The sequence below is a fragment of the Enterobacter sp. 4974935 genome (assembly GCF_058661735.1).
Window position 1 is genome coordinate 3,421,002 of sequence record NZ_JBZWGT010000003.1, and the last position, 56,216, is coordinate 3,477,217.

Genomic DNA, 56,216 nt, shown 5'->3' on the forward strand with positions numbered 1-56,216 from the left:
CGCACGCCGCTGCAACGGAGATCTACAACGGCGTGCATGCGCTTTCGCTGCGCTACGGGCTTTCGGAGATTGGCCCGGTGGATGTGTCGATCGGGATCGCCAGCTATCCGCAGCACGCCCAGAGCGATAATCTGCTGCGCGCGGCGGACGTCGCGTTGTACCGGGCGAAAGAGCTGGGCCGCTCGCGGATTGTCAGCTTTGGGATGCTGGAGGCGGGCTAAAGGGGTTATTCGAGCCTGAGGTTCAGGATCGCGCGATCGCCCAAAGCACCACCATACCCAGCGAATTACTCCGCTTTTCCACGTACAGGGTGCCATCGATTAAATAATATCCCTGAGGATAACAGATGCGGATCTCTCTCTTGAGTTCCGGCTCATAGACTTCCGCCCCCGAACAGCTATTTCTGCTGCCGGATTCATACCGGTAAGGTTGGCTCCAGGCAGAGTATTCTCCGTTCAGTAGCCAGGCCGCGGTAAAGATGACGAAAATGGCAACCGGCAGGCTGAAGATGATGAGGCCGAGGTAAAGTTTGACAACGTCAACAAGGGTTTTGTCTTTAAACGCCCTCTTCGCGGCGAACATCACTATCGCCACCAGCGGCAGCAGCAATGTGACAGCCGCAAGATACTGTTCCCCCAGGGCCGTAAGAAATGTCACGCGATAAATCTCGATTGACCAGACAACAAAGCCAAATATCAACGCTAACCCGCCAACGATGAGTGGAATTAAAAAGGCATAGCTATCTTTTTTCATGATGGACGGTTCCTTGTCATGCGTCTGCGGTAAGAAGGTTAAGCATCGCTCGGGTGGCTGCCGACTGACGGCGTTTTTACATCCTGATTATGATGGATACACGTGGGGAAAGATAAAATATATAAACTAGTAGGATAACTAAATTATAATTCTTATACTTATGTTAAAACGTGGAGGCTGAAATGCGATTAATCCTAATGCTGTGCTGCTTTTTAGTGCAAAGCGTCACCCTGGCTGGTGAGTTGCCAAAACCTGCTGGTAAACCCATTTTAACGATTTACGGTAATATCGAGAACACGAATGAAAGTGGAAAAGCCGTGTTTGATATCGCCAGCCTTGAAAAACTCGGTATGGTGAGCTTCCAGACATCATCCCCCTGGTATAATGGCCGCACAAAGTTTGAGGGTGTTCCAATGAGCAAACTCATGGATTATATTGGCGCAAAGGGTAACGTGGTCAATGTTATAGCGCTTAATGATTACGCGACAGCCATCCCGCTGAGCGACTTTAAAAAATATAATGCCATACTCGCTTTGAAGGTTAATGGTGAATATATGCGCATCCGAGATAAAGGGCCGGCATTCATTGTATATCCCTACGACAGTCTTCCTGAATTAAATAATCAGATATATTATTCGCGATCGGCATGGCAGGTCAGCAAAATGAAGATTGAATAGCAGTTCAGGAGAACATAATGAACAGGATACTGGTTGGTATCATTTTTTCTCTTTTTATCACGACTGGATATATTGCTTTTCTTGTTTACGATCGACAGCAGGAGCTCCAAAAACTGACTCATTACACGGAGTCATGGTCTGTCGCCCAACTGGTATCCGAATATTACCGCTTTGAATCATGGCTTGGTCTGTACGCAACCGATTCCGATGACGTTACGATAGACCAGGTCCGGATGCGGCTGGAAATTATGCTAAGCCAGAATGATCTGTTTAAGGAGGGGGATTTAGGACATTACATTAAAAACGTTCAGGCACATCATGACCTCGCGTTAAGCCTTGATAAAATCCTTACGTATCTGGATGCTAACCTCGAAAAAATGAGCCATTCGGATGTAAAAACATACCTTCATACCATGCATTTGCTGGATGCTCCACTCAGTCAGCTTTCATCAAGCGCGTTAACGAAAGACATTAGCACGATTAACAGTAGCAACCATAAAATACAGATCCTGTATTATATTTACTCAGCCCTCTCTTTACTGCTGATCATTCTGAGTATTATCCTGGGTTTTTTAACGATCTATCAAAATAAAAACATCCTTAAAGCGCACAGGCAGGTTGAAAGTCTTGCAGAAGAACTCCAGTTATCCAAGGAGACCCTACAGATTCAGAATTCAAAACTAGAGTATGACGTTTACCATGATTCCCTCACTGGCATGAAAAACCGTCTGTACTTCTGGGATGAGCTCAGCAAACTCAATCTTGAGGCCGAAGAAAATCATGTTCCCGTTACGGTAATGTTATTTGATTTAGACCGATTCAAAGAGGTCAACGATACCTATGGTCATGATGCTGGCGATTTACTGTTACGTCAGGTATCCAGGCGATTGACCGCCATGAGCAATATTTCAGACAGATTTTACCGTTTAGGCGGAGACGAGTTTGCTTTTTTAGCCAGTGGGTTAAACGAAAGCGAAGCCGTTTTGCGCGCTAGAGAGATCAGCGAGAATATCAGTAAACCCTATACGATTAATAACCAGCTCATAAAAATTGCCACCTGCGTGGGTATTGTTTTATCAGATAATGAACGACGTGCTGATTATCTTTATAAGTTCGCCGATCTGGCGCTCTATGAAGCCAAAAAGGCAGGCTCACAGCAGATTAAAGTTTTCCGTCAGCGAATGCTTCAGAAGTTGCAGGAGAGCAGAACGCTTGAAAATGATATGGCAAGGGCGATAGAAAACAATGAGTTTATTGTTTATTACCAGCCTATTGTGAATTCCGTCAGCAAGGAAATTTACGGCTATGAAGCGCTTATTCGCTGGATGCACCCCGTCAAGGGAATGCTTTCCCCGGATAGCTTTATTTTCGCCGCTGAAAAAACAGGCATGATCAACGAGATAGGTAAAACCGTACTTAAACTGGCCTGCAGAGAAGCGGTCTCCTGGGCTGTTCCGGCCAGGATCTCCGTAAACGTCTCGCCTGTTCAATTAGGCAGCAAATCATTTAATAATACGGTGCAGACCGTTCTGGCTGAGACCGGGCTCCCGGCTAACCGTCTTGAGTTAGAGGTCACGGAGTCATCCCTCTTTAGTGACAGAAATAACCCCATTGCGATTCTGAAAAAACTCCGCGCACTGGGCGTAAGAATTTCCATTGATGATTTTGGCACGGGTTATTCGTCGCTCTCCAGACTCAGCGAACTGAATTTTGATAAAATCAAGATCGATAAATCTTTTGTCAATCCGATATCTACACAAGAAGATGCGCTTAATATTGTGAAGCTTATTACCGGTATGGCTAAGAGCCTTAATATGGGCGTTATAGCCGAGGGCGTTGAGACCGAAGAGCAGCTTGAGCGGCTTCAGGCTCTGGGTTGCGAGCTTGTGCAGGGATATCTTTTCAGCAAACCACAGCCTCAGGTCGACAGCAAAATTAAGAGCGGCCTGGAATGATTCCCTCTCCTCAACCCGATGCCAACCGTGATCACGTTTTTCACCCCTGGGTATTCACTTATAAAAATCAGGTGTTATCATTCACCCCGTAAATACCTTTCAACTCAACCCGAGGCTTTGATGCTGGAGAATGTAATCATCCGATAATCAGCTTACCGACCTTTCCAGGCCGGACTGATTATCAATGCGCCGAAATCGAATGCGGACACCGCTGTGTGTTTGCACGTTTTGCACATGATGATTAAACAGGTTTTCCAGTATGAATTTATCCCGTCAGGAACAACGTACCTTACACGTTCTCGCCAAAGGTGGCCGTATTGTGCACGTCCGCAATACCTCCGGCCGCGTCACCGCCGTTGAATGCTATAGCCGCGAAGGGCTACTGCTGGCTGACTGCACGCTCGCCGTTTTCAAAAAGCTCAAAACCAAAAAGCTGATCAAATCCGTTAACGGTCAGCCCTACCGCATTAACACTACCGGGCTGAATAACGTCCGCGCCCAGCCCGATAACCGTTAAGGAGAGGATGATGGATATCCCACGTATTTTTACTGTTAGCGAAAGCGAACACCGCATTCATAACCCCTTTACGCAAGAGAAGTACGCGACGCTGGGTCGCGTGTTACGCATGAAGCGAGGCACAGGCATTCTCGATCTTGGCAGCGGCTCGGGAGAGATGCTTTGCACCTGGGCACGTGATTACGGTATCACCGGTACCGGCATCGACATGAGCCCGCTCTTCACCGCGCAGGCCACGCGGCGCGCAGAGGAACTCGGCGTCAGCGAACGCGTCCATTTCATTCATAACGACGCGGCTGGCTATGTCGCGAATGAAAAATGTGACGTGGCGGCCTGCGTTGGCGCAACCTGGATTGCGGGTGGCGTAGCCGGGACGATGGATCTGCTGGCAAAAAGCCTCAAGCCCGGGGGAATAATGCTCATTGGCGAACCGTACTGGCGTCAGGTACCCGCGACGGAGGAGACAGCCCAGGCGTGCGGCGTCTCGTCGATTGCAGACTTTCTCACTCTGCCCGGTCTGGTTGCGTCTTTCGATCAACAGGGCTATGACCTGGTTGAAATGGTGCTGGCAGACCAGGAAGGCTGGGACAGGTACGAAGCCGCAAAATGGATGACCATGCGTCGCTGGCTGGAGGAAAACCCAGAAGATGACTTCGCGCAGGAGGTTCGGGCGGAGCTGACGACAGCGCCTGAACGTCATGTGACGTACTCGCGGGAGTACTTTGGCTGGGGGGTGTTTGCGTTAATGGCGCGATAATATGGCGCTGGCGGTATAGCCTTGGGGGTATGCCGCCATTCGGCGTTTACGATCATGCTTTTTCTCAATCAGTCTAAAGATACAGCGCAGCATTCCCCCGCTAAGAGACAGATATATACAAGTAATGTGTTAACATACAGCTATACGGGTTACGTCATATTAGATAACGATGATCAATAAAATACTGGTAAGTGCATGCCTGACGGGACTCAAAGTACGTTATGACGGAAGCGAGAAAGCACAGATGTCAGATCAGTTGCAGCGCTGGCAGAAAGAAGGACGCCTTGTGATCTTCTGTCCAGAACTGGCCGCCGGTTTATCAGTGCCCCGTCCTCCGGCTGAAATTATTTCTGCTGAAATTAAAGATACATTGCTGGCGCAGGTCAGAATAATTGAAATTAATGGGCAGGATGTCACTGAACAATATCAGCTCGCCGCCAGATTAGCGCTTCGTACCGCTCAGGAGTCAGATTGTACCGCGGCGCTATTAACCGACGACAGCCCAACATGCGGTAGTCAATTTATCTATGACGGTTCATTCAGCGGCCAGCGTAAGTCAGGAATGGGTGTCGCTGCATCGCTACTCTCCAAACATGGTATAGCCGTATTTTCTGAGAAGAGGCTCGCCGATCTGATTGCCTGGATTGATGAAAAAGAAAAGTGAGTTCTTTTTAAATAGCTACGGACAAAACTCACTTAATCCGTTTATGTCATTTTTTGAGAAAAACACGCTTCACAAAACCTTTCTGAATCTCATTAATTTTAAGCAGCAATCGATTTGGTGAAACGTTAGCGCGGAAATGTCGATGAGATCAGGGATAGACACATGAAAATTGCTAAAAATATGATCATCTCAGCCATCCTGTTACCTTTCTAGTGATTATCTGCGGATGGCCAATAACGTCATAAAATTTAACGTGCATGGAGCATTCAGCCCACCTGACGACGAGAAGGATACTCCTCTTCCAGCCGTCAGGTTTGACATAACTTAACGTCACGCAGGCGCTGTGCTACCTGCCACGCCCGCATTTTATTTCACAAATTTCCACACTTCCGGAGGTACCTTGTCGTAAAGTTTCCCCATTGTCAGTTCGGCCAGTCGATGATCGACCGCAGAGTTAAATGTCTCCAGCTCATCACTCGAAAGAGAATAGGTGTTTTTATCTATGAGTTTTTCTAACGTATCTTTTGATGTACACCGCCTGAGTTGTAAAAGCCATTCCTGTCTGGTCATATCGACTCTTTAATTTCAATGGATGAGAGAAAAATTATTATTTATCATACTAATAATAATTTATTGTGAACGTTAGCGCTGACTCCGCCAAACCAGGAGTCACCTGCCCGCCTGACTGTATATATCTGGCCTGCAGAGGGATCCGTAATTGCGTCACTCCCGTATTCCCGGTTACGGGGCCCAGAGGGTCAAAACCTGTTCCCATTGTTATCATGCTGCTATCATTTTGCTTTCTGACCTGCATATCTATCCCCGTTGCGCTGCCAGTACCTGATTTGAGACTGAATGAATCAGGGGTCGGATTGCCATAAACGGGATTAATTAATACACTCATTTGGTTTTTATATGTATAATACCCTGGGTAATTACCCGGGCAGTTACCTAATTCAATATTGAAATCCACCCACTGACTGGTACTTCCCACACCGGTGAAATCTGTCGTTTTATATTTTCCCATCGGCACGACCACATCAGGTGTCTGGCATGTAAACGGAATAACATTCACTGAGCCGCTAAAAGATACAGACCCCATCGTTATTTTCTTTCCGTCATAGGGGGTACCATCACTCTTAAATATCATACCGTATATGCCAAAAGTGGGTAGGTCACTCCCCGATAAAACTCCTGGCTGTAAGAGGGAACCGTTAACCAATGATATAATATATGCACCTTTATAACTGCCATGTATTTGGTAGCTTGAGTCAAACCATACCTTATCTACTGTATTAACCGCCATGCCTGGCGGTGAAGCAAGTGCAGTAGATAATCCGACCCCAAATGCCGGAGCATTCATCGCAACGACACTGTAATACCTCATCGCCCCCGAATTAAAAGAGTAAGAGTTACCATATGAATTTAATGGTTCAAGAAAAACAAACATATCATAACTTGAAGAGTCTCCACTAGTTACGTGACAATTATAATAGTTAGCTAGATTAATCGAAAGGAAACCACCTGTATATACTGGGACAAACGAAGAATGGTCAACACCGGGTGAAATACTACCTCCAGGTAATACTATCTCCCTGTGGCCAATATTCGTGTCGTCACAAACAGGCGCAGCTAAGGCCACAGACGGGAAATGCATCATGATGAACAATGAAATAGCGAGTAACATTCTCATGCTACTGCGTGACAGAAACCCTACCGCATTCAGTAACATTCCAGGACCTCTTTCTTCATATTAATTGCTGAATCTTCTTCGGAAACGATGACTTTCATTTTACATTCACCCTGATTACCGGCCTTCAGTTTGAGAATATGAGTGCCTGGCTCAAGGCGAACAAATATCTGCCCGGCCTGGCCGACGGTCGCAATATAATTACCCTTCTCATTACTGAGATCAGCGCCAAAGGGGACTGTTTCTCCTTTCCATCGGGCAGAAATCAGTACAGGGACACCTGTCTGCGTATTATATTTAACCTTTACAATGGCACCGGCGTAGGGGGCCACCTTACGTGATGTGCTATCAAAACCGACATCGTTCGTCGCACCCTTTGGATCGATAGCCACTTCATTCAGTTCATACGCATTCAGATAAGGCACTGCTGCATACCCGGCATTATCAATACTGATACCAGGGTAAGAGGAAACCCGGGCGCCTTCGGCACCTCTGGCTTCAATCAACGCCCAGGTATCTGAGGTGTAAAGGCTGAGCGTTGCACCACCGGAATGCAGGATCACTGACCCATTCGCACCAAATGACTGGCTCTGGTTATGATTACCAACGCTGCTGCTGGCATTAAGGTACGTATAAGGTGTCCGCCACTGCCCGTTAACATACAGGCTGCTGCCGGTTGCGCCGCTGGTATTACGCGCCGTTAACCCATAGCTGTACTGGTTGTCTTTGCCGGCCGTTCCGGACAGGGAGGCCGCTTTTGACCATGAACCATCATTGTTGCGCCCTGTTTCCAGACGCGCGGATGGAACGTGAGTGTCTCCGGCAGTCCCCAGAGGGAAGCTGAGGGACAGAAGCCAGCTGGTATCGCTTTTGCCGTACCAGGTATATGTTCGGTTGACATTCAGTCCGTAAGTGACTGAGTTCCAGCTATTACTGTAACCTACCTGGAACTGTTTATCGGTATCCTCACTGTTCCAGTAATTCTGCAATGAAGCACTTGCGTAGAACTGTCCCAGACCTTCGGGAAGAGACTGGCTGGCAGTCAGGGTATAGCGGCTTTTAGAACGTTTCAGACGCTGTTCATCGTAACCACGCGCCAGCATATCTTTTGTCATCATGGCTGTTGCCAGATCGTAATAGCCCTGCGTTGAAAAACGATAGGTTGCCAGCGTCAGATTGGTGCCCGTCCGGGGGATGAATTTTGAATAGCTGAGTCTGTAGCTCTGTCCTGATGACGTTTTATGGCTATATTCCTGACCATTCGGGTTGCCCGCAAAAGAGGCATGCGACTGGGTGATATCCAGAGAAATCGCCCCGGCCTGGGTTCCTAATGCCATACCAGCCTGAGCGGCATAATAGCCATCGCTTTGTTGCCAGCCAGTATAGCCCGTCAGGTAATTTGACAGTCCGTGCTGCCAGGTTGCCTCATAAAACTCTGGTTTATCTCTAAGATTGAGCTGGCGTAATTTACCCGCCGTAATAGAATAGCGGTACGACCCCGGTCTAATTAGCTGGGGCATCGCGGTATATGGGACCAGAAAAAAGTTTTCATTGCCATCTGCCTCCCGGACGGTCACTGTCAGGTCGCCACCAAATCCCGTCGGATAAAGATCGTTAATGACGAATTCACCCGGGGATACGGTAGTTTCGTAAATAATGGCGTTGTTCTGGCGTACAGTGACTTTCGCATTCGTTCTTGCCATCCCCCTGATTTCAGGCGCATAACCCCGCAGCGAAGCCGGATACATGCGCTCATCACTGGCAATTTGCATACCGGAAAAGGGCAGTGAGTCAAAAACCCTGCCTGTAGTATTAGACTGGCCGACAAGTAAGCGGCCTTTAATGAACGGAATATCCCGCTGCGCATACGTGTTCAGAGACTGATAATCCTTTTTCCCGTCATCTGACCAGGAATAAGAGCCATTATGACGGAAATACCATGCACCAAGATTGAATCCGGTATTTAACGAGGCAAACAACGATTTATAATCGTAATGACTGGACTGACTTGTCCAGGCGTTGAGGCCATAGCTGATAAATGCTGCTGGTATACCGCTATCCCAGAGTTCCGGGTTTACGAAACCACGCGCAGAGCGATGGACATATTTTTGCGGCAACGTAATATCCAGTACCTGCTCTCCCGCATCGAATTCGACCCTGGCATTCGGGATGCCAGATAAGATCTCGGTGCAGCCATCAGAATTTGGCAGCCGCACTGTGTCGGTCTCATTGATTCTTTCCCAGGCCAGAGGGATCGCTTTCAGTAATTCCGGCGTTATACAGACATAACCAGAGTTATCCGCCCGGGTTTTAATCTCGATATTTTCATTCCCTACTTCACTCCCATTTACCCGAATGGAGGCATAATATTTCCCGGGTAAAAGAAAACTGCGCTTTGAAAAGCGGCTGATATCGACGGGTTGATTGTTTTGTAACATCAGTACATCACTGATAAATTCAACGTCCCCGGTCCCGGGGTCAGGTATCACTTCTGACAGAGGATTCTCAGGCTGCGCTCCTGTGTGTTCCATTGCTTCAGTTGAATGCGATATACTGCAAAAACCCGCAACAGCTGCTGCAAGAAAGCTCTTGCGGAAATATTTTTTATGGTTTTTCACGTTATATTCCCTGTCAAACAGACGTTATTGAACAGCAGCAGATTTCTCAGTGACTGCGCCATAATCATTGACGGCGTCAAAGTGAATCGTTTGTCCATGCCTTACCTGCAACGGAAACGACTCAGCATCAAAAGGTGCTATCATTTTCCCTTCGGTTTTTTTTCCATTCGCTTTTACGCCAGAAATAGATACATTCCAAGGCGTTTTATTGATGGCCTGTAATTTCCCGCCTATGGTTTTCCATTCGAGTTTATCCGGAGCTTCAATAGATTTCCCCTGAAGCGCCTGCGGCCGATAAAAAAGTTTTATTCGGGTACGAAAAGCGATTTGTAAGAAATTATCATCTTTCTTTGCACTGTTACGTGCTGGCACTTCAAGCACGTTAAGCCAGAATACAGACTCTTTATCTGAAGGCAGGGGTTTTCCGGTAAAACTGATCTGTAGTGTCTGACCTTTGCCAGGATCAACACGGTTTATCGGGGGCGTCACAATAAAGGGGGCCGTGCTTGTATCTGGTGATTTGCTCATAACACCATCATCAATCCAGCTCTGGATAAGTACGGGGGATTTACCATTATTATTAAGTTTCACACTGACAGAGCGCTCGCCCTGAGCGTAAATCACCCGGGTACCGGTAATAACAATACTGGCTTTCACGGGGTTGCTAAGCAGCACCAGAAAAAGCATGAACAGTAATATCAGTGTCTGAATAAAAATAAAGTTATGCTTCCGCTGCACAGGCATAATTCCACTCTCTTTGAAAGGGGGCGGAAGCCCCCCTGATTAATGAAGTACGTTGAATTACATATACTGAATGGAGTAAACCACCTGGCTGATAACTGTCCCGGCTGTGGTTGCAGCATCAGCAAAATACTCAACCGAATAAGGCAGGTTTGCACTTCCAGAGGAAACATTCTGATAGGTTGTGTTGGCAGCCTGATTTCCGTTACCCGCCACAATGACATCTCCAGTCGCAGAGGATTCGTCACGCAGCTGCAGGCTGACATTCGTTGCCGTTCCGCTGTTCTTTAGATGTCCGCTGGCTAAATCCACTGTCGGACCTGCCTCAAAGAACGCGGAGGCGCTTTGAAGAGTACCCTGGCAATTAGTCAGAGCGATATTGAAGCCCGTACGCCCCGCAGTCTCACCCGGATTTACCAGCTGGTTGATACCGACCGTTGGCAGAACAACCGTTGCATCCGCAGCCTGATTATCAACAACGGCATCACAGGTAGTGGCAGTCAGTTCACCATTAAAAGTAATGGTTCCTGTAGATGCAGCATTCGCAGAACTTACAGTTGCACCCAGAACAGCAAACAGCGTTAACGCAATAGCACTATTTTTCATGTTTATTTCCTTTGAACATATTTATACACAATAGAGTTGTAATAAGGAGATGTGGAAACATCCTTATCAAACCCCTTACTTAGAATGGTGAAAATCACCAGGCACTACAAAAAAACATAAAGCGTTGAGTTATTAATTTTCAGTATTAAGCACTTCATCTGTTCAAACAAATGAATTTTGGCAATAAACAAACAGAGGTAAACCATGGGACAGCGGTTATAGCATCCCTGTTCTAATTTCACTTAATGCTTTCACTACAAAATGAGCTTCCCCATCACCATTAACCAACATTTTCTGATAAGCAGAACGTTTATAATGACTAATTTTCTTAACCCCAATTTTATACTTAAAGGAACTAAACTGGGCACCCGTTAAGTTAAAATAATTAAAAATCACTTGTTCCTCTTTTTGAGTAAGAGATATGCCAGGCATAAAACTTACCCTCCCGTACTTCTTAATTACATCTAACATCCGCCATGATGAAAGGCATCTGTTAATTACCAGAAAACCTTTATAACAAAGCGCCATTTCTCTTTTGCCGAGGGTTCTCAGAGAAAAGACAATATTAGTTCTAAAACGCGCAGCGAAATTCCTGATGCGGTTCAAGTCATCCACTGCCAGTATAATGATGCTTTTTTCATTATAGTTTTCAAAAGGAATACCATCAGAAAAACATTCCTGCTGGTTTTGATCTACATAATGACAAAAAACATTTAGATTATTTTCATTCTTTAATAAAAACTCCAGTCCATTAAGGTAAAAATAATCATCGGATATGAGAAAAACTGTTTTTTTTACTGTCATGGTATCCGTCCTGTCAGCGGTAGTGTTTCATAAAATCACAAAAAGCAGCTACGGATAAAGGTCGTGAAAAAAAATACCCTTGCATATGTATGATTCCAGCGTTTCCCAGAGCCTCTTTCTGATGTTGATTTTCCACCCCTTCCGCAACAATATGCACCCCGCACAGAGAGGATACTTTTACGATGCCATCAATTAACTTCCGGTAAATTAGTTCAAAGTTCTCTTTTATCTGCGTAACCGAGCGATCCAGTTTTAGAATTGAAACATTACTTACGCCAAAAAATTTCATTGCAGCAGTGTTTATCCCAGCATCATCAATAGCGAACTTCACTCCGATAGAATTATAGAATGCGATTGCATTCAGAATATCACTGGTCGCATCAGTAATATTTCTTTCCACTATCTCAAGCAGGATCACCACATCTGTTTTGAAATAACTCTTAAACCTCACTACCGCATTCCTGATAGTTTGAGAGCTTATCTGACCACAGGTGATATTCAGAGAAAAAACAAAGCCCGATGGGATTTCGCCTGCGCCGTCATTTTTCCTTAACAGTTCTGCCGTTTTCAGTAAAAGCTCTCTTGCATAAAAATCTGCACGCTCAGGCACCTCAAGTTCTTCGATATGCAGCTGATTAAGTATGTATCCTTTTTTTGTTTTTACTCTACAGAGGATTTCTGCTCCCACGATACAGTTATCATAAGTATTAATAACAGGCTGAAGGAAAGGCGTAACATCCATTTCACAATTGTAAGAACATTTCTTTTCAAGTGTATCATTCATTATCAGCATGTTTCATACCCTTCTTTTATCAGTATCGCAGTGTTTATCCTTACTTTCGTTTGCTTCAGCGTGTCCGTCTGCAATGAAACAATCATAACTCTGACTTCTAATTTTTTATATAATATATTGCAAAATATATAAATATCAGACAATTCATCTGAGTATATATGCATTATTAATTTTTTTATTCTTTTATATAGAAATAAGGCTCATCATTGAGAGAGTTTTAAAAACCATCAGAATGTATATAAAACATTCATGTCGGAAGGAGAATTCTATATTTTGATATGATATTTATTGTAAATAACAAAACACTATCATATTCGCGTGACAGATATGTTTAATATGCTAAACTCAGCGCCAAAATCAGTTTCACTATTTCATACAGGTAAAAGTGCCGCAGGTAAGACCTGAAGGATAAGGACGGGTTATGCTCTATATTTTCAATGAGAATATTGTTTATGATGACGCTCAGTGTTCTTTAACTAACTGTAAGAGTTATGACTCGATCCTTCTTCCAGCAACGGCCTCAAGGTTGCTGTCGTTATTTATCAGATATCAGGGGTCAACTTTAACCCGTGAAGAAATTCTCAATTGCGTATGGGATGAGTACGGTTATAAAGCGTCCAACAATACACTTACACAATATGTATCGTTGATTAGAAAAAATTTTCAGTTACTTGGTGAAACAGCCGATATCATCATCACTATTCCACGTACCGGTTTTGTGATGAACAAAGATGTAGAAGTGAAAATGATCGAACCCGGAGCAGAAAAACAAGACCTGTTGCTTCCGGATACCCGTTTATTCAGTGATGATTTTCTACCTGACACGGTCGAACAGGGGATGTCTCTTACAGAGACTAATACAGATACAGGCACTGAAGAGGACAGTACGACTTCCATTACAAAAAACAGTAAAAGATTAGTATGGTTTCATGGCCTTAATGCATTGTCATTAATCATGTTCTTACTTATTTGTTATCATATTCAGCTTAAAACTAATGAGATGAAAGTATCCAGGGTATACCAGGTCGGTACGATTGACAGCTGCCCTGTATATATGTTTTTCAGAAGTGCGCATGAACTGCTCCCCGTGAGACTCACCTTAACTGAAAAGATAGCCAGAGAATCAATACCTTGCCTCCCAGGAAGCTTTTATATCTCTCAGCAGGAAGACAGCCTGATTTTTGATGAAGCAGGACGTTTATTCATCAGCAGATGCAGTTATCAGGCTGGCAACAAGAAAAAGTTATCCAGTTGTAAGAGCGTATATAGCCATGAATAAAAAATATAAATTATTAACAATTACTTTATTTGTGTTTTTCTCAGGCATCCTTGTCACTATCAGTAACATGACTAAAAGTGGCAATGTTAACTGCTCTGGAACCTTACAAATGAATTCACCGGGCGATCAAGAGTATCTCTTTAATGGAACCATCAGTGTGGTGATACGACCGGGTACTGAAAGTATTATCAGTATCTTTGGTACTTCGGTATCAGCAAGACAGCCTTCCCCCATCAATACGCATCTCGTTAATCGGGATATAACATTCACGGTCCTGAGCAGAAACAAAAGCGATTTTTACCTGAGTGATATGAAGACAACAGCTCACCCCGGGGACAGCATGACCGAGACAGAGGCCTCTGGGCTGCTTTTCGATATGTTTGATCTGGAAAACAACAGGCTTACCGTTCGAAGATATCTCAATACCTTTGTTTTTGGCGATGTTCCTCTTCCTTTATTTATTTGTGTGAAAAAAAGATAAAATTTTATATCCCTTTAATCGGTTCAAAATGAAATAAGGTGATTTTCGGACGACCATCTTAACGTTGGTGATATGCACATCTCACGGCAGAGTTCAAACCAGAATCCGGTCAACTGGTCCTGCTCCATAACTTTGCGGTACGACGTAACGTATGTCTGTGCTAAATACACTGTGCATATCTTGCCGTTATTCTCGACCTGTTCACAACAAAACGGATAACAAACCAGGCGGGGAGACAAACCAAAGCGATTAGGCGTTTAAATAGAACTTCAGATTGCAACCAAACGAATCCGAAAAGAGATGGCGTGAGAATTTGAAATGGTGCGATAATAGGAACCAACAAACCAACTCAACCTACTGATTTATTGTTAAAATTTAAACTCGATAAATAAAACTATACACATCCCTATACACATCAGCGATAGCGTTCATTTTTTGGACCTGATTCTGGGTAAGAAAAGTTTTTTTACACTTAACTGTTCACACTGTTCACCTCGATTATTTATCGTTTAATATCATATGGTTAGATGGTGATTAGTTGGTGAAGAGTGAACAGTCGACTCTTCACCATTGTGATTTTTGCTCGTTCTGGATGCGCGCGGTCAGGCGATGAGCGGGGGGATAAAAAGTTTTTTTGGGGTTTGACTGTTCACACTGTTCACCTCTTGTTTTTTATCAATAATTTCATAGTGATAAAGGGTGAACATACGTTGAAGGGTGAACAGTAGATTGTTCACCCCTCATGGCAGAAAATATAAATTGCAGGTAAGAAAGACTATCCTGGCGCAGACGAATTAGTGTTGTGTTTTGATATTAAGCAAAGCTTTCTCAATTCTGGCTAGATTTTCAGCAATCTTTTTCTCATTACTGTTATCTGAGGCATCCACCCTAGCCAACGATAACAATTCAATATAACTTTCATTAGTAATATTTTTTGCGAAAGGGTTCTTGCTATTAGCTTTACGGAAAGTTGTAGTTACTCTAATTTTGTGGTCACCTAAAATCTTCTTCGAATCAGCGAAATTCCCAAGCCTCAATATCCTGCATGAACCAGGTGCAAGGAATGGTATGCCTGAAACCAATGCACCTTTCGTTAACGCACTATACTCAACATTAGGCAGTGAATTCTTAAAGGTATTTTCATTAAAACTGAAGGTTACATCTTTTGCAGCACTTTTACCTATATTCTTAATTACAATATTTAAAACAGTTTTGACTTCATTGTTTTGTTCAAGGTAAACAATGACGTCTGGGTAGGTGCTCTCTTTGTAAACAAGATAACTAATACATGATGAGCCAACGGCAACTAACATAGTTAATATATTTATTAATAACCCACTAGTCTGAAAATAATCCATTTCCTACCTCTCGAAAAACAGATGAAATATTCGACCATTATACACATCTCGCAAATCGTTATGTTGGTAGTTAAAGTAACAGACCGGCTATAGCCGGTCTGAGTTAGGTTAAGTCGCTGCGGGTTCGTCGCATTTCGGCAGCCAGTCGCCGTAGCTTTCCTCTTTCAGTGAAAGGTTAGTCTGTATCCCCTGCTTCGTGTGCCGCTTCTCATAATTCAGGCCGTACTCTTTCAGCATCATGGGCAACCCCAGCCCGAACATTTTCAGGCTGAGCACGTTCCTGTACCCGTTAGCCTCCATATAGGCCAGATACGCGTGATAAAGATATTTACGGTAATTACGCGGGAAGATGCTGGCATTACCCATAAACATCCCGCTGGTCTGCGGCAGCATTTCCAGATAACCGCAAAAATCAAACGTCGGGTCAGCATCGCGCTTGATACTGAGCGCCTCGTCGGAGTTCTGCTGCGACTGGAGCAGTGCACGGGCGGTCATCGGGTCGCTGAATTTCTGCATAAGCTGGCGCACGATGACGGCCAGCTCGCGCGCAATTTTATCCCTGAGCTGCGGGTCGCGTTCTTCCGGGGCAATCTGCTCCGGGAAATGAATAATCACCCGTCGACGGGAGACGCCTCCGCTGCGGTCGGTGAAGCGCATCGGGTTGTTGTTCACGGCCAGAATGACCGCCGGAATATGCGTTGAATACGGGTTCTGGTATTTCGGGTCAACCGAGACCGCATCACCGCCGGTGATGGCCTTGAGTCCTGCGCCGTCACCGCTCCATTTTTCCTGGTCTGGCAGACGGATCAGCGAGAAGCCAATCAGGGAGGCACGCTTGCGCGGATCTTCCAGCGTGTCGATGTCGGCCGACGTGGCGTTATCCTCCCCGGCGAGCAGGGTCGCGATTTCGGCCAGAATACTTTTGCCGCTCCCGCCGGGACCGGTGACTTCGAGAAAGAGCTGCCAGTCGTAGCGGTTCGCCAGCACCATAAAAAGCGCAGCCAGTATCACGTCGCGCTTTTGTGGATTTTTACCGGCCGCCCGGTCGAGCCAGCGCCAGAAGTTCGGCGCGTGAGTCTCCAGCGTTTCCCCCTCGACCGGCGGAGTAAAATCCACGTCGCACAGCGTGCGCAGCCAGTGCGATTTGCTGTGTGGGCTGTACAGGCCGCTCTGGGTATCGAGTACCCCGTTGCGAAAACCAATCAGACGGCGTGCCGGTGCCTCCTGCTGCGGAATAATCAGCTTCAGGGTCTCCACCACCGAGGCAATTTTCCCGGATGAGAACGGGGCGCGTAAGCGCTGGAATAAATCTGCCACATTCCGTGAAAAAGTGGCGGCAGGAATATTTTTCCAGATGCCGTTTTCATAGCGGGACAGGAGCTGGCCGTTCGCATCCACCGCCAGCGCTTCTCCGTAATGCTCATGCACCCGCAAGGCCTTGTCGCTGGCGCTCATGGCCGTAAATTCCGCCTCGCTCATGGTATCAAACGGGCTTTGCGCCGGTGGCCGGATGGCGTCATAAATCGCTTTCCGCGTTGCCTCTTCGCCGTGCTGAATAAACGCATCATTCCAGTCACCGAACACCGGCGGCAGGGCGACAACGCCCTCACAGGCGTCTGCGGCCGCAGCGGCTTTACTCTGACCATCGCCGCTCAGGTCACGGTCGGCGGCGAGGACAATCTGACAGGCCGGGTATTTCTGACGGACAAGGCTCGCCAGAGAAAGGAGGTTCACGGACGACAGCGCCACCATGACGGTTTCACCGGTCAGGTGATGCACGGTGAGCGCGGTTGCATAGCCCTCTGCAATCCACAGGCGTTTTCCTGCCTGTTTTTTCCCTTCGATGGTGTGGCACGCCCCTTTTACCGCCCCACCTTTCAGGGTGCGTTTGAGACCGTCAGAATTGATAAGCTGAAGGTTAACCAGTGCGCCGGTATCGTCATACAGCGGGACAACCACATCACCGGCGCGGAACGTCACGCCGCCGGTTTTGTGTGTGGCCGACAGTATGAGACATTCATGATCGGGGAATCCCTTGCGGTTCAGATAGGCGTTGCCGCTGGCCGTGCGGGTTTTCTCCATCAGTCTGACGGCCAGTGCGGCCGCCGCTTTGCGGTCGGTATCGGTTTCAGCCTCTGCGGCCGCAATCACTTTCGGGGCAACCGGCGGCAGGTTGCCGGTCACGGCGTTCACCTTCCCGGCAGCCTTTGATGCGGTCACGCCGAACACTTTCTCAACCAGCTTAAGCCCGTCACCCGCGCCGCACTGATTACAGAGCCACGTCCCGCGCCCCTCTTTATCGTCAAAGCGGAAACGGTCAGAGCCGCCGCACACCGGACAGGCCTGATGCCGGTTTTTTATGACCTTCACACCCAGCGCCGGGAGAATGCGCGGCCAGTGGCCGCACGCCTGTTTTACCGTCTCTGTTACGTTCATTTTCATCGTTATTTTCTCCCTCAGTGCACAACAGGCGATTGAATGTGACGGGCGCACAGTTCATCCATCACTGCGAGCCCGAGGAAGGACAGTGAGGGCGCGGTCTTGAGTGGTCCGTCTTCCATTAAATCTTCCAGCAGTGCACAGGCAATCTGACGGCCTTTTTCCTCGCCGTGCTGGCGCAGGTAGAACCCCTCCAGCTCGTCGGCAATCGCACTTTCCAGCGCGTCGAGGGTGAGGTTTGGGTAGCGGCGCTGATGTTCGCATACCGTCAGCCATGCACAGGCCACGGCGCGACGATACAGCGCGGCGCGTAATACGTGCGGTAATGGTTTTTTCATACGTTGTCCTCCCCGGTTAGCCAGCGCTGATTGCAGCGCTCTACCACGCCGTCGAGCTGGGCGGTCATAAGGTAAATCACGGAGGTGAGTTGCGACTGCTGCGCAGGGTCACGACGAACGGTGGCGCAGTCCTGCACCTGCATCAGCTCATTGACGAACTGGCCGACATTGCGCATGTGCTCAAGGCATTCGAGGTCACGGGCGGTAATGGTGGTGTGTCTCATGCGCGCGCCTCCGCAACCGGCAGACGGCCAGCGAATGAGAGGACATAATCGCGAACAAGGTAACGACGTGCAGCGTGTTCATCACCGGCAACAGTGCGGAGCATACAGATACGGGGTTTACGGTCTGCGCGACGAACGGCGGCAAACACAAAGACAAACTGCGGGTGTGACGGGGTGAGGGTCGTAGCCATGATGGCAGCCTCCATTGAGTAGCGGTTACTGCTACCACCGGAAACGCCAATTTCACTGGTGGCAGCCCGAACGGGGTTGGCGTAACCGGCCTCAATGGATACCGGCCAGCCCGAAGGCTGCCCCGCCCGGACTACCATTATCTTGCTGGAACCATGGTGTATAAAAAGACACCACAGCCCGGAAAATGGGTGTGCCTGAGCTACGACGAAAAAAAAGACGCACGGCGCGTCTGGTGTCGCCATTGAGTTTCGCGGAACGCCAATTCCGGCTGTCGATTTTGCGACAGCGGGAAAACTATACCTGGAAACAGCGACAGGAAGCAAGCCAGAAAAAGGGTCTGTTTGCTGGACGGTCATCATCATGCGTCATAGCCCCGGTTGCGTTCGGCAATACGATCCGCCATCCATGCCGTGATTTCAGACTGCGCCCACGCCACGTTTTTGCCGCCCAGGCTGATTTGTTTCGGGAAAGCCTCGCGGCTGATGAGGTCGTAAATGGTTGACCGGGACAGGCCGCACAGATGCATCACTTCAGGCAGGCGGATAAAGCGCTCCTGAACGGCATCAGAAACCGGCATCAGTGGTGCGGCAGGGGCAGAAGACGGGGAAGAAAAAGCGGTGTGCATCGGGCTACCTCATAAAGTCCATACAGTGCCGGTCATGTCCGTCCGGCTTCGGGTAGCTCCTTATTATGTCTATATTTTTCCTCAGGTCATGTGAGATTTTCGGGGAAACAAACATTGACTTTTCGCTCTGGCAAACAAAGACAAACGCTGGCAAAGATATGCAAATCACTGCATTACAATGCAGCAATTTCTATTTCTTTTAGTTATACATTTTTCATTTTTAATCGAAATAAAGTCTAAGTGGTATACACAGAGCAAAACAGGAGGGTGAACAGTGGTGAACAGACGGTGAACAGTCATTCCCTCAACTGTTCACCCTTTATCTTACTGTATTACTTATATTTTTATTTAAGGTGAACAGTGGTGAACAGTTATAAGTAAAAAAACAAACGATGAGTAAGGTTTTGGTGAGACCTTTCTCTGGCAAGCCGGGTTTTGAGTGGTGTTTGTGCCAGAACTGCCACAACTGCAATGAATCGAGATGTTGTGTGATGAAGGGCAGAATCATTTCAGGTTGAATAAACGGAGAGCCTGAACATGAAACCCGAAACAGTCATTACCGCCCTGCAAAATGTTGCCGCCAAGCAGTCCGCAGAGAACAACCCGCATATCACCGACAAGCTGAGCGCATTTACTGTGGCCAGAGACACCCACGCGGCCAGCATGCAGGCGCTGAAAGAGATTGATACGTCCATTGAACGCTGCAAGCAGGAGCGGCAGACCGCCCTTGATGAGAGCACTGAGGCGGAGCAGGACTGGCGCAGCCGCTTTCGCACCCTGCGCGGCAGTCTCACCCCTGAAATGAAAGCTGAGCACAGCAGGCGTATCGCCAGTCGAGAGCTGGCCGATGAGTTCACCGGTCTGATTGCGGAGCTGGAGACCGACCGGACACGCGCCATGTTGAATGCCTGCTCCACCGGAAATAAATTCCTTTCAGCGCATGAAGATGCCTTTACCGCTTATGCCAGTGCGGAATGGGCTCAGGCTGTCAATGCGGTTCCCGTCGCCCTCATTCGTGCTTTCATGCTGCGCATTCGCGCCCTCGAAATGAAGGGAGAAAGCGCTCCTCAGTCCGTGGCCATCAGTGAGCTGCGCGATGCGCTGAGCCGTCAGGGCAGCCTGTATCACTTCGATATGAAGCAGGAGCCGGTGTTGTCCGTGACGGGCATGCACCGGCCGCAGATTACCGGCGTGGATACGGAGCTGTTACGCAGCCCTGCGAAGAGGATGATGCTTGCCAGAAAACTGGCTGAAAATGGCGAGACAAAAGCGGAGGTGTAAGCAATGTTTCACTGCCCGTTCTGCAAAACCAGCGCGCATTCCCGCACCAGCCGGTATCTGTCCGATAACGTCAAACAGCGCTATCACCAGTGCATGAATATCGAATGCTCGGCCACGTTCCGCACGCTTGAGTCCATCGACGGGGTTATTCGTTCACCGGTGACAGAGCCGGTTATCCCGCTACCCGCACCGGCGGCAATCGTTAACCGTGCCGGTGCGTAAGCACGGCCAGTCATCAGGAGAAACATACGTGACCACACTGACACTACAGAAAGCCTTTGAGGCCTGTCAGGCAAACAAATCCGCCTGGCTGCAACGCAGGGATGAACTGACGCAGGCCGAACAGGCATACCGCGAACAGCTTGCCGGCAGAGGCCACAGCGGCCGGAGCCTGCAAACGCTGCGTGAAATTATCGACGTGAAAAAATGGGAAATTAATCAGGCTGCCGGTCGCTACATCCGCTCGCATGAGGAGGTGCAGCGCATCAGCATACGTAACCGTCTGAATGATTTTATGCAGGTGCACGGCGCGGAGCTGGCCGCCGCCCTTGCCCCTGAACTGATGAATTATTCCGGGCAACACTCCGCCGTTCAGCGCTGCGCCATGCAGCACTCACTCGACTATCTGCGTGAGGCGCTACAGCTCTGGCTGGTCGCCGGTGAAAAAATTAATTATTCGGCGCAGGATAATGACATTTTAACGGCCATCGGATTCAGACCTGACGCGGCTTCGCGCGATGATAGTCGTGAAAAATTCACACCCGCACAGAACCTGAATTACACCCGCCGCCGTGCAGAACTGGCCGTGCAGTAGTCCGCTTAAAAAATCCCCGAAAATCCCGCCATTTTTACGTATAAAAGCCATGCATGCATAAGGTGCATGGTTTTGCATGCGTTTTAACGACACTGAATCCCCCGCCAGCGCCAGCACTGGCGCACCCTGAGGCCGGTCATGCACCTGCATTAAAAGCGCCCCCTTAAGCGGGCAGGCGTGGCGGGGAGAGCATTGCGCGCATTCAGCGATTAACAAATAAATCTCACGCAATGAGAATCTCTCTAATCCTGTTAATTATACCTGCCTTCCTAATAAAATTATTTGACTCTACATACTCACTCATTAATGCAGTTAACTCCCCATCATTAACATACTCATCCGATACGCCAAGCCGATGGAAAAATCGGTTTAACTTACAAATCCTCATTGTATTGATACCCTTTAAAGTTTTATCTATATATATTCTCGCGCCGACTTTGTGAATATGTTCATGCCAATTATCAAAATGTGGATGAACTATGATAAACGCGCCACTCGAACGTGGATACATGGCTATTTCGGGATTATTTAAAACCTCATGTTCTTCATTAACCACTTCCTGCGCTCTTTTTATTTCGTTGCAGTCAGCACAAATTACGCAAAGATTTTTTGGCGTATACATATAATCGATTTTTTTTGATTTAGGAATTATATGTTCAACAGTGCAATTGGCTGCGGCTTGTAAAGATAATGGGTTTTTACAAAAAGCACAAAGCCCTCCTTGTTGGATTCGATAGAACTCTCTTATTTCACTTTTAATATTCGTAAAATCATCGTGAGACCAATATAAATGCGAAAATCCATCCTCCGCTTTGATAGATTCAATGGCTGCGAGCTGTTCATCAGTATAAGAATACACCTCATTAATATCAGCCATACACCACCTTCATGTTTTCCAAGGCATTAATTAAATCGTAATTTGGATCTGTTTCTTCTAGATTGTATTTAAAGCCAGAAAGTCTACTTAATGTTTTTTCATCATCTTTATCGAATGATTTATTGGCTCGGATTTTAGCAAACAAATTTATTGCTGTTCTTAAAATATATTCATTTTGGAAGCCTGGAAATTCAAATAGCTCTGCTAGTTGATAATCAGAAGAACGATTATTATAATCTTTAGCATTTATTATCTCAGAATCAGCCATAGGTAAAATATAGCAATTTGAAGACTTTAAATTTGATATCACCAAAGGGGAGTGTGTAGCGATTATAAACTTACAATTATAGAACCCTTCAAATGTATTCATTAACAAATTGATATAACGTTGTTGCCATTCTGGATGCAAACTAATTTCAGGCTCATCAATCAATATGATTGAATTATCGGTTATATTTGCAGCAATGCCCAACAATGAAAGCAATATACATTGTTCCCCGGAACTTGCTCTTCGTAATGAGATGACTCCTTTAGAGTATTTCTCCATTCTTAGATCAATTAATTTAACAATCCCAAGAGAGATCATCTTAAATATGTAGTGGAAAAAATCTATATTTCCCATTGAGTTATTATCTTTAAGGTAATCACTCATTGGGTTCACTGACAATCTAAAGTTATTATTTTTATCACAAATACCTTTAACATATTGAAGGAAACGCATAATTTCCTCAAATTCTTCTTCATTACAATCTAACCTTATCCTTTTATCTCCATCAACTATATAGTAATCATCTTCGATTAGCATATTTTGTCGATATAAATTACTTGGATTAACAATTAATTTATACACATACTCGAAATTGGTTGAAAACCCAATTTCTTCTAACACTATACTGAATCTATGCAAATCTCTAGGGGATGAAACGTATTTCGATATAAAACCTGTTGAAACGGAACTCATCAATGATAGAACATTACTACTTGAACCACCTCTAACACCCACATATGTATAGGTCATTGGTTCATATTTCTTAGGGGATCTTACATTCAGTGGAAAACGATCAAATGCACTTGTAGAAACAGAAATTAAATTTTTGAAATGAAGATCAGAAGCAGAAACTGTTTTAATAACATCCAATAACAATTGACTTTTACCTTCTCCATTCTTACCTATAATTACAAAATACTCATTATCATAAGTATTTAGGATCCCATTCATTAGCATGCTTAGTTTATTCATTTTATTTAAGCCTTAGTGTAAAATTTCATCGCTGTACCATTGCATCATGCACTTTCGATTCGAAATATAATTTGCATGGTTATAAGTTCCTCGAATGTTATTTTTATCCACATGAGCCAACTGGAGTTCAATCCAAGCACTATCAAAGCCTTGCTCATGAAGGATTGTTGAAAGAGTATGTCGAAAACCGTGCCCAGTGACTTTCCCCCCGAATCCAATTCGTTTAATCACTTGGTTGATACTAGCCTCACTCATAGGCTTGTTCGGATCGTTCCGTCCTGGAAAAACATAACGATAGTTTCCTGTCATTATCTTGAGTTCATAGAGTAAATCTAACGCTTGGATCGACAATGGCACAAGATGCGGCCTGCGCATTTTCATCCTTTCAGCAGGAATTTCCCAAATAGCGTTATCCAGATCAAATTCTTGCCATAATGCCGCGCGTAATTCTATGGTTCTCACGCCCGTAATCATCAGTAATTTCGTTGCAATCTGGACAAGCTTACTTCCGGAGTAACCCTCTAATGCGCACAGAAAATCAGGTATCTCATCAGCTTTTAGGAATGGGAAATGATTGGATTGGTGTACTTCGAGAGCGCTGGAGAGATCAGCCGCAGGATTGTACTCCGCCCTACCCGTTGCAATTGCGTAGCGAAACACTTCGGAGCAGCGCTGCCGCACTTTGCGCATTTTCTCCAACGCACCACGTTTCTCAATTTTACGCAGTACGTTCAGCAGCTCTAGCGGTTTAATCTCTCCCACCGGCCTTGTTCCGACATAAGGGAAAATGTCGTTCTTAAACGCTTCCATGATGTCTGATGCATATCCCGCTGACCATTTAGCAGATTTAAGATGATGCCACTCTCTGGCTATCTTTTCGAAGGCGTTCTCTGACTCTGCTTGCAGAGCCAGCTTTTGCTCTTTTCGAACATCACTAGGGTTCTTTCCTTCTGCCACAAGTTTTCGAGCTTCATCACGACGGGAACGAGCATCGGCAAGAGTGATCGTTGGGTAAACGCCTAGCGAGATCATCTTGGGTTTACCGGCATAGCGATAGCGGAACCGCCAGCTCTTGCTTCCATTAGGTTCTATAAGCAATGACAAGCCTTGCCCATCCCCCAGCGTATAGGGTTTATCTTCAGGCTTAGCGCGGCGAATCTGCATATCGTTTAAAGGCATGTGTATAGGAATCCAAGACCGAACAGGAACATATACACAATCCTATACACATTCTTTATCGGATTCTACAGGATGGTCACGGACAACGATGGACTAAAAAGCGGTAAAATCGTTATAAATCAGGGTATTTATGGATGAATACGGACATTTGGGGAAGTTGAGATGGTGCCGATAATAGGAGTCGAACCTACGACCTTCGCATTACGAATGCGCTGCTCTACCAACTGAGCTATATCGGCCCTGAAAGGCCGGTTACGAGCGTAACCACGGGGCAAAAGAGTAGATCTAACCGGGTGATGCGTCAATGCCCTTTTGAATCAAACGGCTATTTTTGCATCACCCGCGATTATTTACGCACGAATGGTATCATCACCGAAGCCGATCCACTTGTAGGTGGTCAGTGCTTCCAGCCCCATCGGACCGCGGGCATGCAGCTTCTGAGTGCTCACAGCCACCTCTGCACCCAGACCAAACTGGCCGCCATCGGTGAAGCGCGTCGAGGCATTCACGTAAACCGCAGACGAATCCACTTCATTCACAAAACGATCGGCATTGCGCAGGGTGCGCGTCAGGATCGCATCAGAATGCTGGGTTCCGTGTTCACGAATGTGCGCAATAGCATCATCGAGATCCGCAACTACCTTCACGTTCAGATCCAGCGACAAATACTCATCGTCGTACTGCTCCGCGTTAACCGGAACGACCTTCGCCGGACCGTCTTTCAGCAGGGCGAGAGCCTTCTCGTCCGCATGCAGCGTAACGCCACTTTCCGCCATCTGCTTGCTCAGCGCTGGCAGGAAGGTACTGGCGATGCCCTGATGCACCAGCAGCGTTTCCACCGTATTGCAGGTGCTTGGACGCTGAGTTTTAGCGTTGACGATAATCTTCAGCGCAGGTTCGATCTCCGCGGTGTCATCCACCACGATATGGCATACGCCGATACCGCCGGTAATGACCGGAATGGTGGAATGCTCACGGCACAGCTTGTGCAGGCCCGCGCCGCCGCGTGGGATGAGCATGTCGATGTGTTTGTCCATGCGCAGCATCTCGTTGACCAGCGCGCGGTCGGGGCTTTCAATCGCCTGCACGGCAGCCGCCGGTAAGCCGCACTCTTCCAGCGCCTGCTGAATGACGTTTACCGTCGCGGCGTTGGTGCGCCAGGTCTCTTTCCCGCCACGCAGGATAGCGGCGTTACCGGTTTTCAGGCACAGGGAGGCAACATCCACCGTCACGTTTGGACGCGCTTCGTAAATCACACCGATGACGCCGAGTGGCACACGACGACGCTCAAGGCGTAACCCGCTGTCGAGCACCCCACCGTCAATCACCTGCCCTACCGGGTCGGCGAGGTTGCACACCTGACGGACGTCATCGGCGATACCTTTCAGACGCGCCGGGGTCAATGCCAGACGGTCGAGCATCGCTTCGCTCAAGCCGTTGCGACGCGCTTCCAGCAGATCCTGCTCGTTGGCGAGCAAAATTTCCTGCGACTGGGATTCCAGATAATCAGCGATTTTTTCCAGCACGCGGTTTTTCTCGCGGCTGGAAAGGAGCGCCAGTTTATACGAGGCGGCTTTCGCGGCTGCGCCCATTTGTTCCAGCATGTTCTGGCTCCTTAACGAATAATCATGTCGTCGCGATGCACGGCAACCGGGCCATATTCATAGCCCAGGATGGCGTCGATCTGCTGGGAATGGTGGCCAGCAATCCGACGCAGCGCGTCGCTGTTATAACGGCTTACGCCATGAGCGATGTCGCGACCTTCAAGGTTACGGATTCGGATCACTTCACCACGCGAGAAGTTGCCTGTCACGCTTTTAATTCCTTTTGGAAGCAACGAGCTTCCTCTTTCCAGAATAGCGGCGGTCGCGCCTTCATCCACGGTCAATTCACCAGCCGGGGGCGCGCCAAAGATCCAGCGTTTGCGGTTTTCCAGCGGGGACGCCTGGGCGTGGAAGCGTGTGCCCACAGAGATGCCTTCCATCACATCACCTATCACGCCCGGACGGCTGCCCGCGGCAATGATGGTGTCGATACCGGCACGGCACGCCACGTCCGCGGCCTGGAGCTTGGTGCCCATACCGCCTGTCCCAAGACCAGAAACGCTGTCTCCCGCAATGGCACGCAGCGCATCGTCAATGCCGTGAACGTCTTTGATCAGTTCTGCCTGTGGATTGGAACGCGGGTCAGCGGTAAACAGCCCCTGCTGATCGGTCAGAAGCAGCAGCTTATCGGCCCCTGCCAGGATCGCCGCCAGCGCAGAGAGGTTATCGTTGTCGCCTACTTTGATTTCAGCGGTGGCAACAGCGTCGTTTTCGTTGATGACCGGAACGATATGGTTATCCAGCAGCGCGCGCAGCGTATCGCGGGCGTTCAGGAAACGTTCTCTGTCTTCCATATCCGCACGCGTCAGCAGCATCTGCCCGACGTGAATGCCATAAATGGAGAACAGTTGTTCCCAGAGCTGTATGAGTCGGCTTTGTCCTACGGCGGCCAGCAGCTGTTTGGAGGCGATCGTCGCGGGGAGTTCGGGGTAGCCCAGGTGTTCACGCCCGGCGGCAATCGCCCCGGAGGTCACAATCACAATACGATGCCCTGCGGCATGCAACTGAGCGCACTGACGTACAAGCTCAACGATATGGGCACGATTAAGGCGGCGTGATCCGCCTGTTAACACACTGGTACCGAGTTTTACCACCAGCGTCTGGCTGTCACTCATGATTCTCTGCCGTTCAACAATAAGGGAAAATGATGTCAGTCAGACGTTTTAACAGGTGTCAGCCCCGTTGCCAACTGCCTTAGCACATCACCCGTCACTTTGTTGCGCGGGATCAGGAAGCGTAGCGGCAGATTTTGACAATTTTATTACCGAAAAATTAAAACATACTTTTTTAGACATATTCTTACTTTGTCATAAAACGTTCACCCACTAACGATAAAACCCTTCCTGTTTTTCACGGGGTAATAAGTTGAATCTTACTGCTCAGCGAATATTAGCGCGTTTTTATAAAATCAGGATTGAAAATGAAAAAGAGCACTCTGGCATTAGTGGTAATGGGCGTAGTTGCATCCACATCTGTTCACGCAGCAGAAGTTTATAATAAAAACGGTAATAAACTGGACGTGTACGGCAAAGTAAAAGCAATGCACTACCTCAGTGATGATGACGCGAAGGATGGTGACCAGACTTACGTTCGTTTTGGCTTTAAGGGTGAAACGCAGATTAACGATCAGCTGACGGGCTACGGACGTTGGGAAGCAGAGTTCGCGGGTAACAAAGCAGAAAGCGACTCTTCTCAAAAAACGCGCCTGGCATTTGCGGGTATTAAACTGAAAGATTTTGGTTCTTTTGATTACGGTCGTAATCTGGGTGCGCTGTATGACGTCGCCGCATACACCGATATGTTCCCGGAGTTCGGCGGTGACGGCCTGGCGCAGACCGATAACTTCATGACGAAACGCGCTTCCGGTCTGGCTACATACCGTAATACCGATTTCTTTGGCATGGTTGACGGTCTTAATATGACCCTGCAATACCAGGGTAAAAATGAAAACCGCGACGTGAAGAAGCAAAACGGCGACGGCTTCGGTACCTCCCTGAGCTATGACTTTGGCGGCAGCGATTTCTCTGTGATTGGTGCGTATGCCAACTCCGATCGCACCAATGAGCAAAACCTTCAGGCACGCGGCGAAGGTAAAAAAGCAGAAGGCTGGGCGACCGGTCTGAAATATGATGCCAACGATATATATCTGGCCACTCTCTATTCTGAAACCCGCAATATGGCCCCTATTTCCGGTGGCTTTGCAAATAAAGCGCAAAACTTCGAAGTGGTTGCGCAATATCAGTTTGACTTTGGTCTGCGCCCATCTCTGGGTTACGTCCAGTCTAAAGGCAAAGATATCGAAGGCATTGGCGATGAAGATATCGTGAAATACATCGATGTAGGTGCAACCTATTATTTCAACAAAAACATGTCTGCGTTTGTTGATTATAAAATCAACCAGATCGATGACGATAATAAACTGGGCGTAAGCAGCGATGATATCGTTGCGCTGGGCATGACCTACCAGTTCTGATGTTGTGGTAATAAAAAAACCGGCGCTGAGCCGGTTTTTTTGTGCCCGGTGACGCTGTGCTTACCGGACCTGGGGAGTAATACGTTTTTAGGCCGGGTAAGGCGTAGCCGCCACCCGGCGCTGTGACATCATCAGGCTCTCAGTTTCACCGCTTCGCTGGAAAAATCGTCCGCAGGCTCCAGCTTCAGATCCAGCGTTGCCAGCAGGTCGCGAGCTCTGCTGTGAAATTCTTTTAGCGTATGCTCCAGGCGATCGATCACTTCCTGATCTTTGATGCTCGTCGCCTGCCAGTGCCCGTCTTTATTAAACAGGCCAAACTGATAGCTATAGGTAAAACGGTTTTCCTGTGCTTCCATTTCCATCCACCAGCCCCAGAACTCACGTTTTTCGGGTGCAGGCTTCACGTTGACGCAAACAGCCAGGCAGTCGAAAAAAAAGCGATTCTCTTCACACTGCTCTTCTCGAATATACGGGCCAAGAGCCATGAACTTCTTAATCAGTCTACTTTTCGGGTGTCCACTCGGTAACGTCATTGCGATCTCCTTTTGTGAAGCACTGTTTTACCAAACCAACGAAATTTAGCAAACTATTAACACAATCTCTGCGTGATCCAGCGTGTGATCTCTTTAAGCGCTTTGTCAAAATTCTGGTACACCGGGCTGAAGGGTACCTCCAGCAATTTGCCATCCGAAGATGACGAGGTGATTAAGCGTGACTCCTCTTCCGGGCTAAATGGATCGTTCTTCCAGAAACCGGACATCATCGGGGTTGGGCAACGGCGGCCCAGCAAGCCCTGCGTTTTTAATGAATACCGATTAAGTTCAATGCGTAACGCTTCATCTGAAGCATCATGCATGCCAAGTCGGCTCGCCAGCACGTCCAGATACATTTCAGGAACGCTACCCTGACGCGCAGGATCGCTTAACAGTGCATGCACTACCGGGCCAAGACAGGCGACGGCCTTCAGGCGGGAAGATTCAAGGTAGGCCAGCCGTACCGCGACGTTAGCGCCAAAGCGGAAGCCAAACGCACCTACCCGGGTATGGTCAACCCAGGGGATATTCTCCAGCGCTTTTAATGCATGCTGGTGCAGCAGGCTGGAGTCTTGCGTAAGTTTCCATTTGGATGAAAAACCAATTGATGGCATATCGAGCGTCAGCATGGCGATCCCGTTTGGGGCAAAGTAGCGCTCATACAGGCTGTAATAATCAATTTGTAACGAATCCAGGCCGCCGCACATCAGAACCGTCGGGAACGGGCCTTCCCCCTCCGGCATATGCAGGAATCCAGTCACCGGGCTACCGCCGGGAATGGCGAACTCAATTTCACGCATCCGGCCAGGCAGCCGCTGGGCGGCCTCTTCATAAGCCCGGTTTGCCAGCGCCTGGGCCTGCTCCGCCAGTTCGTCTCCTTTCAGATGCGGGTATGCAGCGATGCTGTAAAGGTTTGCCGCATGCAGCCAGTGTTTGCCGCTGAGAGTGGCATCTTCTTCCTGGCTCGCTTTTTGCTGCCAGAGCATGGCCTGCTTTGACCATTCGTAGATCCAGTTCCCACCACGGTAGCCCACCACCGTGTCGTAGAGATCGCTGTCGGTGCGCTCAGACTCGCTCATCACGATACGCGCCTGCACGTCGAGGATTTCACGTGGATCGATACCGCGCCAGATCCACATCAGGCGATTAATCATGCGGTACCAGTGGGGCACGTTTTTACCATCTAGCGCTGACTGAACAGCAGGCATCGTCCCCGGATTAAAACGACGCACCAGCGTCGAGGTTTCAGGGTGCTTGAAACGGGGTTTGAAAAGAGTTTCGGTGAGATTCGCCTGCGCCATTGCGTTGCCTCCATGGATACATCACTTGGAGACCATTGTAACGCGTGGCAGGCCAAAAAGAACAACGCCCGGCATAACCGGGCGTGTAAAGTTACGTACTGAAATTAACGGCCAGAAATAGGCGGTACGAAGACCACGCCCATATCCCATGGCTGTTCAATCCAGGTATCCTGCGGGATATCAATGACGTAATCATCAACCAGGGGACGACCCGCTGGTTTCGCGAAGATAGTGACGAAGTGCGCTTTTGGATACATTTCGCGGATAGCCACAGCGGTACCGCCGGTGTCCACCAGATCGTCGATAACGATAAAGCCTTCACCGTCGCCTTCCGCGCGCTTCAGCACTTTCAGCTCACGCTGGTTATCGTGGTCATAGCTGGAGATACATACGGTATCGACATGACGAATACCCAGCTCACGTGCCAGCAGCGCCCCCGGTACCAGACCGCCACGGCTGACGGCAATAATGCCTTTCCACTGTTCGGAAGGCATCAGACGCGCAGCCAGTTTGCGTGCGTGAATCTGCAACATGTCCCAGGTGACGACGTATTTTTCGCTCATGTGAAGTGTCCCAGCCTGTTTATATACGGCTTAAAAAAATGAGGGTGAACCAGGTTGCGCGAGATTATAGAGATCTGACGCACTAAAAACCAGTGTTACGCGCCATGAGCCTGAGTTTTTACATGCTTAATGCTACCAGCCACGGGAGAAAGTGGTATTCTCAGATGCATCTCGCAAGCCCGTCTTGTGGTAACGATTAACCTGCTAACCCAGTGACCTGCAACATTGTTTTGCAGCGAAACGACAAGGAGACCTATCGTGTCTGAACTGTCTCAATTATCTCCACAGCCGCTGTGGGATATTTTTGCCAAAATCTGCTCCATTCCGCACCCTTCCTATCACGAAGAACAGCTTGCCGAACATATTATGGGCTGGGCAAAGGAAAAAGGTCTGCACGCTGAGCGCGACCAGGTTGGCAATATTCTCATCCGCAAACCTGCCACCGCAGGTATGGAAAACCGTAAGCCAGTGGTATTGCAGGCGCACCTGGACATGGTTCCGCAGAAAAACAACGACACCGTTCACGACTTCACAAAAGACCCGATTCAGCCGTACATCGACGGTGAGTGGGTGAAGGCGCGCGGCACGACCCTGGGCGCAGATAACGGTATTGGTATGGCTTCCGCGCTGGCCGTGCTGGCTGACGACAGCGTTGAACACGGTCCGCTGGAAGTGCTGCTGACCATGACTGAAGAAGCGGGCATGGATGGCGCGTTCGGTCTCCAGGCAAACTGGCTGCAAGCGGACATTCTGATCAACACCGACTCCGAAGAAGAAGGTGAGATCTACATGGGCTGCGCGGGCGGGATCGATTTCATCTCTACCCTGCAGCTGTCCCGCGAAGCGATTCCTGCCGGTTTCGAGACCTTTAAGCTGACGCTGAAAGGGCTGAAAGGCGGTCACTCCGGCGGCGATATCCACCTGGGCCTGGGCAACGCCAACAAACTGCTGGCGCGTTTCCTGGCGGGCCATGCCGCTGAACTGGATCTGCGTCTGGTGGACTTCAACGGCGGCACTCTGCGTAACGCGATCCCTCGCGAAGCCTTCGCGACCGTGGCGGTGCCTGCGGCGAAAGCGGATGAGCTGAAAAACCTCTCCAGCCTGTATCTGGATATCCTGAAAAACGAGCTGTCTGAGAAAGAGAAAAACCTGACGGTGGTACTGGAGTCCGTTACAACGGATAAAGCCGCACTGACCACTCAGTCTCGTGACACGTTCGTCCAGTTGCTGAACGCAACGCCAAACGGCGTGATCCGCAATTCTGACGTCGCAAAAGGCGTGGTTGAAACCTCCCTGAACGTGGGCGTAGTGACCATGGGCGACGACAGCGCAGAGATCATTTGCCTGATCCGTTCCCTGATCGACAGCGGTAAAGAGTACGTTGTGAGCATGCTGGAATCTCTGGGTACCCTGGCGGGCGCGAAAACGTCTGCAAAAGGCAGCTACCCTGGCTGGCAGCCGGATGCAAGTTCTCCGGTCATGGCACTGGTGCGTGAAACTTATCAGAGACTGTTCAACAGCACCCCGAACATTCAGGTTATTCATGCGGGTCTGGAATGTGGTCTGTTCAAGAAACCGTATCCGGATATGGACATGGTCTCCATCGGGCCGACCATCACGGGGCCACACTCCCCGGATGAGCAGGTTCACATTGAAAGCGTCGGTCACTACTGGACGCTGCTGACTGAGCTGCTGAAAGCAATCCCTGTTAAGTAATAAGCCGTTTGATGCCCGGTGGCGCTTCGCTTACCGGGCATACGATTAGCCTAATCTACAGTCCCAGCACCAGCTGACGCTCCAGCTGCGGATCCAGCAAGGTGACGTGCAGCCCCACCAGCCTTACCCCTCGTCCGCCCCGCCGCTCTTCCCATGCCTTTTTTGCCGTCGCAATAAGATCCTCTTTGTTGAGGCGTGGCCAGACGTGCTCCTGCGTCGTCTGCTGAAAATCGTTAAATTTCAGTTTGATGCCCTGCCGGGCAATAAGCAGATCTGGTTTGACCTTCAGTAAGCGTCGTTCAAGCTCAGGATAGAGTTGTTCCGTAATAATGGTTTCACACTCTGTCCAGTCATGGATATCTTCGCTCAGCGTGCGTTCAACGCCGACCGATTTACGCAGCCGTTCGTTGTTCACATCCCGATCATCAATGCCCTGACTGCGTTCCCACAGTACGCGGCCAAACTTACCAAAACGCTTAAGCAGCAGCGCCAGATCGCTGCGCTGAACGTCTTCACAGGTGCGTAGCCCCATACTTTCCAGCTTCGCGGCGGAGACTTTGCCCACGCCGGGGATTTTGCTGAGCGGCAGCGTCTTTAAAAACGCCGGAACCTCTTCCGGGGTGATGACGTACTGGCCGTTGGGCTTATTTAAATCGGAGGCGATTTTGGCGAGAAATTTTATCGGCGCGACGCCTGCCGATGCCGTCAGGTTCAGCTCGTTAAAAATAGTCTGGCGGATCTCCTGCGCCATCAGGGTGGCGGAGCCGTGGCAGTGCACGCTGTGGGTGACATCCAGATAGGCTTCATCCAGCGATAACGGTTCAATCAGAGAGGTGTAGCGGGAGAAGATCTCCCGAATGTGGTTCGATGCTTCTTTATAGGCATCAAAACGTCCGGGCAAAAGAGTGAGATGCGGGCACAGTTTTAGCGCCATCGCTGTCGGCATGGCGCTGCGCACACCGTATTTGCGAGCAGGATAGTTGGCGGTGCTGATGACACCGCGCTGAACCCGGCTGCCGCCAATGGCGATGGGAATATCCCGCAGCGCCGGGTTGTCACGCATCTCCACTGCGGCAAAAAAGCAGTCCATATCGACATGGATTATTTTGCGCATAGTAAGCCCTCACTCATTACTGGATAAGTATACAGTAAACAAATGAGGGTTGAGAAGTATGCGTGGGAATTGTCGGGTGGCGGCGTTGCCTTACCCGACATACAAAACTAAATAATGCGTTGCTGCTCGCGAGCCATCCGTTTTTTTCGCGCATCGCACGGTTCCGGACAATCGCACACTTTTTCCATTCCGATGGAAGATATACCTCCACAGCTGCCCTGGATGCTTTTACGCTTGATGATCCAACCTAAGGACATCCCGAATATCACCAGTACAAACACCGCAAAGGTCGCCAGAAAGGTCAGCATAATCAGCCTCCGAAATCATCGAGCATGATGTTCTCATCTTCCACGCCAAGATCTTTTAGCATCTTAATCACGGCAGCGTTCATCATTGGCGGGCCACACATATAAAACTCGCAATCTTCCGGTGCCGGGTGCTGTTTGAGGTAATTTTCATACAGCACGTTGTGGATGAAGCCCGTATAACCTGTCCAGTTATCTTCCGGCTGCGGATCGGATAACGCCACATGGAAGGTAAAGTTAGGGTTATCACGTGCCAGTTGTTCAAACTCATCGTCATAGAACATTTCGCGCAGTGAACGCGCCCCGTACCAGAAGCTGATCTTGCGCTTGCTGCCAAGGCGTTTGAGCTGGTCAAAGATATGCGAACGCATCGGCGCCATACCCGCACCGCCGCCGATAAAGACCATTTCCGCGTCGGTGTCTTTGGCAAAGAATTCGCCGAACGGGCCGGAAATCGTCACTTTGTCACCAGGCTTGAGGGACCAGATATAGGACGACATGACGCCAGGGGGGGCATCAGGCACATTCGGCGGCGGCGTGGCGATACGCACGTTGAGCATAATAATGCCCTTCTCTTCCGGATAGTTAGCCATGGAATAAGCGCGAAGCGCGGGCTCTTTTACTTCGGAAACAAAGCGGAAGAGGTTAAATTTATCCCAGTCGGCCCGGTACTCCTCGGGCACGTCGAAGTCAGCATACGCCACGGTGTGTGCCGGACAATCAATCTGGATATACCCACCCGCACGGAACGGGACGCTCTCCCCTTCAGGAACGCGCAGCTTGAGCTCTTTAATGAACGTGGCTTTATTATCGTTAGAGATAACTTCGCACTCCCATTTTTTCACGCCGAAGATCTCCTCCGGCAGCTCAATCTTCATGTTCTGGCGCACAGCGACCTGACACGCCAGACGGCAGCCCTCTTTCGCTTCACGCTTCGTGATATGCGACAGTTCTGTTGGCAGAATATCACCGCCTCCCTCTTTCACCGTCACACGGCACTGTCCACAGGAGCCACCGCCGCCACAGGCAGACGAGACAAAAATCCCGTTGCCGGAGAGCGTGTTAAGCAGCTTATCCCCTGCCGGGGTACGGATCTGATTCTGCGGATCGTCATTGATATCAATGATCACATCCCCGGAATTCACCAGCTTCGCACGCGCTGCCAGGATCAGCCCTGACAGCACCAGTACTATCAGCGTGAACATCACCACGCCAAGAATAATTTCCATCTTTTAGCCCTTATAGCTGCACACCGGAGAAGGACATAAAGCCCAACGCCATCAGGCCGGTGGTGATAAAGGTGATCCCTAAGCCACGAAGCCCCGCAGGTACGTTGGCATATTTCATTTTTTCACGGATCCCCGCCATGGTGACAATCGCCAGCATCCAGCCGATACCGGAACCGAAACCATACACAACCGATTCACTGAAGTTGTAATCGCGCTGAACCATAAATGAGACGCCGCCGAAAATGGCGCAGTTCACCGCGATTAGCGGCAGGAAGATCCCCAGTGCGTTGTACAGCGACGGGAAGTATTTATCGAGGATCATCTCCAGGATCTGAACAAGCGCCGCAATCACCCCGATAAAGGTGATGAAGTTCAGGAAGCTAAGATCAACGCCCTCCACCAGCGCGCCATCGCGAAGCACGAAGTTGAACACCAGGTTGTTAATCGGAACGGAAAGCCCCAGCACAACAGTGACCGCCACACCCAGACCGAATGCCGTCGATACCTTCTTAGAAACAGCAAGGAACGTACACATGCCCAGGAAGAAAGCGAGCGCCATGTTTTCAACAAACACCGCGCGCACAAATAAACTCAGGTAATGAGCCATCGTCGGTTACTCCTTTTCCTGCTGTTCAGGCTTCAGCGTACGAATCAGCCAGATCAGCAAACCGATAATGAAAAATGCGCTTGGTGCCAGCAGGAACAGGCCGTTCGGCAGATACCAGCCGCCGTTCTGTACCGTATCCAGCACCGGAATGCCAAACAGTTTGCCGCTGCCAATAAGTTCGCGCAGGAAACCAACCGTCAACAGGATCACGCCATAACCCAGCCCGTTGCCGATACCGTCCATAAAGCTCGCCAGTGGCGGCATTTTCATCGCATAGGCTTCAGCGCGCCCCATCACGATACAGTTGGTGATAATCAGGCCGACAAACACCGAAAGCTGCTTCGAGGTTTCATAAGCGAAGGCGCGCAGAAGCTGATCAACCACGATCACCAGCGAGGCGATGATCGCCATCTGGACAATGATCCTCACGCTGTTGGGTATGTGGTGGCGGATCATTGAGATAAACATGCTGGAAAACGCTGTCACCAGCGTTACCGCCAGCGTCATGACCACCGCCGTTTCCAGCTTGGTGGTTACCGCCAGAGCCGAGCATACGCCCAGCACCTGAAGCGTTATCGGGTTATTGGCTAAAAGTGGGCCAATCAGCACCTTTTTAACTTCTTTCAGTTCACCCGTATCAGCCATTGTTCAGCGCTCCTTCACGTACATTCTTCAGGAAGGGACCAAAGCCCAGTTCACCCATCCAGAAATCAAAGCTGTGCTGCACCCCATTAGAGGTGAGCGTAGCGCCGGAAAGGCCATCAACGGCAAATTCATCACCGGGACGCGCTCCTCCTTTCACCACCTTCAGCGCAGGCTGGCCGTTGTCATCGAGCACTTTTTTACCGACAAACTGTGCCCGCCAGTTAGGGTTCTCAACTTCGCCCCCCAGCCCTGGTGTTTCGCCCTGATCGTAATATGTAATGCCTTTGACCGTACGGCCATCGGTATCCAGCGCCACAAAGGCGTACATCATTGACCATAAACCGTTGCCATAGATGGGCAACACGATTTCCTGGATGCGCTTTTGCTCGTCGCGGACGAGGTAAATCTCCGCGACATTGCTGCGGCGCTTAATGCCTGCCGGATCCTGCGAGGCGTCAAGCATGGTGCTCATCTGCGGATCTTTTAGCGCCAGCGCCTGGTTATATTTCGCCGGGTCTTTATCCATTAACTCCCCGGTTTTTAAATCCACCAGCCGTGCGGTAATGCGTTCGGCAAACACCGCTGCGACGTCATCCTTCGTCATGCCTTCCTGCATCAGCCCGGCAACGGCAAGGATGTTACGCTGTTTATCCAGCGCACGTTGCTCCTGCTGTAGCGGTTTCAACCCAACGGCAGAACCGGCCACGACAATGGAACAGACCAGACACAGTACCAGCACCACCAGCAGCGTTTTGCTGATACTGTCGTTATTTTTGATCTCAGCCACGCGCCTTCCTCCGCTTAATGTTGGCGCGCACGACCAGGTAGTCGAACAGCGGCGCAAACAGATTGGCAAACAGAATGGCCAACATCATCCCTTCCGGATAGGCCGGGTTGACCACGCGAATCAGTACACACATCACCCCAATGAGCGCGCCGTAGCACCATTTTCCTCTGTCGGTAAACGAAGCCGAGACGGGATCGGTGGCCATGAACATCATGCCAAACGCAAAGCCTCCCAGCACGAGGTGCCAGTACCACGGCATGGAGAACATCGGGTTAGTGTCTGAACCAATGAAATTGAAAAGCGTGGCGGTGAGGACCATCCCAAGCATGACGCCAGCGACAATGCGCCAGGACGCCACGCGGCCAAAGAGGATGATGGCTCCGCCGATCAAAATCATCAGGGTAGACACTTCACCGATGGAGCCTGGAATATTGCCAATAAACGCATCAAACCAGGTGACAGGCTGTCCGGTTGCATTGTTAACCAGCGTTTCGCCGCCGCCAGCCGCCCACTGTGAAAGTGGCGTTGCGCCGGAGAATCCGTCTGCTGCCGTCCACACCAGGTCGCCCGAGATTTGCGCCGGATAAGCAAAGAACAGGAACGCGCGCCCTGCCAGTGCCGGGTTGAGGAAGTTGCGTCCGGTCCCGCCGAAGATCTCCTTGGCAATCACCACGCCAAAGCTGATCCCCATCGCCGCCTGCCAGAGCGGCAGCGTTGGCGGAACAATCAGCGCAAACAGAATAGAGGTAACAAAGAAGCCTTCGTTTATCTCATGTTTGCGAATAATAGCGAACAGAACCTCCCAGAAACCGCCCACAATAAAGACAGTCATATAGATGGGGAGAAAGAAGACAGCGCCCAGCGTCATCATGCTGATCCAGCCTGCATCTGCCGCAAAGCTCACCCCCAGCGACTGCGCCAGACGATAGTGCCAGTCAGACTGAATCACCTGCGCCAGCTGCTCTGCATCGTACATATGGTGCAGCGCCGGAATAGTCTGCAACCCAACGTTATACATCCCCCAGAACATGGCCGGGAAGACCGCAAACCAGACCAGAATCATCATTCGCTTGAGGTCGATGGCGTCGCGAACGTGCGCCGCGCCTTTCGTCACCAGACCCGGCGTGTAGAAAATGGTCGTTGTCGCTTCATACAGCGGGTAGTACTTTTTGAGCTTCCCTTCGGTAAAGTGCGGCTCAATTTTTTCAAAGAGGTGTTTTAAGCCCATGGTTATCCTTCCTGCTCAATGCGGGTTAACACCTCGCGCAATACGGGTCCATATTCGTATTTACCTGGACACACATAGGTACACAGCGCCAGATCTTCTTCGTCCAGCTCCAGACAGCCCAGCGCCTGGGCACCGTCGGTATCGCCGGCCAGCAGATCGCGCAGCAGCACAGTGGGCAGAATATCCAGCGGCATCACGCGTTCGTAGTTGCCAATCGGGACCATGGCGCGCTCACCGCCGTTGGTGCTGGTGGAGAAGTTAAACAGCTTACGACGCAAAAAGTGGCCGAGCGTGGTACGGGTTACCGAGTATTTTTCTGCGCCAGGCAGCACCCAGCCGAACAGCTCTTTCTCGCGCCCTTCAAGCACCACGCTCACCTGAAGATGGAAACGACCCAGCCAGGCCATCGGGCCTGTCGCGTGTCTGCCGCTCAGCACCGAGCCGGAAATAATGCGGTTCTCACCCTCTTTCGTTTCGCCAGCCAACAGCGCCGTCAGGTCTGCCCCAAGCAGCGTGCGAACCAGACGCGGTTGGGTTGCCTGAGGGCCGCCGATGGCAATAATGCGTTCTGCGCACAGCTCACCCCTGGTGAAGAGCTTACCGATAGCGATCACGTCCTGATAATTAAGATGCCAGACCTGTTTCGTCAGGCTTACCGGCTCCAGGAAATGAATATGCGTTCCCACCAGTCCGGCCGGATGCGGGCCGGCAAATTCATTAAAGGCGACCTGCCCTTGAGGATGCCCGCCCAGCTTACCGCCGCTGGCCTGGCAGACATGCACTTTGCCCGGCGTCAGGCGCGTTAACACGGTGAGGCCGGCATCGAAAGCTTTGCGTTCCGCCAGGATAAGAGGCTGCGGATCCGCGCTGAGCGGGTTGGTGTCGATGGCCGTAACGAAGATAGCGGCTGGCACAGTGCCAGGTACGGGCGTTTTGCTATAGGGACGCGTGCGAAGCGCCGTCCACAGTCCTGACTCCAGCAGTTGCGTCTGCACCGCGTCGTGGCTGAGGGTAGCGAGATCGGCGGCGTCAAAACGCGCAAACTCGCGTTTCTCATCGCCTTCAATTTGAATGACAACCGACTGCAGGACGCGACGCTCACCACGATGGATTGCGACGACGGTACCGCTGGCAGGGGCTGTAAACATAACGCCAGGATTTTTTTTATCCTCGAAGAGTGCCTGGCCTTTTATTACACGATCGCCTTCCTGTACAAGCATCGCGGGGCGCATGCCCACGTAATCATCACCCACAATAGCGACATGATGAATACTGGCGCCGGTCGTTACGTGCTGTTCAGGCACGCCAGAGATTGGCAGATCGAGTCCTTTTCTGATTCTAAACATGTGGTTAGCAGGTATCCATGAACAACAATCCAGAGAGGCCGGAGTGTACCATTTTCGGCCCTGCCAGGGGCAGTAAATCCGCCGTCTGGCGCGCCGAAATGCGAGCTATTGCGCAAAGTTCCTGGAGTCAGGACGATATGAATGGGTTATAAAGTAAAACTAATTTGTAAACGCAAAGGTTGGCTCTTGCGAAAATCTCCATCGGTGCTAATGTGAGCGCTCCTGTCCAGATTAGTCTGATTTCGGGTGTCTTTTGCCGTTCTGGCAAGTTGGTCATTGTTTTATCAAGGAACCAGTAGTATGCGTAAAATCGCATTGTTCATTGCGATGCTTCTGATACCGTGCATGTCGTTTGCCGGGCTGCTTGGCAGTAATAGTTCAACGACGCCGGTCAGCAAAGAGTATAAACAGCAGTTGATGGGATCCCCGGTTTATATTCAAATCTTCAAGGAAGAGCGCACACTCGATCTGTTTGTCAAAATGGGCGAGACGTATCAACTGCTCGATAGCTACAAAATCTGTAACTATTCTGGCGGACTGGGGCCGAAACAGCGCCAGGGTGACTTCAAAAGTCCGGAAGGGTTTTACAACGTTCAGCGTAACCAGCTAAAACCGGACAGCCGCTTCTATAAAGCGATTAACATCGGTTTCCCCAATGCCTTCGACCGTGCGCACGGTTACGAAGGGAAATACCTGATGATCCACGGCGCCTGCGTGTCTGTCGGCTGTTATGCGATGACGGATTCCGGCATTGATGAAATCTTCCAGTTTGTCACGGGCGCACTGGTCTTCGGCCAGCCGAATGTTCAGGTCAGCATCTATCCGTTCCGTATGACGGATGCCAACATGGCGCGCCATAAGTACTCTGTTTACACAGATTTCTGGAAACAGCTAAAACCGGGTTATGACTACTTCGAGCAGACCCATAAGCCGCCGGTGGTGTCCATCGTCAATGGCCGTTACGTGGTGAGTAAACCGCTCAGCCATGAAGTGGTTCAGCCTCAGCTGGCGTCAAATTACGCGGTCCCCGAGACAAAATAGCGCCCACTCGCCTGGCATGATCTTTTGCCAGGTTTCGTTGCCCGTCAGCGGCTGCGTTGCAATGACAGTGACCACATCGTTCGGTGTGGTCTCCTTCTGAAAATCAATTTCCACATCCTGATCGAGCAGCGTGGCGACGCCAAACGGCGCACGTCGGGTGATCCAGAACAGATTCGTCGAGCAGAATGCCATCACGTAGCGTCCGTCAGACAGCAGCATATTAAACACGCCCTTCTCGCGTAACTCAGACGCCAGTGACGCTATGTACTTAAATACTGCGGTCATGTTGCCGGGCGTACGGGGGTAGCGCTCGGTCAGCTTGTGCAGCAGCCAGCAAAATGCTTTTTCGCTGTCCGTTTCACCGACAGGACGAAAATTGCCGGTTTCCAGTGATTTATAGCCCGAGAGCTGCCCGTTGTGCGCATAGGTCCAGTTACGTCCCCACAGTTCACGGGTAAACGGATGGGTATTTTCCAGCGCCACTTCGCCACGATTGGCCTGGCGGATATGGGCGATCACCGAACAGGATTTAATAGGATAGTCCTGCACCAGTCTGGCAATGGGTGAGTTAAAGCTGGGCTGTGGATCTTTAAACGTGCGACATCCTTTGCCTTCGTAGAAGGTAATGCCCCAGCCGTCTTTATGCGGCCCGGTTCCTCCACCGCGCTGAACCAGCCCGGTGAAACTAAAGCAGATATCGGTTGGCACATTGGCGCTCATCCCGAGCAGTTCGCACATAGAACACCTCCACAACAGCGGGGGGCACCGGCGCCCCCCAGCGAAGTCTTACTTAACCATCTCTTTTTCGATCAGTTGGATCAGGATGTGGATCACTTTGATGTGAATTTCCTGAACGCGATCCGCATAACCGAAGTGTGGTACACGGATTTCAATGTCCGCTGTACCGTCCATCTTACCGCCATCTTTCCCGGTCAGGGTGATCACTTTCATGCCCTTCTCACGCGCGGCGGCGATCGCTTTGATCACGTTAGCGGAGTTACCGGACGTGGAGATCCCCAGCAGCACGTCGCCTTCACGGCCTACGGCTTCAACGTAGCGGGAAAAGATATGGTCGTAACCGAAGTCGTTGCCTACACAGGAGATGTGGCTCACGTCGGAAATCGCAATCGCCGGGTAGCCCGGACGGTTTTCGCGATAGCGTCCGGTCAGCTCTTCGGCGAAGTGCATGGCGTCACAGTGGGAACCGCCGTTACCGCAGGAAAGCACTTTACCGCCGGCTTTGAAACTGTCGGCAAGCAGGACCGCCGCGCGCTGAATAGCGTGAATATTGGCATCATCTTTCAGAAAATTCGCCAGCGTTTCCGCCGCTTCGTTCAGTTCGTTACGAATAAGATCCTGGTACATGAGGATAATCCTTCAGTATTGATGAAATAACACAGTGGAGTGTACCGGATAGCAGTAAAAGCGAGAAGCTAAAGCCATGCGAATCGTCCGGCGTTTTGATTTTTTGTGCCGGCTAAAACGCGAACAATGTGAACCAGGTTGTAATTATTTTGTAAACACATTGCTAAAGGAAATGACATCAACTACAACCATATCATTACAAGTGGTCAGACCTCCTACAAGCAAGGGAGCTTTTCTTTATGATGATTTTGAGCATTTTCGCAACCGTTGTGCTGCTCGGGGTGTTGTTCTATCACCGTGTCAGTTTATTCCTGAGTAGCCTGATTCTTCTGGCCTGGACGGCTGCACTTGGCGTCGCTGGCCTGTGGAATATCTGGGTACTTGTTCCCCTGGCAATCATTTTGCTGCCGTTTAACCTGACGCCGATGCGTAAGTCGATGATCTCCGCGCCGGTGTTCAAGGGATTCCGTAAAGTGATGCCGCCGATGTCGCGCACGGAGAAAGAAGCGATTGATGCGGGCACGACCTGGTGGGAAGGCGATCTGTTCCAGGGCAACCCGGACTGGAAAAAGCTGCACAACTACCCGCAGCCGCGTCTGACCGCCGAAGAACAAGCCTTTATTGACGGCCCGGTGGAAGAAGCCTGCCGCATGGCGAACGATTTTGCCATCACTCACGAAATGGCCGACCTGCCGCCTGAGCTGTGGGCATATCTGAAAGAGCATCGCTTCTTCGCGATGATCATTAAGAAAGAGTACGGCGGTCTGGAATTCTCCGCTTACGCTCAGGCTCGCGTCCTGCAAAAACTGGCGGGTGTTTCCGGGATCCTGGCGATCACCGTTGGCGTGCCAAACTCCTTAGGCCCGGGCGAGCTGTTACAGCATTACGGTACGGAAGAGCAGAAAGATCACTATCTGCCGCGTCTGGCGCGTGGTCAGGAAATTCCGTGCTTCGCGCTGACCAGCCCGGAAGCCGGTTCTGATGCCGGTGCGATCCCGGATACTGGCGTGGTCTGCATGGGCGAATGGCAGGGCGAACAGGTGCTGGGCATGCGCCTGACCTGGAACAAACGTTATATCACCCTGGCGCCTATCGCCACCGTACTCGGTCTGGCGTTCAAACTTTCTGACCCGGAAAACCTGCTGGGCGGTGATGAAGATCTGGGCATTACCTGTGCGCTGATCCCAACCTCGACCCCGGGGGTTGAAATTGGTCGTCGTCATTTCCCGCTGAACGTACCGTTCCAGAACGGCCCGACTCGCGGTCAGGATATCTTTGTGCCGATTGACTACATCATCGGTGGACCGAAAATGGCCGGTCAGGGCTGGCGTATGCTGGTGGAATGTCTGTCGGTGGGCCGCGGCATTACCCTGCCGTCGAACTCTACCGGCGGTCTGAAATCGGTGGCGATGGGGATTGGGGCTTACGCGCATATCCGCCGTCAGTTCAAAATCTCCATCGGCAAGATGGAAGGTATCGAAGAGCCGCTGGCGCGCATTGCGGGCAATGCCTACGTGATGGACGCCGCAGCCTCGCTGATTACCTACGGTATTATGCTGGGCGAAAAACCTGCCGTGCTGTCGGCGATTGTGAAGTACCACTGTACCCACCGCGCACAGCAGTCAATTATTGATGCAATGGATATCGCAGGCGGTAAAGGCATTATGCTTGGCGAAGGCAACTTCCTGGCGCGCGGCTATCAGGGCGCACCGATTGCCATCACCGTGGAAGGGGCAAACATCCTGACCCGTAGCATGATGATCTTCGGCCAGGGGGCGATTCGTTGCCATCCGTACGTGCTGGAAGAGATGGCCGCCGCGCAGAATAACGACGTGGATGCCTTCGACAAGCTGCTGTTCAAACATATCGGCCACGTTGGCAGCAATGAAGTTCGCAGCTTCTGGCTCGGCCTGACGCGGGGGCTGACCAGCGCGACGCCGACCCGCGATGCAACCAAACGTTATTACCAACACCTGAACCGTCTGAGCGCTAACCTGGCGCTGCTGTCTGACGTCTCCATGGCCGTTCTGGGCGGAAGCCTGAAGCGTCGCGAACGCATCTCCGCCCGTCTGGGTGATGTGCTGAGCCAGATCTTCCTGGCCTCTGCGGTGCTGAAACGCTACGACGATGAAGGCCGTCAGGAAGCGGATCTGCCGCTGGTGCACTGGGGCGTGCAGGATGCGATGTATCAGGCGGAACAGGCGATTGACGACCTGCTGGCAAACTTCCCGAACCGCTTCGTGGCGGGCGCCCTGCGCGCGGTGATCTTCCCGACCGGTCGTCACCATCTGGCACCGTCTGACAAGCTGGATCATAAAGTGGCGAAGATCCTCCAGGTACCAAGCGCAACCCGTTCCCGTATTGGCCGTGGTCAATACCTGGAACCTACCCCGCATAACCCGGTAGGTTTGCTGGAAGAAGCGCTGCTTGACGTGATGGCCGCCGACCCGATTCACCAGAAGATCTGCAAACAGCTGGGCAAAAACCTGCCGTTTACACGACTGGATGAGCTGGCAAAACAGGCGCTGGCGGGTGGCATCATCGACAACAGCGAAGCTGCGATTCTGGTGAAAGCCGAAGAGAGCCGTCTGCGCAGTATTAACGTGGATGATTTCGAACCAGAAGAGCTGGCGACTCAGCCGGTAAAGCTGCCAGAGAAGCACCGCAAACCTGAAGCGGCATAAGGTATTTTGCTCTCACAAACCCCGCCCCGCGCGGGGTTTTTTATTGCCACATTTTCTGGTAATGACGTGCTACAGTGTCAAAAAGTGTTTATTAAGGAGCCTGTATCGTGCCTGGTTTAAAGATTTCTGTTTTGCAGCAACCTTTAGTGTGGATGGACGGCCCCGCCAACCTTCGCCATTTTGATCGCCAGCTGGAAGAGATTACCGGACGCGATGTGATTGTCCTGCCGGAGATGTTCACCACAGGTTTCGCGATGGAGGCAGCAAAACAGTCCATGCCGCAGGACGAGGTGGTGGCCTGGATGCACGCCAGGGCGCAGGAAACAAACGCGCTGATTGCCGGCAGCGTCGCGCTCCAGACCGGGCGCGGACCGGTCAATCGCTTCCTGCTGGTCGAGCCGGAAGGAAACGTCCATTTCTACGATAAGCGCCACCTGTTCCGCATGGCGGATGAACATCAACATTATGAAGCCGGAAACGAACGCGTGGTATTTGAATGGCGCGGCTGGCGTATTCTGCCGCTAGTCTGCTATGACCTGCGCTTCCCGGTGTGGTCGCGCAACCGCAACGATTATGACCTGGCGTTGTACGTCGCCAACTGGCCCGCCCCACGCTCCCTGCACTGGCAGGCTTTACTGACCGCGCGCGCGATTGAAAATCAGGCTTATGTCGTTGGCTGTAACCGTGTAGGAACGGACGGCAACGGGCATCACTATCGCGGTGACAGCCGGGTGATCAGTCCGCAGGGTGAGATTATTGCCACCGCCGAGCCGCATCAGGCGACACGAATTGACGCTGAGATCTCGTTAACGGCGTTAAAGGAGTATCGGGAGAAGTTTCCGGCCTGGCAGGATGCAGATCCATTTAGCATTGGATAAGAAAAAGCCGGGTGGCGGCTGCGCCTTACCCGGCCTACAAATCAGCTCACCAACGCCTGCCCGTCTTTGCGGCTCTCCGTCGCAGCCACGTAGTGCCCTTCCGGCATACGGTAAATCACCTGCGCGCCGCCAAAATTGTAATCCTGAAGCGGATCTTCCACCACGATCTGGTGTCCGCGCTCGCGCAGCGCCGCGATGGTATTGCGATCGAAGGTCGATTCAACAACCACTTCCCTGCCCTGCACCACGCGCCAGCGCGGGGCGTCAATCGCCGCTTGCGGGTTTTGCCCGTGCAGCATAATGCGCAGCGCCATCTGCATGTGCCCCTGCGCCTGCATCGGGCCGCCCATCACGCCGAAGGACATCAGCGGTTTGCCGTTACCGTCCATCGCAAAGCCCGGAATGATGGTGTGGAAAGGACGCTTGCTGCCCGCCAGCGCGTTCGGGTGTTTGGGATCGAGCACAAAGCCGCAGCCGCGGTTTTGCAGGCTGATCCCCGTCTCCGGCACCACGATCCCTGAACCGAAGCCCATAAAATTAGACTGAATAAAGGAGATCATCATCCCGCTGGAATCCGCTGCGCTGAGGTAAACCGTCCCACTCTGCGTCGGCGATCCGTACACAAAATCAGAGGCTTTATCGTGGTTGATAAGCGCGGCGCGCGACTTCAGATAATGGTCGCTCAGCAGCGCTTTGGCGGCAAACTCCATATGCTCTTCATCCGCAACGTAGCGATCGAGATCCGCCAGCGCCAGCTTCATTGCCTCTATAGAGAGGTGCAGCCCCTGCACGGAATCCGGGTGATGTTTCTCGATGCCGCACTGCTCCAGAATGCCGAGCGCAATCAGGGTGGCGATCCCCTGACCGTTTGGCGGCAATTCCTGCACCGAACCGCCCGCGAAGTCGCGCGATAGCAGTTCCACCCAGTCCACACGGTGATTCGCCAGGTCTGCTTCGGTCAGGTGTGCACCATGTGCTTTGGCGAAGGCGGCAATTTTCTGCGCCAGTTCGCCACGGTAAAACGCGTCGCCGTTGGTTTTGGCGATCAGCTCCAGTGAGTTCGCCTGCGCCGGGTTACGGAAGATCTCCCCCACGCGCGGCGCGCGGCCTTCCGGCGCAAAGCAGGCACTAAACCCGGGCTGATCTTTCAGCTTGTTGTAGCCGCGCTGCCAGAGATGGCCGATCAGCGGCGAGACCGGGAAACCGTTACGCGCGTAATCAATGGCTGGCTGCGCGAGCGTGGTCAGCGGCAGCGTGCCAAAACGTTCAGCCAGCGCCACCCAGCCCGACACCGCACCCGGCACGGTCACCGCGTCCCAGCCGATTTCCGGTACGGCGGTTTTTCCGGCAAACAGATCCGCATGCCAGCTGGCTGGCGAACGACCGGACGCATTCAGACCGTGAAGTTTTTCACCGTCCCAGACAATGGCAAAAGCATCGCTGCCGATGCCGTTGCCGGTCGGCTCGACAACGGTCAGCGCCATGGCGGTCGCAACCGCCGCATCAACGGCATTTCCGCCCAGCTGTAGCATCTTCATTCCCGCCTGTGCCGCCAGCGGCTGCGAGGTGGCAACGGCGTTATGGCCCATCATCGGCGGGCGTCGTGAATCGTAACCGGTTGTAAAATCGAGCGCTTTGGTCATCATGACTCCTTAGTCGTGGCGCGGATCGAGCGCATCGCGCAGCCCGTCGCCGAGTAAATTAAAGCCCTGAACGGCAAGGAAAATCGCCACGCCGGGGAAAACCGACATCCACGGCGCCTGTTCGAGAAACCCTTTTGCGGTGTTGAGCATGGAGCCCCAGGATGGGTTCGGCGGCTGTTGGCCTAACCCTAAAAACGAAAGGCTGGCTTCGGCGATAATCGCCGAGGCAATGGCCAGCGTGGCCTGCACCAGGATAGGTGACATCACGTTGGGCAGAACGTATTTAATGATGATCCAGCGGTCCGGCAGGCCAATCGCCCGCGCGCCGTCGATGTACTCTTCGTTGCGAATGGCGATCACCTGGCCGCGCGTCAGGCGGGCGAAGATCGGCATTGCCGAGAGTCCAATAGCGATCATGGCATTCGTCAGGCTTGGGCCTAAGAATGCCCCCAGCGCGATCGCCATGATCAGGAATGGACAGGCCAGCAGTGCCTCAATAAAGCGGGAGATCACCCCGTCCCACATCTTCTGGAAATAACCCGCCACCAGCCCCAGCGGCACGCCGATGACAACCGCGATCGCCACCGACATACAGCCCGCCATCAGCGAGGTTCTCGCCCCCCAGATAATGCGGGACAAGATATCGCGCCCCAGCTCGTCGGTGCCGAACCAGTACATCGCCGATGGCGCTTTGCGCACCGCGAGGAAGTTAGCTTTGACCGGGTCAAATGGCGCGATCCACGGCGCCAGCAGCGCCACCAGCACAAAAAAGCCCACCACAAGCGCGCCAATCACCGCACTTTTATTGGCGAGGAATTTTTTCAGCACCCGGTTTTGCGCGCGCGGCAGCGCGGGCGCCACGGTTTGCGTCGTCAGTTCCGCCATGATTAACCTCGCATTTTCGGGTTGATAAGGACGTAGAGCACGTCAGCCAGCAGGTTGAGCATCAGGAAACCGATCGCCACGATCAGCACTACGCCCTGCACCACCGCGTAGTCGCGGTTGAACACCGAGTCGACGATCATTTTGCCGAAGCCCGGAATGGTGAACACCTGCTCGGTCAGCACCGCCCCGCCCAGCAGCTCGCCGAACAGCAACGTGGTGAGGGTGATCACCGGCACCAGCGCATTGCGAAAGGCGTGCTTCAGGATCACCGCTTTCGGCAGCAGCCCCTTAGCGCGCGCGGTGCGGATGTAATCCGCTTTCAGCACCGCAATCATCGACGCGCGGGTATGGCGCATCAGCGTCGCCGCCAGGCCGGTTCCGAGCACAGACGCGGGCAGCAGCAATGTCCGCAGGTTCTGGATCGGATCTTCACTGAACGGCACATAACCGGACGCAGGCAACCATTGCAGGTTTACTGAAAAGACCAGAATCAGCAGGATCCCCAGCCAGAAGTGCGGTATTGAGATCCCCGAGATCGCCACAAAGTTCGCCCCGTGATCGACCCAGCTGTTTTTGTTCACCGCCGCGAGGATCCCCATGCTGATACCAAACACCAGCGCGATAATCATCGCCAGCAGCGACAGTTCCAGCGTGACCGGCAGCTTGCTGGCAATCAGTTGCGTGACCGGCTCATGAGTGCGTAAGGAGACACCCAGATCGCCTTGCAGCGCCCGCGTCAGCCAGTTGAAATACTGCACGGGGATCGGCGCGTCCAGATTCAGCTCAGCACGCAGCTGGGCGATCACCGCCGGATCGCGCTCCTCCCCGGCCATGGCAATCAGCGGATCGCCAGGCAGCAGCTTTTGCAGGCCGAACACCATCATGCTCACCAGCAGCAGAGTGGGTATAGCCAGCAGCAGACGTTTGCAAATCAGTTCCAGCATGGGTTCTCCTCAGGAGGTTTATTTCGCCAGCGTTAAGCCAGCCAGACGCACAATGCCGTCCGGGTACGCTTTAAAGCCCTGCACGCGCTTGTTCAGGCCAAAAATGCGCGGTTCGAAGTAAAGGTATGCAATCGGCATATCGGTCTGAAGCTGCTTCACAACCTTGTCATACAGCGGCTGGCGAGCGGCCTGATCGGTGCTCTGGCGCGCCTGCGTCAGCCATTCATCCACCTGAGCATTGCTGTAGCGGCCGTCGTTGAGGGTGCCTTTGCTGTTGATAAAGCCGTAGATGCTGCCATCTGGATCCGGGCGACCCGACCAGCCGGAGAAGCTCAACTGGTAGTCACCGCTCTGCTGGCGATCCAGCAGCGTGGCGAACTCGGTCATTTGCAGGTTCAGGTTAAAGCCCGCCTCTGCCACCATCGCCTGCAATACCTGGCCCACCTGCTGCGAGGTTGGGTTGTTCGGCACCAGTAGATTGACGGTCAGCGGCGCGGTGACGCCTGCGGCTTTCAGCAGCGCTTTGGCTTTGTCGACGTCACGCGGGGGAACCGGAAGATTGACGTGATACGGGCTTACCGGCGAAAACGCCTGGTTTGCCGGAGTGTAAAGCCCTTCGAACACTACCAGGTTTAAAGCATCGCGATCGATGGCCTGGGAAAATGCTTCACGCACGCGGGCATCTTTGAAGGGATCGTTCGCCGGGACTTTGCCATTGTTAATATTGAAGGTGATGCCCTGGTATCCGAGGCCCGTCACCTTCGCCAGCGCCAGCTTGCTGTCGGCTTCGACGGTTTTGACGTCGCTGGCGGCAATGCCTTCGGTCAGGTCGAGATCGCCCGCGCGCAGGTTCGCCAGGCGCACGGAGGCATCCGGGATCGGCAGATAGATAATTTTATCGAAGTGGTAGGCGTCTTTGTTCCAGTAGTTGTCGAAGCGGGTCAGCACAATGCGGTCCTGCGACACGCGGCTGTCGAATTTATACGGGCCGGAACAGACCGGATGGGCGGCAAAATCGGCTTTTTTCGCGGCTTCCGGCGCCATCATTGCGCCTGCGCGATCGGTGAGCTGCATCAGAAGTGCGGCATCCGGCGTTTTCAGGTGCAGGGCTATCTGCATCGGGCCGGTGACCTCCACCGACTCAACGGAAGAGAGTTCACTTTTACGCAGAGAGCCTTTTAGCGTCAGGGCCCGGTCGAGGTTGTATTTCGCGGCGGCGGCATCGAATTTTTCACCGTCGTGGAAGGCCACGCCTTCACGGAGATCCAGGGTCAGCCTTTTGCCGTCATCGCTCCACGCCCAGGATTTCGCCAGTCCCGGCACCACCTTGAGGTGCTCGTCCACGTCCACCAGCCGGTCACACAGGGAGGCAAAGACGAAGCGGCCATAATAGGTACGCGCCAGATGCGGGTCCAGCATGTCCGGATCTGCACCCAGGCCGATTCGCAGCACGCTTTCAGAATGGGCGGGCAGCGCCGCACCAAGCAACATAACACTTCCCAGTACGGTCAAAAGAGAATTACGCATTGTCATTATCATGAGTTCCTTGAAGGAAGGGAGGAGTGAGTAGCCGCGTGTTCAAACAGCGCGCGGCGGCGCAAAAATGCGGCGGATGGCGGTGCGATCTGTATAACGCTGCGATCGCGATTAATCTCCTGCCAGCGGTGGCAGGCGACCTGACGTCCGCCGTCGATTACCTGATGAATCGGCTCAACCTGACGACATTCATCGCTAACATAGGGGCAACGGGTGTGGAAACGGCAGCCGGAGGGCGGATTAGCCGGGTTCGGTAAATCACCCTGCAACAGCGGCGCATCCCGCGCTACGCCTGGCTGCATTTGCGGCGCAGAGGCAATTAATGCCTGGGTATAAGGATGCAGCGGCGCGTCGAAGATATCGTCGACGGTGGCCAGCTCGACGATTTGCCCAAGATACATCACCGCCACGCGGTCGCTCATATGACGGATAACCGCCAGACCGTGGGCGACGATCACCATCGTTAGCCCCAACTGGTGCTTCAGGCTTTCCAGTAAATTGACCACCTGTGCCTGGACGGAAACATCCAGTGCGGAAACCGGTTCATCGCCCAGCAGCAGCTTTGGGCCTGACGCCAGCGCGCGCGCAATGCCGATACGCTGACGCTGCCCGCCGGAAAATTCGTGCGGATAACGTCCGGCCCAGGCCGCGGGCAAGCCGACCGTCCTGAGCAGCTCGGCGACGTGGTACTGGCGATCCGCTTTTTTCATGTTCTGGTGCAGCCACAGCGGCTCACCGACAATCTGTTCTACCGTCATGCGCGGGTTCAGCGAGGCGAAGGGATCCTGAAAGATGATCTGTAGCTCACGCCGGAGCTGGTTCAGACGTGCGCCTGAGGCGTGGGTGATCTCCTCACCCTGATAAAATACGCGCCCTTCGCTGGCGCCCAGCAGGCGCAGCAGCAGACGGCCGAGGGTGGATTTCCCGGAACCTGATTCGCCGACAATAGCCAGCGTTTCGCCTGGCAGCACCGACAGTGAAACGCGGTCAACAGCCGTGACAAAGCGGGCCGGCGTAAACAGTTTTTTCGGACCGGGGAAAAGCTTGCTCAGATCCCGGGCTTCAAGAATGGGCGTGGTCATGCAATTTCTCCCAGGGCAATGTGTTGTTCCAGCGGCACGCGGAAGCAGGCAACCTGATGACCCGTGCCGAGCATAGTGAGCGGTGGTTTTTCAGCATGACAGCGCGTCTGCGCGAAGGGACACCGGGTGGCGAAGCGGCAGCCTTGAGGCATGGATTCCGGCAGCGGGACCGATCCGGGAATGGTGGAAAGCTGGCCCTTGCGTACGCCAAGGGAGGGGATCGAGCCCATCAGGCCAATTGTGTACGGGTGCTGCGGGTCGGCAAATATCGCCTCGACGCTTCCCTGCTCTACTACCTGGCCGGCATACATCACCGCCACCTGCTGTGCCACTTCGGCCACCACGCCTAAATCGTGGGTGATCATCAGCACCGCCGTGCCCGTTTCTTCTTTTAAGGTATTGAGCAGAGCGAGAATTTGCGCCTGAATGGTCACGTCCAGAGCGGTAGTGGGTTCGTCAGCGATCAGTAATTTGGGATGGTTTATCAGCGCCATCGCAATCATCACGCGCTGGCGCATACCGCCGGAAAGCTGATGCGGGTAAGCCTTAAGGCGCATCTCTGCGGCCGGGATCTGCACCTTCTCCAGGATCTGTAGCGCAACCGTCATCGCCTCAGCCCGGGAGAGCGTTTGATGGCGCATCACCGCTTCACTGAGCTGATCGCCAAGCGTGAAAGCCGGGTTGAGCGAGGTCATGGGCTCCTGGAATATCATCGCCAGCTCGCTGCCGCGCAGATTGGCATACTCGCGCGGCGAGAGCTTGCGCAGATCGTGGCGGCGGAAGTGCATCTCCCCGCTGACGATCCTGGCGCTGGCAGGCAATAACCCCATCAGCGCCAGGGAAGTGATGCTTTTACCGCAGCCGGACTCGCCCACCAGCGCCAGCGTTTCGCCCGCCCTTACCGTCAGCGAGATGTCTTCGAGCACGCTTACCGGCGAGCCCGCGAATTTAACGTTGAGGTTTTGCAGCCGCAGTACGGGCATGGAGTCCTTAAAGGGTATCGTCGTCATAGCGTGGAATCGTCCTCAAGGTGGATAGCCTGAATCAGGGCGGTTTGCAGGCTGAGCAGGTGTTCGCGCATGGCGGCCGCAGCTTCATTAGGCTGGCGATGAATAATCGCTGACATGATTTTGTGATGGTGGTCGTTATAGTTGTCGACACGTTCGGGGGTGCGGGCAAGCTCGCGTAAATACTGCCAGCCGGGCTCCCGGCGGACGGCATCTATCGCATCGAAAAGCCCTAGCATCAGGCGGTTGCCGGCTGCTTCCGCAATGGCGCGGTGAAAGGCGCTATCCCACAGTTCGTTAAGATCGCGGTCATCCGGGCTGACCTTGTCAATGCGTTCCAGCATGCGCTGCATGAGCGCGAGGTTTTCCCTGGTGGCACGCAGTGCCGCAAGTCGGGCTAAGCCGGGTTCGAGCTGTAGTCGAGCTTCCATGACTTCCAGCAGGTTGGTTTGCTGAACCAATCCCTGAAGCGCCAACGGCTCAACAGGGGCAGCCGGACCAATGAAGGTACCTTTGCCCTGCTTGCGCCAGATCCGCCCTTCTTCTTCCAGCACGTCCAGCGCGCGACGCACTTCGCGTCGTCCTACGCCGAGTGTTTCCGATAGCTCACGTTCAGTGGGCAGCGGAGTGCCTGGTGTTGACTCGTGCTGGTTGATAAGCCCGCGCAACTGGTCAAGCGCGGTGCTGGAATTTGCTAAAACCCGTGAAGGTTTTTCCATATTGGTTCGCTCGCTTTCATCATGACTTTATTTTTATTAACGATAAGTTATTGATATGACGAACTACTTATCGTGCTAATGATTAAGCAATAAGCGAACCAATAACGTATTGGTTCATGAGTTTTCTGAAGAATGACAGGTAACTGAATGATTTCTTATGAATTATTTTTACATAATTATTACATATCAACATGAGGGCAGAAGGTGAGATGGAGACATAATGCACAATAACAGTGCAAATTACGCACTAATAATGTGCATTTGTTAATAAATTGCACTTTGTTTATTAAATTTTTGTTAATGAAAATAGAATGAGAATAGGTGAGTTTTTAGGGGGTATAAAACGACGAAAGCCTGAATCATTTCTGATTCAGGCTTTCTGAATAGTGGCGGAACGGACGGGACTCGAACCCGCGACCCCCTGCGTGACAGGCAGGTATTCTAACCGACTGAACTACCGCTCCACTGTTCCCGTTTGGGGAACGAGGCGAATATTACGGTTTGCCTCTGAACTCGTCAACGCTTTTTCTCAGGTTTTGAATCGTTTGCTGCAAAAATCACCCAAACGGCGATTTAACAAACGTTTCCGCCTTTTTTCATCCACGCCACAGACAGCTTCCGCCCTTCTTCTGCACTAAATCGAGGCGAGATTCGTGGTTCATTAGCTCTTCATCACTGGCTAAAACAACCCGCAGGCGATTAGCCTGGCGCACGACACGCTGAATGCCGCCTTCATCCCGCGTCTGCTGGGATTCATTTTCCATACTGAATTTTATCGACGTTTGCCCGCCGGTCATGGTCAGGTAAACATCGGCCAGGATCTGGGCATCGAGCAATGCGCCGTGCAGGGTACGCTTGGTGTTGTCTATCTCATAGCGAGAGCACAGGGCATCAAGGCTGTTACGCTTGCCGGGAAACATCTTCCTTGCCAGCGCCAGGCTATCCGTGACTTTACAGAACGTATTGGTCTTTGGAATATCGCGGTTGAGCTTGCTGAACTCATAGTCCATAAAGCCGATATCGAACGACGCGTTATGAATGACAAGTTCTGCACCTCTGATGTAGTCGAGAAATTCATCCGCGACATCGGCGAAGGTGGGCTTATCCAGCAAAAACTCATCGGCAATCCCGTGAACGCCGAACGCTTCCGGATCCACCAGCCGATCGGGTTTGAGGTAAACGTGGAAGTTGTTGCCCGTAAGACGACGGTTCACCACTTCAACGGCACCAATCTCAATGATTTTGTGCCCTTCGTAGTGGGCGCCAATCTGGTTCATACCGGTGGTTTCGGTATCAAGAACAATCTGGCGAGTAATTGCAGTGCTCATAGCGGTCATTTATGTCAGACTTATCGTTTTACTGAACGTTTCAAATACAGGAAGTCTACCAGAGATGCGTAAACAGGTAGAAATTTTCACCGATGGATCTTGTCTCGGTAACCCAGGGCCCGGCGGCTATGGCGCCATTATGCGCTATCGCCAGCATGAAAAAACATTTAGTGAAGGCTATTTCCTGACCACCAACAACCGCATGGAGTTGATGGCGGCCATCGTGGCGCTGGAAGCCTTAAAAGAACATTGTGACGTGGTGCTGAGTACCGACAGCCAGTATGTTCGCCAGGGCATTACCCAATGGATCCACAACTGGAAAAAGCGCGGCTGGAAAACGGCAGAGAAAAAACCCGTCAAGAATGTCGATCTCTGGAAGCGTCTTGATGCCGCCCTCGGTCAGCACGAAATCAAATGGGAGTGGGTAAAGGGGCACGCCGGTCACCCTGAAAACGAACGCTGTGACGAGCTGGCTCGCGCGGCGGCATCAAACCCAACCCATGAGGATGCAGGTTATCAACCTGAATCCTGATCACGGTTTTTTGTACTGCCGCGTGGCACCCACGGTCTGGCGGATCCGCGTTTTTGATTTGCTTTGCTTCATTGGGTTGAGCGTAAGGGGGATCGTCCTCTTACGCGCGACAATAAATTGCATGCAGCCCAGCGCGGGTAAATGGGTACTTAATAAGACCCCGCCTTTACGCGTCCAGGGGATGACCTGAAAACCCCCGTAGCTCAGCACTTCGAAATT

At 51.5% G+C, this 56,216-nt stretch carries 58 protein-coding genes and 2 tRNA genes (2 of these 60 cut by a window edge); 17 read left to right on the forward strand and 43 right to left on the reverse strand.

Annotation, left to right across the window (positions count from 1 at the left end):
* On the forward strand, positions 1–221 hold the final stretch of the coding sequence (locus AC4OVS_RS17665) for a sensor domain-containing diguanylate cyclase (protein WP_491922599.1). Its footprint begins 1,564 nt before the window's first position; the window shows 221 of its 1,785 coding nt (coding positions 1,565–1,785); the start codon falls outside the window, past its left edge; its stop codon occupies positions 219–221.
* Positions 222–243: 22 nt separating this feature from the next.
* Here the strand turns inward: AC4OVS_RS17665 and AC4OVS_RS17670 are convergent, their stop codons facing one another.
* The gene (locus AC4OVS_RS17670) at positions 244–753 is read right to left on the reverse strand and encodes a hypothetical protein (protein ID WP_023299409.1); all 510 of its coding nucleotides are present in this window, start codon (positions 751–753) and stop codon (positions 244–246) included.
* 182 nt (positions 754–935) lie between these two features.
* Here AC4OVS_RS17670 and AC4OVS_RS17675 point away from each other — a divergent pair, with 182 nt between their 5' ends.
* The 5 genes from AC4OVS_RS17675 to AC4OVS_RS17695 all read left to right on the forward strand — a co-directional run bounded on the left by AC4OVS_RS17675 (position 936) and on the right by AC4OVS_RS17695 (position 5,323).
* The gene (locus tag AC4OVS_RS17675) at positions 936–1,430 is read left to right on the forward strand and encodes a putative pterin-binding protein (RefSeq protein ID WP_022647187.1); all 495 of its coding nucleotides are present in this window, start codon (positions 936–938) and stop codon (positions 1,428–1,430) included.
* A 17-nt stretch (positions 1,431–1,447) separates the two neighbouring features.
* Positions 1,448–3,385 (forward strand): putative bifunctional diguanylate cyclase/phosphodiesterase, encoded by a 1,938-nt coding sequence (locus AC4OVS_RS17680; protein WP_491922600.1) that lies wholly within the window; start codon positions 1,448–1,450, stop codon positions 3,383–3,385.
* Between the two features lie 259 nt (positions 3,386–3,644).
* The gene (locus AC4OVS_RS17685; RefSeq protein WP_022647185.1) at positions 3,645–3,902 is read left to right on the forward strand and encodes a YjhX family toxin; all 258 of its coding nucleotides are present in this window, start codon (positions 3,645–3,647) and stop codon (positions 3,900–3,902) included.
* 10 nt (positions 3,903–3,912) lie between these two features.
* Complete coding sequence (locus tag AC4OVS_RS17690; protein WP_491922762.1) at positions 3,913–4,659, forward strand: SAM-dependent methyltransferase; 747 nt, start codon at positions 3,913–3,915, stop codon at positions 4,657–4,659.
* A gap of 169 nt (positions 4,660–4,828) precedes the next feature.
* A complete protein-coding gene (locus AC4OVS_RS17695) occupies positions 4,829–5,323 on the forward strand; it encodes a 2-thiouracil desulfurase family protein (protein WP_022647183.1) in 495 nt (164 codons plus the stop codon).
* A 366-nt stretch (positions 5,324–5,689) separates the two neighbouring features.
* Here AC4OVS_RS17695 and hha read toward each other — a convergent pair whose 3' ends face one another.
* The 7 genes from hha to AC4OVS_RS17730 form a co-directional block, all read right to left on the reverse strand.
* Positions 5,690–5,893, reverse strand: a complete 204-nt coding sequence (hha, locus tag AC4OVS_RS17700) for a hemolysin expression modulator Hha (protein WP_038415439.1) — start codon at positions 5,891–5,893, stop codon at positions 5,690–5,692.
* A 49-nt stretch (positions 5,894–5,942) separates the two neighbouring features.
* A complete protein-coding gene (locus tag AC4OVS_RS17705; RefSeq protein WP_157874901.1) occupies positions 5,943–7,016 on the reverse strand; it encodes a fimbrial protein in 1,074 nt (357 codons plus the stop codon).
* 29 nt (positions 7,017–7,045) lie between these two features.
* Positions 7,046–9,631: a fimbria/pilus outer membrane usher protein gene (locus AC4OVS_RS17710; protein WP_491922601.1), complete on the reverse strand. Its 2,586-nt coding sequence runs from the start codon at positions 9,629–9,631 to the stop codon at positions 7,046–7,048.
* Between the two features lie 24 nt (positions 9,632–9,655).
* Positions 9,656–10,369 carry a fimbrial biogenesis chaperone gene (locus AC4OVS_RS17715; RefSeq protein ID WP_225303414.1) on the reverse strand — a complete coding sequence of 238 codons (714 nt, stop codon included), beginning with the start codon at positions 10,367–10,369 and terminating at the stop codon, positions 9,656–9,658.
* Positions 10,370–10,432: 63 nt separating this feature from the next.
* Complete coding sequence (locus AC4OVS_RS17720) at positions 10,433–10,978, reverse strand: fimbrial protein (RefSeq protein ID WP_038415435.1); 546 nt, start codon at positions 10,976–10,978, stop codon at positions 10,433–10,435.
* A gap of 216 nt (positions 10,979–11,194) precedes the next feature.
* Positions 11,195–11,782, reverse strand: coding sequence for a hypothetical protein (locus AC4OVS_RS17725; RefSeq protein WP_491922602.1), 588 nt, complete (start codon positions 11,780–11,782; stop codon positions 11,195–11,197).
* Positions 11,783–11,795: 13 nt separating this feature from the next.
* Positions 11,796–12,575: an EAL domain-containing protein gene (locus AC4OVS_RS17730; RefSeq protein WP_126503142.1), complete on the reverse strand. Its 780-nt coding sequence runs from the start codon at positions 12,573–12,575 to the stop codon at positions 11,796–11,798.
* A gap of 421 nt (positions 12,576–12,996) precedes the next feature.
* Here AC4OVS_RS17730 and AC4OVS_RS17735 point away from each other — a divergent pair, with 421 nt between their 5' ends.
* Together AC4OVS_RS17735 and AC4OVS_RS17740 are read left to right on the forward strand one after the other, a co-directional pair.
* The gene (locus AC4OVS_RS17735; protein ID WP_126490663.1) at positions 12,997–13,854 is read left to right on the forward strand and encodes a winged helix-turn-helix domain-containing protein; all 858 of its coding nucleotides are present in this window, start codon (positions 12,997–12,999) and stop codon (positions 13,852–13,854) included.
* On the forward strand, positions 13,847–14,335 hold the full coding sequence (locus AC4OVS_RS17740; RefSeq protein WP_206227942.1) for a hypothetical protein: 489 nt from the start codon (positions 13,847–13,849) through the stop codon (positions 14,333–14,335). The genes AC4OVS_RS17735 and AC4OVS_RS17740 overlap by 8 nt, the downstream gene beginning before the upstream one ends.
* A gap of 794 nt (positions 14,336–15,129) precedes the next feature.
* On the opposite strand, the gene AC4OVS_RS17745 is transcribed toward AC4OVS_RS17740, so the two are convergent.
* The 6 genes from AC4OVS_RS17745 to AC4OVS_RS17770 all read right to left on the reverse strand — a co-directional run bounded on the left by AC4OVS_RS17745 (position 15,130) and on the right by AC4OVS_RS17770 (position 19,511).
* Positions 15,130–15,693 (reverse strand): DUF8453 domain-containing protein, encoded by a 564-nt coding sequence (locus tag AC4OVS_RS17745; RefSeq protein WP_462824820.1) that lies wholly within the window; start codon positions 15,691–15,693, stop codon positions 15,130–15,132.
* Between the two features lie 108 nt (positions 15,694–15,801).
* On the reverse strand, positions 15,802–18,135 hold the full coding sequence (locus AC4OVS_RS17750; RefSeq protein WP_491922603.1) for a primase-helicase zinc-binding domain-containing protein: 2,334 nt from the start codon (positions 18,133–18,135) through the stop codon (positions 15,802–15,804).
* 14 nt (positions 18,136–18,149) lie between these two features.
* On the reverse strand, positions 18,150–18,470 hold the full coding sequence (locus AC4OVS_RS17755) for a DUF5375 domain-containing protein (protein WP_023323624.1): 321 nt from the start codon (positions 18,468–18,470) through the stop codon (positions 18,150–18,152).
* A complete protein-coding gene (locus AC4OVS_RS17760) occupies positions 18,467–18,694 on the reverse strand; it encodes a hypothetical protein (protein WP_333028416.1) in 228 nt (75 codons plus the stop codon). Before AC4OVS_RS17760 ends, AC4OVS_RS17755 begins: the two co-directional genes overlap by 4 nt.
* Positions 18,691–19,248, reverse strand: a complete 558-nt coding sequence (locus AC4OVS_RS17765) for a host cell division inhibitor Icd-like protein (RefSeq protein WP_046621153.1) — start codon at positions 19,246–19,248, stop codon at positions 18,691–18,693. Before AC4OVS_RS17765 ends, AC4OVS_RS17760 begins: the two co-directional genes overlap by 4 nt.
* Entirely contained in the window at positions 19,245–19,511 is a 267-nt protein-coding gene (locus AC4OVS_RS17770; RefSeq protein WP_023165627.1) for a helix-turn-helix transcriptional regulator, read from the reverse strand. The genes AC4OVS_RS17765 and AC4OVS_RS17770 overlap by 4 nt, the downstream gene beginning before the upstream one ends.
* Before the next feature lie 537 nt (positions 19,512–20,048).
* On the opposite strand from AC4OVS_RS17770, the gene AC4OVS_RS17775 reads away from it, so the two are divergent.
* From AC4OVS_RS17775 to AC4OVS_RS17785, 3 genes are read left to right on the forward strand one after another with little or no spacing between them, the layout of a single operon-like run.
* Positions 20,049–20,792: a capsid protein gene (locus tag AC4OVS_RS17775; protein WP_491922604.1), complete on the forward strand. Its 744-nt coding sequence runs from the start codon at positions 20,049–20,051 to the stop codon at positions 20,790–20,792.
* Positions 20,793–20,795: 3 nt separating this feature from the next.
* Positions 20,796–21,014 carry an ogr/Delta-like zinc finger family protein gene (locus tag AC4OVS_RS17780; protein ID WP_047723421.1) on the forward strand — a complete coding sequence of 73 codons (219 nt, stop codon included), beginning with the start codon at positions 20,796–20,798 and terminating at the stop codon, positions 21,012–21,014.
* A 28-nt stretch (positions 21,015–21,042) separates the two neighbouring features.
* Complete coding sequence (locus AC4OVS_RS17785) at positions 21,043–21,606, forward strand: phage polarity suppression protein (protein WP_462824825.1); 564 nt, start codon at positions 21,043–21,045, stop codon at positions 21,604–21,606.
* Between the two features lie 223 nt (positions 21,607–21,829).
* On the opposite strand, the gene AC4OVS_RS17790 is transcribed toward AC4OVS_RS17785, so the two are convergent.
* The 6 genes from AC4OVS_RS17790 to proB form a co-directional block, all read right to left on the reverse strand.
* The gene (locus AC4OVS_RS17790; protein WP_097703525.1) at positions 21,830–22,483 is read right to left on the reverse strand and encodes an HNH endonuclease; all 654 of its coding nucleotides are present in this window, start codon (positions 22,481–22,483) and stop codon (positions 21,830–21,832) included.
* Positions 22,476–23,723 (reverse strand): AAA family ATPase, encoded by a 1,248-nt coding sequence (locus AC4OVS_RS17795; protein WP_462824826.1) that lies wholly within the window; start codon positions 23,721–23,723, stop codon positions 22,476–22,478. The genes AC4OVS_RS17790 and AC4OVS_RS17795 overlap by 8 nt, the downstream gene beginning before the upstream one ends.
* 12 nt (positions 23,724–23,735) lie before the next feature.
* Positions 23,736–24,902, reverse strand: a complete 1,167-nt coding sequence (locus tag AC4OVS_RS17800; RefSeq protein ID WP_491922605.1) for a tyrosine-type recombinase/integrase — start codon at positions 24,900–24,902, stop codon at positions 23,736–23,738.
* Positions 24,903–25,065: 163 nt separating this feature from the next.
* Positions 25,066–25,141 (reverse strand) — tRNA-Thr (locus AC4OVS_RS17805).
* A 111-nt stretch (positions 25,142–25,252) separates the two neighbouring features.
* Positions 25,253–26,506 (reverse strand): glutamate-5-semialdehyde dehydrogenase, encoded by a 1,254-nt coding sequence (gene proA / locus AC4OVS_RS17810; protein ID WP_022647151.1) that lies wholly within the window; start codon positions 26,504–26,506, stop codon positions 25,253–25,255.
* An 11-nt stretch (positions 26,507–26,517) separates the two neighbouring features.
* Positions 26,518–27,621: a glutamate 5-kinase gene (gene proB / locus AC4OVS_RS17815; protein ID WP_015571369.1), complete on the reverse strand. Its 1,104-nt coding sequence runs from the start codon at positions 27,619–27,621 to the stop codon at positions 26,518–26,520.
* 305 nt (positions 27,622–27,926) lie between these two features.
* On the opposite strand from proB, the gene phoE reads away from it, so the two are divergent.
* Positions 27,927–28,979, forward strand: a complete 1,053-nt coding sequence (phoE, locus tag AC4OVS_RS17820) for a phosphoporin PhoE (protein ID WP_063151178.1) — start codon at positions 27,927–27,929, stop codon at positions 28,977–28,979.
* Positions 28,980–29,110: 131 nt separating this feature from the next.
* Here phoE and crl read toward each other — a convergent pair whose 3' ends face one another.
* The 3 genes from crl to gpt form a co-directional block, all read right to left on the reverse strand.
* Positions 29,111–29,512: a sigma factor-binding protein Crl gene (gene crl / locus AC4OVS_RS17825; RefSeq protein WP_193543381.1), complete on the reverse strand. Its 402-nt coding sequence runs from the start codon at positions 29,510–29,512 to the stop codon at positions 29,111–29,113.
* Between the two features lie 56 nt (positions 29,513–29,568).
* Entirely contained in the window at positions 29,569–30,813 is a 1,245-nt protein-coding gene (gene frsA / locus AC4OVS_RS17830; RefSeq protein WP_038415404.1) for an esterase FrsA, read from the reverse strand.
* A gap of 104 nt (positions 30,814–30,917) precedes the next feature.
* Positions 30,918–31,376 (reverse strand): xanthine phosphoribosyltransferase, encoded by a 459-nt coding sequence (gene gpt / locus AC4OVS_RS17835; RefSeq protein WP_003863205.1) that lies wholly within the window; start codon positions 31,374–31,376, stop codon positions 30,918–30,920.
* Between the two features lie 258 nt (positions 31,377–31,634).
* On the opposite strand from gpt, the gene pepD reads away from it, so the two are divergent.
* Positions 31,635–33,092, forward strand: coding sequence for a cytosol nonspecific dipeptidase (gene pepD, locus AC4OVS_RS17840; protein ID WP_126490720.1), 1,458 nt, complete (start codon positions 31,635–31,637; stop codon positions 33,090–33,092).
* Positions 33,093–33,147: 55 nt separating this feature from the next.
* Here the strand turns inward: pepD and dinB are convergent, their stop codons facing one another.
* From dinB to AC4OVS_RS17880, 8 genes are all read right to left on the reverse strand, one after another.
* A complete protein-coding gene (gene dinB / locus AC4OVS_RS17845; protein ID WP_023299391.1) occupies positions 33,148–34,206 on the reverse strand; it encodes a DNA polymerase IV in 1,059 nt (352 codons plus the stop codon).
* A 107-nt stretch (positions 34,207–34,313) separates the two neighbouring features.
* The gene (nqrM, locus tag AC4OVS_RS17850; RefSeq protein WP_003863212.1) at positions 34,314–34,514 is read right to left on the reverse strand and encodes a (Na+)-NQR maturation NqrM; all 201 of its coding nucleotides are present in this window, start codon (positions 34,512–34,514) and stop codon (positions 34,314–34,316) included.
* A 2-nt stretch (positions 34,515–34,516) separates the two neighbouring features.
* The gene (gene nqrF / locus AC4OVS_RS17855; protein ID WP_015571374.1) at positions 34,517–35,740 is read right to left on the reverse strand and encodes an NADH:ubiquinone reductase (Na(+)-transporting) subunit F; all 1,224 of its coding nucleotides are present in this window, start codon (positions 35,738–35,740) and stop codon (positions 34,517–34,519) included.
* Between the two features lie 10 nt (positions 35,741–35,750).
* Positions 35,751–36,347 carry an NADH:ubiquinone reductase (Na(+)-transporting) subunit E gene (gene nqrE, locus AC4OVS_RS17860; protein WP_003863217.1) on the reverse strand — a complete coding sequence of 199 codons (597 nt, stop codon included), beginning with the start codon at positions 36,345–36,347 and terminating at the stop codon, positions 35,751–35,753.
* A gap of 6 nt (positions 36,348–36,353) precedes the next feature.
* Positions 36,354–36,992, reverse strand: coding sequence for an NADH:ubiquinone reductase (Na(+)-transporting) subunit D (locus AC4OVS_RS17865; RefSeq protein WP_003863219.1), 639 nt, complete (start codon positions 36,990–36,992; stop codon positions 36,354–36,356).
* Positions 36,985–37,779: a Na(+)-translocating NADH-quinone reductase subunit C gene (locus AC4OVS_RS17870; RefSeq protein ID WP_022647144.1), complete on the reverse strand. Its 795-nt coding sequence runs from the start codon at positions 37,777–37,779 to the stop codon at positions 36,985–36,987. The genes AC4OVS_RS17865 and AC4OVS_RS17870 overlap by 8 nt, the downstream gene beginning before the upstream one ends.
* On the reverse strand, positions 37,772–39,007 hold the full coding sequence (locus AC4OVS_RS17875) for an NADH:ubiquinone reductase (Na(+)-transporting) subunit B (protein WP_022647143.1): 1,236 nt from the start codon (positions 39,005–39,007) through the stop codon (positions 37,772–37,774). The genes AC4OVS_RS17870 and AC4OVS_RS17875 overlap by 8 nt, the downstream gene beginning before the upstream one ends.
* Positions 39,008–39,009: 2 nt before the next feature.
* A complete protein-coding gene (locus AC4OVS_RS17880) occupies positions 39,010–40,353 on the reverse strand; it encodes a Na(+)-translocating NADH-quinone reductase subunit A (RefSeq protein WP_063149355.1) in 1,344 nt (447 codons plus the stop codon).
* 300 nt (positions 40,354–40,653) lie between these two features.
* Here AC4OVS_RS17880 and dpaA point away from each other — a divergent pair, with 300 nt between their 5' ends.
* Positions 40,654–41,394, forward strand: a complete 741-nt coding sequence (gene dpaA / locus AC4OVS_RS17885; RefSeq protein ID WP_006810008.1) for a peptidoglycan meso-diaminopimelic acid protein amidase — start codon at positions 40,654–40,656, stop codon at positions 41,392–41,394.
* Here the strand turns inward: dpaA and AC4OVS_RS17890 are convergent.
* Entirely contained in the window at positions 41,365–42,132 is a 768-nt protein-coding gene (locus AC4OVS_RS17890; protein ID WP_017383120.1) for a class II glutamine amidotransferase, read from the reverse strand. The two genes, dpaA and AC4OVS_RS17890, sit on opposite strands and share 30 nt — an antisense overlap.
* Before the next feature lie 48 nt (positions 42,133–42,180).
* Complete coding sequence (gene lpcA, locus AC4OVS_RS17895; RefSeq protein ID WP_003863232.1) at positions 42,181–42,759, reverse strand: D-sedoheptulose 7-phosphate isomerase; 579 nt, start codon at positions 42,757–42,759, stop codon at positions 42,181–42,183.
* A gap of 239 nt (positions 42,760–42,998) precedes the next feature.
* On the opposite strand from lpcA, the gene fadE reads away from it, so the two are divergent.
* Both fadE and AC4OVS_RS17905 read left to right on the forward strand, forming a co-directional pair.
* Complete coding sequence (gene fadE / locus AC4OVS_RS17900) at positions 42,999–45,443, forward strand: acyl-CoA dehydrogenase FadE (protein ID WP_108368054.1); 2,445 nt, start codon at positions 42,999–43,001, stop codon at positions 45,441–45,443.
* A gap of 107 nt (positions 45,444–45,550) precedes the next feature.
* Positions 45,551–46,321, forward strand: a complete 771-nt coding sequence (locus AC4OVS_RS17905) for an amidohydrolase (RefSeq protein WP_023305484.1) — start codon at positions 45,551–45,553, stop codon at positions 46,319–46,321.
* Positions 46,322–46,362: 41 nt separating this feature from the next.
* Here AC4OVS_RS17905 and AC4OVS_RS17910 read toward each other — a convergent pair whose 3' ends face one another.
* From AC4OVS_RS17910 to dnaQ, 9 genes are all read right to left on the reverse strand, one after another.
* Positions 46,363–47,964, reverse strand: coding sequence for a gamma-glutamyltransferase family protein (locus AC4OVS_RS17910; protein ID WP_154051928.1), 1,602 nt, complete (start codon positions 47,962–47,964; stop codon positions 46,363–46,365).
* A 9-nt stretch (positions 47,965–47,973) separates the two neighbouring features.
* A complete protein-coding gene (locus tag AC4OVS_RS17915) occupies positions 47,974–48,849 on the reverse strand; it encodes an ABC transporter permease (RefSeq protein WP_048965741.1) in 876 nt (291 codons plus the stop codon).
* A 2-nt stretch (positions 48,850–48,851) separates the two neighbouring features.
* The gene (locus tag AC4OVS_RS17920) at positions 48,852–49,793 is read right to left on the reverse strand and encodes an ABC transporter permease (RefSeq protein ID WP_022647136.1); all 942 of its coding nucleotides are present in this window, start codon (positions 49,791–49,793) and stop codon (positions 48,852–48,854) included.
* 18 nt (positions 49,794–49,811) lie between these two features.
* Positions 49,812–51,326, reverse strand: a complete 1,515-nt coding sequence (locus AC4OVS_RS17925) for an ABC transporter substrate-binding protein (protein WP_491922606.1) — start codon at positions 51,324–51,326, stop codon at positions 49,812–49,814.
* A gap of 2 nt (positions 51,327–51,328) precedes the next feature.
* On the reverse strand, positions 51,329–52,411 hold the full coding sequence (locus tag AC4OVS_RS17930) for an ABC transporter ATP-binding protein (RefSeq protein ID WP_022647134.1): 1,083 nt from the start codon (positions 52,409–52,411) through the stop codon (positions 51,329–51,331).
* On the reverse strand, positions 52,408–53,421 hold the full coding sequence (locus tag AC4OVS_RS17935) for an ABC transporter ATP-binding protein (protein ID WP_193132237.1): 1,014 nt from the start codon (positions 53,419–53,421) through the stop codon (positions 52,408–52,410). The genes AC4OVS_RS17930 and AC4OVS_RS17935 overlap by 4 nt, the downstream gene beginning before the upstream one ends.
* Positions 53,418–54,137: a FadR/GntR family transcriptional regulator gene (locus AC4OVS_RS17940; RefSeq protein WP_022647132.1), complete on the reverse strand. Its 720-nt coding sequence runs from the start codon at positions 54,135–54,137 to the stop codon at positions 53,418–53,420. The genes AC4OVS_RS17935 and AC4OVS_RS17940 overlap by 4 nt, the downstream gene beginning before the upstream one ends.
* 387 nt (positions 54,138–54,524) lie before the next feature.
* Positions 54,525–54,601 (reverse strand) — tRNA-Asp (locus AC4OVS_RS17945).
* A 132-nt stretch (positions 54,602–54,733) separates the two neighbouring features.
* Positions 54,734–55,465 (reverse strand): DNA polymerase III subunit epsilon, encoded by a 732-nt coding sequence (gene dnaQ / locus AC4OVS_RS17950; protein ID WP_072201000.1) that lies wholly within the window; start codon positions 55,463–55,465, stop codon positions 54,734–54,736.
* On the opposite strand from dnaQ, the gene rnhA reads away from it, so the two are divergent.
* Positions 55,419–55,997: a ribonuclease HI gene (gene rnhA / locus AC4OVS_RS17955; protein ID WP_160840538.1), complete on the forward strand. Its 579-nt coding sequence runs from the start codon at positions 55,419–55,421 to the stop codon at positions 55,995–55,997. The two genes, dnaQ and rnhA, sit on opposite strands and share 47 nt — an antisense overlap.
* Here the strand turns inward: rnhA and AC4OVS_RS17960 are convergent, their stop codons facing one another.
* Positions 55,998–56,216 carry the 3' portion of a class I SAM-dependent methyltransferase gene (locus AC4OVS_RS17960; RefSeq protein WP_302215633.1) on the reverse strand. It continues 498 nt past the right edge of the window, so only the last 219 of its 717 coding nucleotides appear in the window; the start codon falls outside the window, past its right edge; it ends in the stop codon at positions 55,998–56,000.

What these genes read in the sequence shown, in the direction of transcription:
- AC4OVS_RS17915 (WP_048965741.1), bottom strand. Translation starts at nt 48,849, where the DNA reads ATGGCGGAACTGACGACGCAAACCGTGGCGCCCGCGCTGCCGCGCGCG.
- AC4OVS_RS17695 (WP_022647183.1), top strand. Translation starts at nt 4,829, where the DNA reads ATGATCAATAAAATACTGGTAAGTGCATGCCTGACGGGACTCAAAGTA.
- proA (WP_022647151.1), bottom strand. Translation starts at nt 26,506, where the DNA reads ATGCTGGAACAAATGGGCGCAGCCGCGAAAGCCGCCTCGTATAAACTG.
- AC4OVS_RS17760 (WP_333028416.1), bottom strand. Translation starts at nt 18,694, where the DNA reads ATGAGACACACCACCATTACCGCCCGTGACCTCGAATGCCTTGAGCAC.
- AC4OVS_RS17775 (WP_491922604.1), top strand. Translation starts at nt 20,049, where the DNA reads ATGAAACCCGAAACAGTCATTACCGCCCTGCAAAATGTTGCCGCCAAG.
- dnaQ (WP_072201000.1), bottom strand. Translation starts at nt 55,465, where the DNA reads ATGAGCACTGCAATTACTCGCCAGATTGTTCTTGATACCGAAACCACC.
- nqrM (WP_003863212.1), bottom strand. Translation starts at nt 34,514, where the DNA reads ATGCTGACCTTTCTGGCGACCTTTGCGGTGTTTGTACTGGTGATATTC.
- AC4OVS_RS17685 (WP_022647185.1), top strand. Translation starts at nt 3,645, where the DNA reads ATGAATTTATCCCGTCAGGAACAACGTACCTTACACGTTCTCGCCAAA.
- AC4OVS_RS17930 (WP_022647134.1), bottom strand. Translation starts at nt 52,411, where the DNA reads ATGACCACGCCCATTCTTGAAGCCCGGGATCTGAGCAAGCTTTTCCCC.
- phoE (WP_063151178.1), top strand. Translation starts at nt 27,927, where the DNA reads ATGAAAAAGAGCACTCTGGCATTAGTGGTAATGGGCGTAGTTGCATCC.
- AC4OVS_RS17680 (WP_491922600.1), top strand. Translation starts at nt 1,448, where the DNA reads ATGAACAGGATACTGGTTGGTATCATTTTTTCTCTTTTTATCACGACT.
- AC4OVS_RS17740 (WP_206227942.1), top strand. Translation starts at nt 13,847, where the DNA reads ATGAATAAAAAATATAAATTATTAACAATTACTTTATTTGTGTTTTTC.
- AC4OVS_RS17755 (WP_023323624.1), bottom strand. Translation starts at nt 18,470, where the DNA reads ATGAAAAAACCATTACCGCACGTATTACGCGCCGCGCTGTATCGTCGC.
- AC4OVS_RS17910 (WP_154051928.1), bottom strand. Translation starts at nt 47,964, where the DNA reads ATGACCAAAGCGCTCGATTTTACAACCGGTTACGATTCACGACGCCCG.
- AC4OVS_RS17735 (WP_126490663.1), top strand. Translation starts at nt 12,997, where the DNA reads ATGCTCTATATTTTCAATGAGAATATTGTTTATGATGACGCTCAGTGT.
- AC4OVS_RS17920 (WP_022647136.1), bottom strand. Translation starts at nt 49,793, where the DNA reads ATGCTGGAACTGATTTGCAAACGTCTGCTGCTGGCTATACCCACTCTG.
- AC4OVS_RS17935 (WP_193132237.1), bottom strand. Translation starts at nt 53,421, where the DNA reads ATGACGACGATACCCTTTAAGGACTCCATGCCCGTACTGCGGCTGCAA.
- AC4OVS_RS17940 (WP_022647132.1), bottom strand. Translation starts at nt 54,137, where the DNA reads ATGGAAAAACCTTCACGGGTTTTAGCAAATTCCAGCACCGCGCTTGAC.
- gpt (WP_003863205.1), bottom strand. Translation starts at nt 31,376, where the DNA reads ATGAGCGAAAAATACGTCGTCACCTGGGACATGTTGCAGATTCACGCA.
- AC4OVS_RS17730 (WP_126503142.1), bottom strand. Translation starts at nt 12,575, where the DNA reads ATGCTGATAATGAATGATACACTTGAAAAGAAATGTTCTTACAATTGT.
- lpcA (WP_003863232.1), bottom strand. Translation starts at nt 42,759, where the DNA reads ATGTACCAGGATCTTATTCGTAACGAACTGAACGAAGCGGCGGAAACG.
- AC4OVS_RS17800 (WP_491922605.1), bottom strand. Translation starts at nt 24,902, where the DNA reads ATGCCTTTAAACGATATGCAGATTCGCCGCGCTAAGCCTGAAGATAAA.
- nqrF (WP_015571374.1), bottom strand. Translation starts at nt 35,740, where the DNA reads ATGGAAATTATTCTTGGCGTGGTGATGTTCACGCTGATAGTACTGGTG.
- AC4OVS_RS17705 (WP_157874901.1), bottom strand. Translation starts at nt 7,016, where the DNA reads ATGAGAATGTTACTCGCTATTTCATTGTTCATCATGATGCATTTCCCG.
- hha (WP_038415439.1), bottom strand. Translation starts at nt 5,893, where the DNA reads ATGACCAGACAGGAATGGCTTTTACAACTCAGGCGGTGTACATCAAAA.
- AC4OVS_RS17720 (WP_038415435.1), bottom strand. Translation starts at nt 10,978, where the DNA reads ATGAAAAATAGTGCTATTGCGTTAACGCTGTTTGCTGTTCTGGGTGCA.
- AC4OVS_RS17690 (WP_491922762.1), top strand. Translation starts at nt 3,913, where the DNA reads ATGGATATCCCACGTATTTTTACTGTTAGCGAAAGCGAACACCGCATT.
- AC4OVS_RS17725 (WP_491922602.1), bottom strand. Translation starts at nt 11,782, where the DNA reads ATGACAGTAAAAAAAACAGTTTTTCTCATATCCGATGATTATTTTTAC.
- AC4OVS_RS17780 (WP_047723421.1), top strand. Translation starts at nt 20,796, where the DNA reads ATGTTTCACTGCCCGTTCTGCAAAACCAGCGCGCATTCCCGCACCAGC.
- dpaA (WP_006810008.1), top strand. Translation starts at nt 40,654, where the DNA reads ATGCGTAAAATCGCATTGTTCATTGCGATGCTTCTGATACCGTGCATG.
- fadE (WP_108368054.1), top strand. Translation starts at nt 42,999, where the DNA reads ATGATGATTTTGAGCATTTTCGCAACCGTTGTGCTGCTCGGGGTGTTG.
- AC4OVS_RS17670 (WP_023299409.1), bottom strand. Translation starts at nt 753, where the DNA reads ATGAAAAAAGATAGCTATGCCTTTTTAATTCCACTCATCGTTGGCGGG.
- crl (WP_193543381.1), bottom strand. Translation starts at nt 29,512, where the DNA reads ATGACGTTACCGAGTGGACACCCGAAAAGTAGACTGATTAAGAAGTTC.
- dinB (WP_023299391.1), bottom strand. Translation starts at nt 34,206, where the DNA reads ATGCGCAAAATAATCCATGTCGATATGGACTGCTTTTTTGCCGCAGTG.
- AC4OVS_RS17795 (WP_462824826.1), bottom strand. Translation starts at nt 23,723, where the DNA reads ATGAATAAACTAAGCATGCTAATGAATGGGATCCTAAATACTTATGAT.
- AC4OVS_RS17750 (WP_491922603.1), bottom strand. Translation starts at nt 18,135, where the DNA reads ATGAAAATGAACGTAACAGAGACGGTAAAACAGGCGTGCGGCCACTGG.
- AC4OVS_RS17925 (WP_491922606.1), bottom strand. Translation starts at nt 51,326, where the DNA reads ATGACAATGCGTAATTCTCTTTTGACCGTACTGGGAAGTGTTATGTTG.
- proB (WP_015571369.1), bottom strand. Translation starts at nt 27,621, where the DNA reads ATGAGTGACAGCCAGACGCTGGTGGTAAAACTCGGTACCAGTGTGTTA.
- AC4OVS_RS17890 (WP_017383120.1), bottom strand. Translation starts at nt 42,132, where the DNA reads ATGTGCGAACTGCTCGGGATGAGCGCCAATGTGCCAACCGATATCTGC.
- AC4OVS_RS17675 (WP_022647187.1), top strand. Translation starts at nt 936, where the DNA reads ATGCGATTAATCCTAATGCTGTGCTGCTTTTTAGTGCAAAGCGTCACC.
- frsA (WP_038415404.1), bottom strand. Translation starts at nt 30,813, where the DNA reads ATGGCGCAGGCGAATCTCACCGAAACTCTTTTCAAACCCCGTTTCAAG.
- AC4OVS_RS17880 (WP_063149355.1), bottom strand. Translation starts at nt 40,353, where the DNA reads ATGTTTAGAATCAGAAAAGGACTCGATCTGCCAATCTCTGGCGTGCCT.
- AC4OVS_RS17875 (WP_022647143.1), bottom strand. Translation starts at nt 39,007, where the DNA reads ATGGGCTTAAAACACCTCTTTGAAAAAATTGAGCCGCACTTTACCGAA.
- AC4OVS_RS17765 (WP_046621153.1), bottom strand. Translation starts at nt 19,248, where the DNA reads ATGATGATGACCGTCCAGCAAACAGACCCTTTTTCTGGCTTGCTTCCT.
- AC4OVS_RS17865 (WP_003863219.1), bottom strand. Translation starts at nt 36,992, where the DNA reads ATGGCTGATACGGGTGAACTGAAAGAAGTTAAAAAGGTGCTGATTGGC.
- AC4OVS_RS17770 (WP_023165627.1), bottom strand. Translation starts at nt 19,511, where the DNA reads ATGCACACCGCTTTTTCTTCCCCGTCTTCTGCCCCTGCCGCACCACTG.
- AC4OVS_RS17790 (WP_097703525.1), bottom strand. Translation starts at nt 22,483, where the DNA reads ATGGCTGATATTAATGAGGTGTATTCTTATACTGATGAACAGCTCGCA.
- nqrE (WP_003863217.1), bottom strand. Translation starts at nt 36,347, where the DNA reads ATGGCTCATTACCTGAGTTTATTTGTGCGCGCGGTGTTTGTTGAAAAC.
- AC4OVS_RS17745 (WP_462824820.1), bottom strand. Translation starts at nt 15,693, where the DNA reads ATGGATTATTTTCAGACTAGTGGGTTATTAATAAATATATTAACTATG.